This window comes from Tessaracoccus sp. O5.2 (genome assembly GCF_964266725.1).
Lineage (GTDB): Bacteria > Actinomycetota > Actinomycetes > Propionibacteriales > Propionibacteriaceae > Arachnia > Arachnia lapidicapta.
The window spans coordinates 223013-278457 of sequence record NZ_CAXWGV010000001.1; the positions used below are offsets into that span (position 1 = coordinate 223013).

Below are 55445 nucleotides of genomic sequence, written 5' to 3' on the forward strand. Positions count from 1 at the left end.
GCAGCGGGCCGGCGTCGTCGCGGGCGCAGGGCGCGGTCAACGCGGCGCTGGCCAAGGTCGGCAGCCGCTACGTGTGGGGCACCTCCGGTCCCAGCACCTTCGACTGCTCGGGCCTCACCAGCTACGCCTATCGCCAGGTGGGGATCACGCTGTCGCGGTCGTCGCGGGCGCAGTACTCCGGCGCCGGTTACCGCGTGCCGCTGTCGGACATCAAGCCCGGTGACCTCGTCTTCTACTACAGCCCCGTCAGCCACGTCGCGATGTACATCGGCAACGGGCGCATCGTCCACGCCGCCAACCCCCGCACCGGCGTCAACACCGCCGGCCTGCACTCGATGCCGATCACGGGCGTGCGCCGGGTCGTCGGCTGAGTCGCGGGTCCGCGCCGCAGCACGAATAGCAGCAGAACTCGACCCCCGATGCCCTCTACGGGCTCGGGGGTCGAGTGTGTCTGCGATTGGTGCCGTCGGTGGCGCGAGGGCTAGCTCAGCGATGCGATGAACCGCCGCGACTCCGCCACGATCAGGTCCGCGTCGTGGTCCAGCGTCGCGACGTGGTAGCTGCGGTCCAGCGACGCCACCCGCACGTCGCGCACGTCGCGGCGGATCAGCTCGGCGCTCAGGTCGTCGACGACGTGGTCCTGCGGCGAGCGCATCAGCAGCACCGGCGCCTCGACGCCACGCAGCCCGGCCCGCGCCTCACGCCACAGATCCGTCATCGAGCCCAGGCTGCGCACGGAGAACTTGGGATAGGCGGGCTCGACGACGTCGGGCTTGGCGATGTCCGACGCGATGCCCTTCTGCGGCGGCACCAGCCACCGCAGCCGGGACGCGACGGCGATTCGGAGATCCCGCGACGCGATCGCCGGGTTCACCAGCATGACACCCGCGACCTTGTGCCGCGCGGCCAGGCGCAGCGCCAGCGCCCCACCCATCGACAGCCCGCCGACGAACACCAGTCGCCGCTCCGCCGCCAGGTGCAGGTAGGCGTCCTCGACGGCGGCGTACCAGTCCCACCACCGCGTGCGCGCCATGTCCTGCCACGACGTCCCGTGTCCCGGCAGGCGAGGGGCGACGACGCGGGCGCCGGCCCAGCCGTCGTCGGGTGTCGCGAGCGCCTCCGCCCAGGGCCGGATCGAGGCGACGGACCCGGTGAAGCCGTGGGCGAGCACGACGCCGACGTCGCCGTCGCCGAGGTGCAGCGGGCGGGCTTCGGGCCAGACGTGGGGCGCGGGACGGCGAGAGGAGAACATGGCTTGAGGATACGGCGCGGTCGGTGTCGCGGGGGCGTCGCCGTCGGGGGACTTGTCGCGCCGTCGGGGACGCAGCACGAATGACAGGGTTACTCGAGTGCCGAGGCGATATAGGGGGTCGGTGGGGAAGTTCGACGGCGTGTCGTGCAGGAAGGGGTGGGGATCCGTCAGGCGCGGGGCGGGTCGAGGAGGTGTCGCGCGGGCGGGGCGGGGACCGGAGGGTCCCCTAGACTGCCGGGCATGTGGTACCGCTTCTTCAAGGCCCTCATCTTCCATCCCCTGGTGCGGTTCGGCTACCGCGCCAAGGTCATCGGAGCTGAGAACTTCCCCCGCACCGGCGGCGCCATCTTGGTCAGCAACCACATCGGCGCGCTCGACTCCCTCGTCGTGCCCGCCATGATGCCGCGACCCCTCACGTTCCCCGCCAAGGCCGAGCTCTTCACCGGCCAGGGCGGCGTCGGCGCCAAGATCATCGCCTGGTTCCTCAAGGTCGTCGGCATGGTTCCCATGGACCGCAGCGGCGGCCGCGCCAGCGCCGACGCCCTGGGCGCGATCTCCGACCAACTCGCCGCCGGCAACGTCGTCGCCATCTACCCCGAAGGCACGCGATCCCCGGACGGGCGCCTCTACAAGGGCAAGACCGGCATGGCGCGGATCGCGCTGCAGAACGACGTCCCCATCATCCCCGTCGGCGTCGTGGGGACGAAGTCCTACAAGGGCCCGTTCGGGATCCCGTGGGCCAAGCGCCCCGTCGTGCGCATCGGCAAGCCCCTGCGGTTCCCCGAGTTCGCCCACGCCCCCGGCAACACCAAGGTGCTGCGCTGGGTGACCGACGAGGTGCTCGCCTCCATCCAGGCGCTCACCGGGCAGGAATACGTCGACGTCTACGCCACCCGCGTCAAGTCCGGCGACCTCAAGGACGGCGGCTCGGACGCCTTCGTCCTGCCGCGCCCAGGGGGCGGCGACAAGCCGCAGCTCGAACCCAGGGACGCGGGTGCCTGAGCAGGCCCTCACCACCACGCGCCGGGCCCGGTCCGCGGCATGGCCGGGCGGCCAGGCCGTCGTCGGCTTCCGTGACCGATACGACCTCCTCGGGCGCGTCTACGCCGTCGCCGTCGTCGCGCGCTCCCTGCTCGGGCTCCATGCCGTCTTCGTCAACATGTTCTACGTCATCCCCTACTCGTACGGCCCCATCGGCGTCACGGCGGCGTCGGTCGCACTCACGGTCTGGCACGTGTTCATCTCCTGGTGGATGATGGACCCGGCCAACCGGACCGTCCGCGCGCACCTCGCCGACCTCGGCATGACCGTCACCATCATCCTGTACACGGTGCTGGTCGTGCCGCCGGGCGGGTCGCCGCTGTCGATGGCCGGGTACTGGGCCGCTGGCTGCGCCGCGTACGCCGCGATCTTTCTCTCCACGCCGTGGGGGGTCGTGTTCGCACTCGCCACCTCGGCAGCACTCCTCGGCGTGCCCGAGCACTTCGAGCTGCAGCGCCTCGGCGCGTCGTTCGTCACCGTCGTCCTCATCGCCTGCCTCGGCGTCCTCATCCAGCAGTTCCGCGCCACGATCATGGAGCACGAGCGCGAACGCGTCCGGACCGCGGCCCTGGCCGAGCGCGAAAGACTGTCGCGGATCGTGCACGACGGCGCCCTCCAGGTCCTCGCGCTGGTTGAGCGCGAGGGACCCGAGATGGGGGAGCGGGGCGCGCGGCTCGCGGCGCTGGCCCGCGAGTCCGAGGCGCAGCTGCGGGCGCTGCTGCAGGACCGCGAAGTCGTGGACGCTGACCATGACAACCTCGTCGACCTCGCCGCCGCCCTCGACAAGTACCAGTCCGCCCGCGTCACCGTCTCCACCATGGCCAGCCTGGTCATGGCGCCTCGCGCCGTCGTCGACGAGGTGGAGTCGGCGCTGAGCGAGATCCTCACCAACGTCCGCAGCCACGCCGGCCCCGACGCGCAGGCCTGGATCCTGCTGGACCAGGAAACGGACCGCGAGGTGATCCTCTGGGTCCGCGACAATGGGGTCGGCATGAGTGCCGAGCAGGTGACCCAGGCGGCCGAGGCCGGTCGAATGGGCATCAAGGGCTCCATCGTCGGCCGCATCACCGCCCTCGGCGGGAGCGCGCTGCTGAAGTCGTCGCCCGGTGCCGGTGCCGAATGGGAACTGAGGATCCCGATCGACGTCGAGGCAGGAGACCGCGCCAGATGATGAACACCCAGGCACCCATGCGGCGCCGCGTGATGCTCGTCGACGACCATCCCATGTGGATCGAGGCCCTGAGCGAGGACCTGTCCGAGGAGGGCTTCGACATCGTCGCGGTGGCCAAGAACGGTACCGAGTGCCTCGCCCGGGCGCGGGCGACCCGGCCCGAGGTCGTGGTCATGGACCTGCAGATCCCCGAACCCGACGGCGCCACCTGCATCGAACACCTCCTCGGCGAGCTGCCGGACCTGCAGGTGCTGGTGATGTCCGCCTCGGGGGAGCGCGACGACGTCCTGCGCGCCATGAAGGCCGGCGCCAAGGGCTACCTGGTGAAGTCCGCGTCGAAGGCCGAACTGATCGACGGCGTCCGCCGCACCGCCGCCGGCGACGCCGTGTTCACGCCCGGGCTCGCGGGGCTGGTGCTCGGAGAGTTCCGGCGCATGGTGAGCACGGCGCGGTCGCTGAATCAGGAGGGGCCGGTCCTGACGTCGCGGGAGATCGAGGTGCTGCGGCGCGTCGCGAAGGGCATGGCGTACCGGGAGATCGCGGACGAGCTGTTCGTGTCGCACCGCACGGTGCAGAACCACGTGCACAACGTGCTGAGGAAGCTTCAGCTGCATAACCGCGTGGAGCTGACGCTGTACGCGATCGACCAGGGGCTGCACGACCCTTCGGAGTAGGGCGTTCAGCTGCCGGGGTTGGGGGATCGACGCCTGCGGCGTCGGCTTCGAGACTCGCCCGGCTGCTGCGCACCGGGCGCGACCTCAGCGAGCGGGGAAGGCGTCGGCTTCGAGACTCGCCCGGACGGCTGCGCCGTCAGGCGCGACCTCAGCGAGCGGGGAAGGCGTCGGCTTCGACCCAAACGCTCGCCGCGCCACCTGCACGACACGCCGTCGAAGTGCGCGCTCAACGTCCTATGCCGGGCTGGGGTCCGAGTGGGGCTGCTATTCGTGCTGGGGTTGGGGGATCGACGCCTGCGGCGTCGGCTTCGAGACTCGCCCGGACGGCTTCGCCGTCGGGCGCGACCTCAGCGAACGGACTGGCGCGACCTCAGCGAACGACTGGCGCGACCTCAGCGAACGAATGGCGCGACCTCAGCGAACGAATGGCGCGACCTCACCGAACGAATGGCGCGACCTCAGCCAGCGGAACGGCGCGACCTCAGTGGGCGGGCCGGGGTCACCTCAGCGAGCCGGGGGAGCGAGGGGTCCACGGGGGGTCCGCGCGGCGGGGCCCGTTCCGACGGTGCAGTAACCTACGCACCATGTCGAGCATCATCTCCCGGGAAGAACTGCGCGCGCTGCCGATGATCCAGCAGCCGACCTACCCGGATCAGGCCGCCCTGGATCGGACGATCGACGCGCTCGAAGCGCTGCCCCCGCTCGTCTTCGCCGGCGAATGCGACGACCTGCGCCTGAAGCTCGCCGAGGTCGCCGAAGGCCGCGCCTTCCTGCTGCAGGGCGGCGACTGCGCGGAGACGTTCGACGCCGTCACCGCCACCAACATCAAGTCCAAGCTGCTCGTCCAGCTCTCCATGGCCGTCGTCATGACCTACGCGGCGCAGGTGCCCGTGGTGAAGGTCGGCCGCATCGCCGGCCAGTACGCCAAGCCGCGCTCCAAGGACACCGAGACCCGCGGCGACGTCACCCTCCCCGCCTACCGCGGCGACGCCATCAACGGCTTCGGCTTCACCCCCGAGGACCGCGCCCACGACCCCCAGCGCCTGCTGCGCGTCTACAACGCGTCGGCCGCCACGCTCAACCTCGTCCGCGCCTTCGTCAAGGGCGGCTTCGCCGACCTGCGCGGCGTCCACACCTGGAACGCCCAGTTCGTCCGCGACTCCTCCGTCGAGGCCGAATACGAGGAGCTGGCCTCCGAGATCGACCGCGCGCTCGCCTTCATGGTCGCGTGCGGCGTCCACGACGACTCGCTGTCCACCGTCGACTTCTACGCCTCCCACGAGGCGCTGCTGCTCGAGTACGAGCGCGCGCTCACCCGCGTCGACTCCCGCTCGCAGGAGCTCTACACCTGCTCCGGCCACATGCTGTGGATCGGGGAGCGCACCCGCCAGCTCGACGGCGCGCACGTCGAACTGCTGCGCCGCGTGCAGAACCCGCTCGGCATCAAGCTCGGCCCCACCACCACCCCTGAGCAGGCCATCGAGCTCGCCGACCGCCTCGACCCCGACCGCGTTCCGGGCCGCATCACCTTCATCACCCGCATGGGCGCCAAGAAGGTCCGCGACGTCCTGCCGGGCGTCATCTCCGGCATCGAGGCCACCGGCCGGAAGGTTGCCTGGGTGTGCGACCCGATGCACGGCAACACGTTCGAGGCCGCCAACGGCTACAAGACGCGCTCCTTCACCGACGTCGTCGACGAGGTCAACGGCTTCTTCGACGTCCACGAGCAGCTCGGCACCTGGCCCGGCGGCTTGCACGTCGAGCTGACCGGCGACGACGTCACCGAGTGCGTCGGCGGCATCTTCAACCTCGGCGAGGACGACCTGGCCAACCGCTACGAGACGGTGTGCGACCCACGTCTCAACCGCAACCAGTCGTTGGAGCTGGCGTTCACCGTCGCCAAGCGCCTGCGCTCGGGGCGGCTGGGCCGTGTGAACCCCGTCCAGGAGTTCAGGGCCAAGGAACTGTGACCGGACCCCGCGACGTGATCGACCTGCGTTCCGACACCGTCACCCGCCCCAGCGCCGCGATGCTCGCGGCCATGGCCGAGGCCCCCGTCGGCGACGACGTGTACGGGGAGGATCCCACGGTCGCGGAGCTTGAGGCCGAGGTCGCGGGGCTGTTCGGCAAGGAGGCGGCGCTGTTCTGCGCCACCGGCTCGCTCAGTAACCTGCTCGGCGTCTGGCTGCACACCGCACCCGGCCGCGAGGTCCTCTGCGACGCCTACGCCCACATCGCCCGCGCCGAGATGGGCGCCCACGGTGCGCTGCACGGCGTGACGATGCGCACCTGGGTGTCCGAGCGCGGCCGCCTCGTCGCCGACGACGCCCTCAACCTGGTGGCGGTCAACTGCCGGCCCTACCTCGTCGAGACCGCGTGCCTCGAGGTGGAGGACACGCACAACTTCGGCGGCGGCACCGTGCAGGACTACGCGCAGCTCGTCGCCCTGAGCGACGGCGCCCGCGACCTCGGCGTCGCGACGCATCTCGACGGCGCCCGCCTCGCCAACGCGGTGGCCGTGACCGGCCGCCCGCTCAGCGACTACGGCCGCCTGTTCGACACCGTCAGCTTCTGCCTCTCGAAGGGTCTTGGCGCCCCTATCGGCAGCGTGCTGGTGGGCACCGCCGAGCAGATGTCGCGGGCGCGGGAGCAGCGCAAGCGCCTGGGTGCCGGGTGGCGGCAGGCGGGCGTGCTCGCCGCGGCCGGCCTGGTCGCGGTGCGGGAGAACATGGGCCGCATCGTCGACGACCATCGCGCCGCCCGCACCCTGGCCGCCGCCATCAACGAGGCCTGCCCGGGCGCCGTCGACGAGGCCGGGGTCGAGACCAACATCGTGCTCATCCCGACGCCGGGAGCGCCGGCGATCACGGCGCGGCTCGCCGAGCGCGGCGTGCGGATCAGCGTGCTCGGCCCGACGTCGCTGCGTGCCGTCACCCACCTCGACGTCACCGAGGAGCAGTGCCGCGAGGCCGGGGCCGTCATCGGCGCCGAGCTCGCCTCCCTGGCCTGATCAGCGCCCGGCCAGCTCCGGGAGCGGGCGCGGCCACGCCCCCAGCTGCTGCCACACGAAGTCCGGCACGCGCCCGAAGAAGCCGTGCAGGAACTGGGACGCGCGATCGATGTCGTCGGGGAGCCACTGGCCGCCGTCGCCCACCCGGATCCGCGACCCCTCGACCTGGAACGACGGCGCCCGCACCGCCAGCATCCACTCCATCTGCCGCTGGTGCACGACGTCGGACGCGAACCTCGGGTTCGGGCAGCGGACCTTGAACCGCCGGTTGAACTCCTCCCACTCGAACGACTGCGCCGCCCCGAACAGGCCCCAGTTGACGCTGATGTCGCCGAACGGGAACGTCGTGCGGAACTCGCACAGCTCCTCGCTGTGCCGGCGGGTCTCGGTGTGCGTGCGGCCCTGCGCGTCGGTGCGGGTGTGGGTGGTCTCCCACTCGTGGCGCAGCCGCACGAAGGGAATGCCGGCGTTCTCGGAATGGATGATGTCGACGGCCTTGTGGTTGCGGCCGCCGCCGGTGTGCTCGAGGAGTTCCAGGTACGAGTCGTCGCGGGGGACGTAGGTCCAGGAGGGGCGCTGGTGGAAGCTGAGCGACGACGGCGGCGGGGGAGCCGCGAACTCCATCGCCCGCGACGCCCGCAGCCGGGCGCGGACCGCCGCGAGGATCTCGATCGCCGCGGCCAGCTGGTCGGCCTGCTTCGGCGCGTCGATGAGGACGAGCCGGTCGCCGTCGACGCTCACCCGGTACGGGCCCGCCAGCGCGGGGGCGGCGGCCTCGGCCAGGATCGCCGCGTACTCGGCGTCGGGTGCCGACGCCGTCACCGGCCCGAGCGTGACTAAATCGCCGAGCCGCAGCTGGGGCGCGTCGCCGTGGGACACCTCGCCCTCCATGAGGCTGTGGGGCAGTGGCATCGTGACGACGTACCCGCCCGAACGCCACTGCGAGCTCTTGTAGCGGAACGCGGAGAACGGGGTGCCGTCGGATGCCTGCCCGGTCACCTGGTCGTCCACGGAGCGGCTGAAGCCGAGCCCGAACGGCGGCACGTTCAGCCCGAACGCCACCGCGATCGACGGTGACGTGACGAACGTCCAGCCTCGCTCGCGCAGCTGCTTGACGTACAGGTGCCGGTGGATGCCCCACGCGGCGGCGCCGATGACGACCGCTCCGATGATGAGCATGAGCAGTAGGCCGAGATCCATGCCGACGATTGTGACAGGGCCCGCGGTCACGCCCGTCGGGCGTGACGTAACTCACACCAGGGAGCATATGCAGCCGCAATCCGGCCGATTGCCACGACTGATGTGAGTTCTGTCACGCGTTCGCCCGGCGACCCGGCAGGACGGCGAGCAATAGGGCCGCGATCACGAGCCCTCCGCCGACCACCATGGTCGCGGTGACCGCCTCCAGCCCTGCCGCGACCGAGAACACCGCCGCCCACACCGGCTCCGTGCACATGATCACCGCGGCCGGCGTCGCGGCGACATGGCTCTGTCCCCAGCTCTGCAGCAGCAGTGCCACCGCGCCGCACACGATCCCCAGGTACAGCAGCTGCGCCCATGTGCCCGCGTCCGCGGGCAACGGCTCCCCGAGCAGCGGCCACGCCACCAGACTCACGACGGCACCCGCCGCCGCCTGCGCCACCGTCAGCTGCGTGACGTTGCGGCGCGTCACCCGCCGCCCCAGCAGCACGATGTGCACCGCGTAGATGCCCGCGCTCAGCAGCGTCAACGCCGCCCCCGCGGCGAAGTTCGACGACTCGCCCTCGTGCCCGGCGGCGAGCACGGAGATCCCCGCGACCGTCACCGCGACCGCCACCCACGTCGCGACCGGCTGCCGGTGCCGGAGGAACACCGCCGTGATCAGCGCGGTGAACACCACGTAGGTGGCGGTGAGGAAGCCGGTCGTCGACGGCGCGATGAGCCGCAGCCCGAGCGTCTGCGTCGCGAGCCCCGCCGCCAGCAGCAGCCCCAGCCCGCCGCCCGCGACGGCGTCGCGCCACGGCATGCGCAACCGCCGCGGGAACATGAGCGCGATGGCCGCCCCAGTGAGGATGAGCCGCAGCGTCACGACCCCGAGCGGGGACAGCGCGCCGAACGCGCTCTTGGCCACCACGACGGTCGAGCCCCACGCGACCGCGGCCGCCAGCAACGCGGCGACGGGCAGCCAGGCGCCGCGGGTGGTGGGGGTCACGGCGGCAACCGTAGCGCACGGCGCCGGGGGAGCCGCGTCAGGCGACGTGCAGGACCACCGTCGACCCGACGGGCACCGACGTCCCCTCGCCGGGGTCGGTCCCCGAGGCGATGTTGAGCGGGATGGGGAAGTCCGACGACCGCCGCACCTCGATCTTGAGGTCCAGGTCCTCCAACAGCTTCACGGCCTCGTCGGTGCTCTTCAACCGGACCGACGGGATGGTCACCATGACCGGGCCGAGGGACTTGGTGATCGTGATGGTGTCGCCGCGCTTGCCGGTGCCGGACTTCGGGTCCTGCTTGATGATGCGGCCGGCCTCGACCGTGGCCGAGTTCTCCTCGCGCACCTCGACGGCGAAGCCGAGCTTCTTGAGGTCCGCCACCGCCTGGTCCGCCTTGTCGCCGGTGAGGTCGGGGATGCGGATGGGCTCGGGGCCCTTGGACACGGTGAGATCGATCGGCGTCCCGGGCTTCAGCTGCGTCCCGGGCTCCTGCGACGCGGTGAGCACCTCGCCCACGGGCCGCGACTCCGACCACACCTCCGTCACCTCGCCCACGGCCATCCGGCCCTCGACGATCGCCCGCTCCGCCGCCTCCCGCGACGCGCCCACCACCTCGGGCATGGGGTAGCGCTCGGGTCCCAGCGACATCACGAGCGTGACCTCGGAGCCGCGCAGCATGCGCTCGCCCGACGACGGGTCGGTCTCGATGACCAGCCCCCTCGCCACGGTCTCGGAGTACTCGTCGACCGTCGTGACGGTGAGGTCGTTGGCCACCGCCGCCTCGCGGGCCTTCGCCTCGTTGAGGCTCGCCATCGCCGGCACAGAAGTGAACCGGCCCTCCATCCACCACCACGTCCCGACGCCGGACAGGACCGTCAGCAGCAGCACCAGCGTCACGCCGATGACCCAGCGGCGCCGCCGGTGCACCGGGTCGTGTGAGATGTGCAAGTTCGGGAAGACGGGCGTGCGCTGGCTGCGCGGGCCGGCGCTGGGTTGCGACCGCGGAGGCACCGGCGATGGCACGGGCGTCGCCGGGATGGGGGAGACCGGGGACCGGGCCGGGCGCGTCGCCGCCGGGGGCCGGGATCCGCGGCGCACGATCACCGTCTCCGGCTCGTGCGGGGACGCGGGCCGCGGCCGGTCGGCCGTGCGGTGGTGCACCGGCTGCGTGTCGTCATCGGTGGGGCTGTCGGGCAGGATCGCGGCGGCCAGCGCCGGGTTGTCGGACCCGCCCGTGCGCAGCAGTTCGTGCCGCACCCGGCGCACCGCGGTCAGCAGCTCGCGGCCGTCGGCGATCCGCGCCCGGGGATCGCGCGCCACGCACGCGAGGACCAGGGTGTCGACGTAGTCGGGGATCTGGTGCTCGGCCGTGTGCCCGATCTCTTCGAGCCGCTCCGACGGGCGCTCGATGTCGACGTTCACGTGCCGGTAGGCGATCTGGTAGTTGTTCTCGCCCGTGTGGGGCTTGCGGCCGGTCAGCATCTCGAACAGCACGACGCCGGCGGAGTACACGTCACTGCGGCCGTCGGGGCGCGCGTGCGTGACGAGTTCGGGCGGCAGGTAGCTGGCGGTGCCCACCAGGACGCCGGTCGCGGTCATCTGCGGCGACCCGACCTGGCGGGCCAGGCCGAAGTCCGCGACCTTGATCTGGCCCCGCGCGGTGATCATGACATTCTCGGGTTTGATGTCGCGGTGCACGACGCCGGACTCGTGCGCGGCCGCCAGCGCCGCGGCCACCTGCTCGAAGATCTCCAGCGCCCGGGCGGGGGGCAGCGGGGCCTCGCGGCTGATCACGCGGCGCAGCGTCTCGCCGTCGATGAACTCCATGACGATGTACGGCTGGCCCTGCGAGCTGCCCTGGTCGAAGACGCTGACGACGGCGGGGTGGCTGAGGACTGCGGCGGAGCGGGCCTCCCGGTCGAACTTGGCCGCGAACTCGTCGTCCTCGCCGAGGTCGCTTCGCATCACCTTCACCGCAACCGCGCGCGACAGGCGCAGATCGCGCGCGCGATAGACCGTGGCCATGCCGCCGCGCGCCACCTTCGCCACGATCTCGTAGCGGTCGTCGAGCACGTGACCGACCAACGGGTCGAAAGTGCTGTTCATGCCACTCCAAGCACGGTCGGGGAAGAGGCCGTGTGAGCCCGTCTGGACCCCGATTGTAGACGGCGGCCCGCCCGGACGCCGCGTCGCAGGTGCGGCGAGTCGGTCCGGAGGCGCCCTCCGGCCAGGGACGGCGGGCTAGATTGGGGCGCATGACAGCCCTCGTCGGACTCAAGACCCGCCTGCGCCTGGCACGGCTCGCCCTCGTCATCCCGCCGCACGCGGCCGGCCCCGAGGCCGCCGACTTCGCGGCCCACGGCGCCGACCTGCTCATCTTCACGCGCGGGGACCGCAGCGTCGAGGAGGCCGTCGAGGTCATCGACGTCGCCCGCAAGCGGCTGTTCGGGCTGCAGACGATCGTCGCGACGGACTCGGCCGACGTCGGCCAGGCCGCCAAGGCGGACGCCGTCTTCTACCGCCGGCCCGGGTGGCGGCCGTTCGGGTTCCGCAAGCCCCACGAGTTCGCGCTGCTCGGCCGCTCCATCGACGGGCCCGAGGACGCGGACAAGCTCGACGGCGACCCGTTCACCTTCGGTTTCGTCGGCCCGGCCATCGAGGACGGGCTGGTCGGGGCGGGGGTCGCGGAGATGGCGCGGCAGTATCCGCCGATGGCGCTGCCCGCGCACCCCGTCTGGTTCGCCGCCGGTGGCATCTCGCCGGACACGGTCGAGGCCGTCATCGCGGCGGGCGCACGGCGCGCAGCGGTGTCGTCGGCCGTGTTCGACAGCGAGGACCCGTTCGCGACGACCAGGCTGCTGGCCGATGCCCTCAAGGGCGCCTGGATCACCGAGCCCGGGGCCGAGGCCTACGGCGAGGACGCGTTCCGCGCCTGAGTGAGGTGCCCCGCTCCGGGTGCCCACACCCGCGGCCGCTCGCCGCGGATCGCGGCGGTGATCCACCACGTCGCCTCGACCACCGCCATGCCGACGGCTCCCGCGACGATGCCCACCATGAGCTTCGCCGGGTCGGTGGTGTCGAGGGCCAGTGCGTCGTGCCACACGGGGATCCAGAACATGAGGAAGTAGAACGCGAACGCGAACGCGACCAGGCCGATCCGCCACCAGTAGTAGGGCCGCGCGACGGTGGCCAGCACCCACGTCGCGGTCATGATCAGCGCGATGAGGGTGGCCGTGGACGCCTGGTGCTGCGCGGCGTCGGTGACGTCGCCGAAGCCGCGCGTCATGACGTAGGTGACGGTCGCGACGGCGGTCACCGTCAGCCCGCCCGGCACCGCGACGGTGAGCGTGCGCCGCACGAAGCCCGGCCGGGCGCGCTCCCGGTTGGGGGCGAGGCTGAGCAGGAACGCCGGGATGCCGATCGTGAACCAGCCCACCACCGTCATCTGTAGCGGCAGGAAGGGGTTCGGCAGCCCCATGAGGCCGATGACCAGCGCCAGCCCGACCGCGTAGATGGTCTTGGTGAGGAACAGCTTGGCGACCCGCTCGATGTTGCCGATGACCCGCCGCCCCTCCGCGACGACGTACGGGAGCGTGGCGAACCGGTCGTCGAGCAGCACGATCTGCGCGACCGCGCGCGTGGCCGGTGCCCCCGACCCCATCGCCACACCCAGGTCGGCGTCCTTGAGGGCCAGCACGTCGTTGACGCCGTCGCCGGTCATCGCGACGGCGTTGCCGCGCGCCTGCAGCGCCCCGACCATCGTCCGTTTCTGTTCGGGCGTGACGCGTCCGAACACGTCGTGGCGGTCGACGACGTCGGCGAGCTCCTCGGTGCCGGCGGCGGGCAGGGTGCGGGCGTCGATGGGGTCGCCGATATCGACGCCCAGCGAGCGGGTGACCGCCCCGACGGAGGCCGCGTTGTCGCCGGAGATCACCTTCACGCGCACACCCTGCTCCTGGAAGTAGGCCAGGGTGTCGGCGGCGTCGGGCCTGGTCAGCTGGTCGAGCACCACGAGCGCGACCGGGGAGACGGGTCCCGGGGCGGCGGCGTCGTCGACGCTGATGGCGCATCGGGCGAGCAGCAGCACGCGGCGGCCGGACGCCGCGATGACGTCGGCGTGTCCCGCGACGGCGGGCTCGGCCAGCACGTCGGGTGCGCCCAGCACCCACGACGTGCCGTCGCCGAAGGTCGCGCCCGACCACTTCTTCGCCGACGTGAACGGGGCGCGGGCCGTGACCAGCCACGGCCGGTCCGTGGGCCCGACGGCGGCCGCCACCGCCTGCATCGACGCGTTCGGCGCGGGGTCCGCCGTCACCAGCTGGGCGAGGGCCTCGCGGGCGGCGTCGGCGTTGCCGTCGAGGGGGATGATCTCGGCCAGCGTCATGGCGTTCTGGGTGAGGGTGCCCGTCTTGTCGGCGCACACGACGCTGACCCGGGCGAGGCCCTCGATCGCGGGCAGCTCCTGCACCAGGCAGCGCCGGCGGCCCAGCCGGATGACGCCGAGCGCGAAGGCCATGGACGTGAGCAGGACGAGGCCCTCGGGCACCATCGGGACCAGGGCGCCGACCATGCGCAGCGCCGACTCCTGCCACGTGGTGTCGGGCTGGCTGAACTGGACCACGATCGTCAGCAGCCCCACGGGCACGAGCAGGAACGACACGTACTTGAGGATCTGGTTGATGCCCTGCCGGAGCTCGGAGTGCACCAAGGTGAACTTCGCGGCCTGCGCGGTGAGCTGGGCGGCGTACGCGTCGGCGCCGACCTTCTCGGCGCGGTAGGCGCCCGACCCGGACACGACGAACGCGCCGGACAGCACCGGGTCTCCGGGCTCCTTCGGCACGGGGTCCGCCTCGCCGGTCAGCATCGACTCGTCGACCTCGAGGTAGTCCGCGGCCACGACGGCGCCGTCGACGACGATCTGGTCACCCGGCGCGACGACGATGAGGTCGTCGAGGACGACATCGTCGCGGGCCACGAGCCTGCGCTCGCCGTCGCGGACGACGGTGGGGTGCGCCTCGCCGATGACCGCCAGGTTGTCCAGCGTCCGCTTGGCGCGCAGCTCCTGCACGATGCCGATGATCGAGTTGGCGACGATGAGCAGCGCGAACGCCCCCTGGGTGAGGTTGCCGGTGGCCGCCACGATGCCGAACAGGACCAGCAGGATGCCGTTGACCCGGGTGAACACGTTGGCGCGCACGATGTCCCAGGTGCTGCGCCCCGAGCGCGCCGGCAGTCTGTTGATCTGGCCGGCGGCGGTGCGCTCCTCGACCTCGGCGGCGGTCAGGCCGCGCAGCTGATGGTCAGTGGGCACGCCGGACGCTCCGCGCGGCGAGCTCGCCCAGCGCGGTGCGGCCCGCCGCCGTCATGTCGGTGGCCGCGAGCACGGCGAGTGCCTGGGTGTAGTGCTCCTCGATGAGTCCCTCGACGTGCGCCCGGGCCCCGGAGGCGTCGATGAGCCCGGCCGCGCGCTCGACGTCGCCGTCGGTGAGCTCGCCGGCGCGCAGGAGGGCCTCGAGTTCGGCGGCGTCGGCGGGGGAGGCCTCGGCCAGCGCGGTCAGCACGAGGACGGTGCGCTTACCCTCCCGGATGTCGCCGCCGTAGGGCTTGCCGGTGACGGCCGGGTCGCCGTAGACGCCCAGGACGTCGTCGCGGAGCTGGAAGGCCCGGCCGACCAGCGAGCCGAACCCGCCGAGCGCGGCCAGGAGGGCGTCGTCGGCGCCGCCGAGGGCCGCGCCGATCTCCGCGGGGCGGCGGATCGAGTAGCGGGCCGACTTGAACTCCAGCACGCGGCGGGCGTCGTCGAGTTCCTCGGCGGGTGTCGTCGCGCCCGTGACGCCGTACTGCGCGGCGACGTCGAGGTACTGCCCGGCCGTGACCTCCGCGCGCATGGCGCTGAGCAGCGGGCGGGCGCGGTCCAGCAGCCCGGCACCGGATGCGTCGGCCAGCTCGATGCTCCACATCAGCAGCAGGTCGCCCAGCAGGATGGCCGATGACGTCCCGAACTCGCCGGCTGACGACCGGCCCCGCTGCGCGGCGTGCAGTTCCTCGAAGCGCTTGTGGGCCGCGGGGAGGCCGCGGCGGGTGTCGGCGGCGTCGATGAGGTCGTCGTGGACCAGGGCGCTGACGTGCAGCAGGTCGAGCGAGGAGGCGACGGCGAGCAGCGGCCCGTCGTCGTCCGGCTGGCCCGCCGCCGCGACGTAGCCCCAGTAGCAGTACGCCGGCCGCAGCCGCTTGCCGCCGGCGGTGGCCTCGCGGGCCACGTCGAGCAGCGGTGTGGCGCCGATCTCCGACAGGAGCGGGGCCTGAGCGGCCAGGAAGCCGTCGATGGTTCCGCTGATCGCGGACAACAGAGGTCCGCTGAGCGGGGAGGTGGGGTCCAGGGAGCGGCTCACGGATCGAGCTTAGTAGGGGCGGACCCTATTGTTTCCCCATGCCGTCGACCGATCCGAAGCCCGGGACCGTGGCGGAGCTGTTCCGTTCGGCCCAGGGCCCCCTGTTCTCGTTCGAGTTCTTCCCCCCGAGGTCCGAGGAGGAGGAGCCCGTGCTGTGGGCCGCCGTCGAGGCGTTGGCCCCGCTGCAGCCGGCGTTCGTGTCGGTGACGTACGGCGCGAACGGGTCGCGGCGCGACCGGACCATCCGGGCCACGCGCCGCATCGCCGAGTCCGCCGGGCCGTTGACGGTCGGCCACCTCACGTGCGTGGCGCAGTCCAAGGCCGAACTGGCCGAGGCGCTCGCCGAATACCGCGAGGCCGGCGTGACCAACATCCTCGCGATCCGCGGCGACATGCCCGGCGGCGGGCCGTGGGAGCGGCACCCTGAGGGCCTGGCCAACGCGACCGAGCTGGTGCGGTTCATCAAGTCCGAGGGCGACTTCTGCGTCGGTGTCGCGGCGTTCGCGAACCCGCACGAGACCAGCAACGACCCGGACCTCGACGCGCGGATCCTCCTGGACAAGGTGGAGGCGGGGGCGGAGTTCGCCATCACGCAGCTGTTCTTCGAGGCGGAGCGCTACGCGGAACTCGTCGAGCGCATGCGCGGGCTGGGCTGCGAGATCCCGATCGTGCCGGGGATCATGCCGCTGACGGTGATCACGCAGATCGAGCGGTTCGCGGCGCTGTCGGGGCGGGCACTGCCCGACGCGCTGGTGTCGCGGCTGCGGGCGTGCGCGTCGAAGGAGGAGGTGCGCGAGGCGGGCCTGGCGGCGGCGGTGCAGATGAGCCGCGACCTGCTCGCCGCCGACGCGCCCGGGCTGCAGTTCTTCACGCAGAACCGCTCGAAGGCGACCCGCGAGGTCCTCGCCGAGGTGCTGACCACCGCCCGCTGACCCCGGCTCCGCGAGGCCGGGCGTCCGGTCAGTCCAGGAGGGCCCGCCACGCGGAGGTGTCGACGTCGAGCGTCACCATCCGCTGCGTCGCCCGCGTCAGCGCGACGTACAGCACCCGCTCCGCGCCCGGCGCCTCCGCGACGATCCCGTCCGGCGACACCACCACGACGCCGTCGTACTCCAGGCCCTTCGCCTGCAGCGCGGTGACGACGATGAGCCGGTTCTCGAACTCGCGCAGCCGCCGGTCCTCCATCACGAACAGCTGCACCTCCTGCAGCAGCGACGGCGGGCACACCACGCCGATCGTGCCCGTGACCTGGCCGGCCAGCTCCAGCAGCTGGTCGCGCAGGGCGTCGTGCAGATCCGCGCGCGTGGTGCGGGCCAGCGTCGGCTCGACGCCCGTCGAGCGCACCGCCTTCGGCAGGTCCGCCTCGGGGAACACCTTCGTGATCACCTGCGACGCCAGCGCGAACACCTCGCTGGGGGAGCGGTAGTTCGTGCTCAGCGTGAACGTGCGGCTCGGCGCGCGGCCGATGAGGTCCTCCATCGCGCGCCGGTTCTCCTCCGGGCGGGGGTAGGAGCTCTGCGCCGGGTCGCCCACGATGGTCCACGACGACTGCGGCCCGCGGCGGCGCAGCATCCGCCACTGCATGGGCGTCACGTCCTGGCCCTCGTCGACGAGGATGTGCGCGTACGTCGTCTGCGGATCCTCGTCGGGGTCGACGGTGCGCTCGGTCCGCAGCAGGTCCGCCGTCGTGAGCACCTCGGGGACGTTTCCGCCCTCGAGGAACACGTCGACCTCGGGCTCGGCGTCCTCCGGGGCCGGGCCGAGGATGTCGATGAGCTCGTCGAGCAGCGCGATGTCCGCCACCGACCAGCCGCGCTCGATCTCCGCGCCGTCGTCGAGGCCCTCGACCCACGCGTACGAGCGCACCAGCGCCGCCCGCTCGGCGTCGTCGAGTTCGCGGGCGACCTTCTCCACGACGGCGGGGTCCGCCAGCCGGGCGAGGGCCCGGGTCGCGGTGAGGCTCGGCCACCAGGCGTTCATGAACATCGCCAGGCGCGGGTGGTCGCGGACGCGCTCCTCGAGCTCGGCCGGCTCGATGGCGACGTCGTCGGGGAACTTGCGGATCAGCGCCTGCACGACCATGTCGGTGGCCTGCTTGCGGCCGCGGTTGAGCTTGGTGGAGCTGAGGACGGTGTCGCGGATCCGGCCGAGCTCGTGCTCCTCCAGGCCGAGAACCTCGCCCTTGACGGTGACCCGCAGCCGCAGCAGGTCCGGGTGGTCGATCAGCGGGGTGCGCACCAGCCGGCGCAGCACCTTGAGCATCGTGAGGCTGCCCTTGACGGTGGCCGCGGCGGCGTCGTCGACGTGCTCGCTCGTGATCCCCAGGACATCCCCGGCGACGGCGCCGATGGCCTTGAGGGTGACCGAGTCTTCGCCGAGGCTGGGCAGCACCCGCTCGATGTAGTTCATGAACACCGACGACGGGCCCACCACCAGCACGCCGCCCTTCTCCAGGCGCGCGCGGTTGGTGTAGAGGAGGTAGGCCGCGCGGTGCAGCGCGACGACCGTCTTGCCGGTGCCGGGGCCGCCCGCGATGATCGTGACGCCCTGGTACGGGGCACGGATGGCCTCGTCCTGCTCGGCCTGGATGGTGGCGACGATGTCGCGCATCGTGCGGCCGCGCGCTCGGCTGAGCGACGCCATGAGCGCGCCCTCGCCGAAGATGGGCAGCTCGGACTCGGAGGAGCCGTCCAGGAGGTCGTCCTCCAGGCCGACGACGCGGTCGTCGCGGCAGCGCAGCACCCGACGGCGGACCACGCCCATCGGTTCGGCCTGCGTCGCGCGGTAGAACGGCTCAGCGGCGGGGGCGCGCCAGTCGATGACGAGGGGCTCGTACTCGGCGTCGCGGACGCCGATGCGGCCGATGTAGCGGGCCTCGTCGGAGGTGAGGTCGATGCGGCCGAAGACCAGACCCTCGTGCTCGGCGTCGAGGATGGCGAGGCGGCGGGCCGCCTGATAGGCGAAGGCGTCGCGCTCGAACAGCGCGGTGCCGTCCTCCTCGCGGAAGAAGTTGGTGCGGTCGGAGAGGTAGATCTCGCGGCCCGCCTGGGCCATCGACTTGGCGCTGGCGGTGGCGGTGGACAGGTTGGCGTAGACCTTGTCGACGTGGCGCTGTTCCAGGGCGATTTCGCGTTCGAGGTCGGCGCGCGAAGTACTCAACTCAATGCATCCTCTGGGTGAGACAGACAGTCAAGCCTACTCGGTCGGTGGGTGCGGGGTCGCATCGCGTTCGCGGGCTGGCGACGCCGCCCCGCCGTCGGCCACCCCTGCCGCGCCGTCGGCCGGACGGGGTTGAGCCTGACTCGCGGTCTGCGGGGGTTGGTTGAGCCTGACTCGCGGTCTGTGAGGGCCAAATGAGCCTGAGGCGAGTCTCGTCCAGAATATGAACGATCAAAGGCCAGAATCCACCGTCGACCACCGAATCAGGCTCATCGCCTCTTCCAAGCGCCCGGCCGGGACGAGCCTGCTACATGGCTCGACGGAAATATGAACGATCAAACAGCCCATATCGGCCGTCGACCACAGAATCAGGCTCAACCCACCCCCGCAAGCCGCGAGTCAGGCTCAACCGACGCCGCCGGACCGCGCGTCAGGCTCAACGCGACACCACGCCGCGCACGCAGATTTGTCGCGACATAAGTAGCAACCTGAAATCAACCATCCACCGTTCCGCTCGACGGTTAGTCATGTCAAACTTTGCCCCATGGATCCGACTCGCCAGCGTCTCTTCCCAGGCCTCTTCTTCATCGACGCGGTGCTCGAGGCCGCGGACACGAAGGCGGAGATGTCGCGCCGCATCACGGTGCAGTACCTGCAGCGGGCCGCCATGGCGGGCATCCTCATCGGCACGTTCTACCTCGCCTACTTCGCGGTCAGCGCCGTCTTCGCCGGCATCCCCGCCCTCGGCGACGGCGGCCCGGGCCTCGGCCGTGCGGTCGGCGCGTTCGTGTTCGGCTGGGCGCTGGTGTTCATCTACTTCACCAAGTCGGAGCTGCTGACTTCGAACATGATGGTCACCTCCATCGCCTTCTATCACCGACGGCTGCGGCCGATGCACGGCCTGCTGCTGCTCGCGCTGTGCTACCTCGGCAACGCCATCGGCGGGCTCCTCCTCGGCGTCATGGCCCGCTACTCGACGCTCACCGCCGGCCACGTCGAGGAGAAGATGCTGGCCGCCGTCGAGGTGAAGCTCGGCTACATGGCGACGGCGTCGGGCATGGGGGACCTGTTCGTGCGCGCCATCCTCTGCAACCTCATGATCAACGTGGCGATGCTGCTGGTCTACAACGGCTTCCTCAAGGACTCCATCACCATGGCGCTCGCGATGGTGATGTCGGTGTTCATCTTCGCCTTCCTGGGGCTGGAACACTCGGTGGCCAACACCATCCTGTTCACCATCGTCGGCTTCGGCCCCGGCATCGACGTGTGGCCGGCCCTGGGCAACGTGGCCATCGCGCTCGTCGGCAACTTCATCGGCGGGGGCGTGCTCATCGGCATGTACTACGCCCACGTCAATGACGGCCGCTGGCTCGACGGGCGTCGCGGCGCGGCCCAACCGCCCCAGGAATTGGCCGGACAGGTACCCCCTGGGGCATAGTGGGGTTGCCCGAGCAGTCACTCTGATGGAGGACCCGATGGACACCGACAAGCCCCGGATCAGCGGATTCACGTGGACGGTGATCGCGCTGCTGGGGGTCGGAGTGGTGCTGCTCGGCGTGTTCGCGCGCCCGGCCGGGCCGTCGACCGCGGCCGCACCCACGAGCTCGGCCAGCGACACCGAACCGCCCGCCACCGTCGAGACGCCCGCCGAGAAGTCCGCCGAACAGGTGCAGGCCGAGGCCTTCCTCATCGAGACGCTCCCGCGCCGCGTCGACGGCGACCCGCTCGCGATGGGCAGCCCCGACGCCCCCGTCGTGCTGACCGAATGGGCCGACTACCGCTGCCCCTTCTGCTCCGTCTGGGCGGAGGAGACGCTGCCCGAACTGCAGCGCTACATCGACGACGGCACGCTGCGGGTCGAGTTCCGTGACCTCGCCATCTTCGGCGACGAGTCCGTCCGCGCCGCGACCGCGGCCCGCGCCGCCGGCCAGCAGGGCCGCTACTTCGAGTTCGCGCACGCCCTCTACTCGGCGCTGCCGAACGAGGGGCACCCCGACGTCACCGACGAGACCGTGCTCGGCATTGTCGCGGACCTCGGGCTCGACGAGGAGCAGTTCGCCCGCGACTGGGCCGACCCGGCCCTCGCCAACGCCGTCCTCAGCGACACCCTCGAGGCGCAGCAGATGGGCATCACCTCGACGCCGGCGTTCGTGATCGGCGGCCAGTTCATCGCCGGCGCGCAGCCGCTCGAGGTGTTCGAGCAGGTGATCGACGACCAGGCCGCGCTGCTCGGCTGATGGGAATCGGGTACGCCGGCGCCTTCCTCGGCGGCACGGCGGCGCTGCTCAGCCCCTGCGCCGCCATGCTGCTGCCCGCCTTCTTCGCCTACGCCTTCGGCCGCTCGACGGCGACCCTGCTGGGGCGCACCGCACTGTTCTACCTGGGGCTGCTCGTCACCCTCATCCCGCTCGGGCTGACGGCCGGGGCGCTCGGCGGGCTCCTGACGACGCACCGCTCGACCGTCGCGACCGTCGGCGGCGTGGTCCTCATCGTGTTCGGCGCGCTGCAGGCCCTCGGGGTGCCGCTGCCGATCCCCGGGCTCCGCTCGGCCGGCCGCGACCCCCGCGGCGCCGTCGGCGTGGTGCTGCTCGGCATGACCTATGGGCTGGCGGGCGCCTGCACCGGCCCGCTGCTCGGGGCGGTGCTGACCATGGCGGCCGTCGGCGGCAGCTCGGTCTACGGCGCGATGCTGCTCGCGATGTTCGGCCTCGGGATGGTCGTGCCGCTCGTGCTGCTCGCCGCGGTGTGGGACCGCCTCGGCGCCGGTCGCGGGTGGCGCCCGCGCCAGCTGCGCTGGGGGCCGCTGACGACGTCGTGGCCGGGCATTGTCTCCGGCGTGCTGTTCGTCGTCATCGGGGTGCTGTTCCTCACCACCGACGCCACCGCCGCGCTCGGCGGGCTGCTGGACGCGTCGGGGCAGTACCGGCTGGAGTCGTGGCTGTCCGGCGTCGGCGGCCGGGTGCCGGACCTCGCCGTCGTCGGTGCGCTGCTCGCGGTGGGCGGCGTCGTGGTGTGGGCTCGGCTGCGGCGTCGCTGACGCTAGCGGGGGGTCCGGCGCCCGCCCGGCCGGAACTCGCGGTTCGTCGGGCGGGAGTCCTCGCCCGTCAGCCGCTCATGCGTCTCGTAGACCGCCAGCGCCGCGCTCGCCAGCTCCGCCCAGGGCTCCGGGCCGGCCGGTGAGCACGCCGACGCCGCGGGGACCTCCGCCACGACGGCGGGGCGGCGCAGCACCGCGCGCGCGGATCGCGGCGCCAGGCCCCACGCGAGGTCGGGCCGCACCCGGGTGAAATCCCAGGTCAGGGCGCCCGGCCAGTGGATCACCGGCCAGGCGCCCGTGTGGTCGACGATCTCCGCCTCCGCGGGCCCCGACGCCGGCGGCCCCGCCACGACGGCGGGCGCCAGGGCCGCCGTCGCCCAGCGGGGGCGACGGGGCCGGCAGTCGACGGCGGGAGCGTCGTCGGTGCCGTCCACCACGGCGACGCGCCGGGTGGCGAGCCGGTCCGCCAGCAGGTCGACCAGCCGGCCGCCGGGCTGGGGCAGGCCCGTGTCGTCGACGAGCCGCCAGCGGCCGAACGTGCGCTCGACGACGAGCCGCGTGGCCAGCAGCCCCGGCGCCCGGCGGGAGCGGGTGCCGGCCACGGGGGCCAGGTCCTGGATGAGGCGCGCTAGGTGGGGGTGCCCGGCGCGGTCGGCGACGTCATCGAGGGTGCGGTCCAGCAGCAGGGCGCGCCGGTCCGCGGCGGTCCGCGGCGCGTCGGGGCGTTCGACGCCGAAGCGGCGCGCCGCCAGCCAGGCGTCGTCGAGGGCGTCCAGAGTGTCGCGCCACCGCCCGGCCGCCACCTCCCCGTAGTGCCGGGTGAGCACGGCGAACTGCCTGCCGCGCTCCGTCGGCAGCTCCAGCTCGGAGCCGTCCGCGAACCGGTGCACGGCTGGCGGCGCCTCGACCAGGGCCAGGCCGGCGCGGGCGAGTTCCGCGTCGAGGGGGCGGCCGGTCTTCTTGAACAGGTCGCGCCAGGTGGCGGGCAGGGTGACGACGGGGGGCAGCGCGCCGGCCCCCGGCGCCCAGCGCCCGCCCAGGGGTTCCCCGGCCAGATCCAGGCGCACGCGATGGCCCAGTTTCGCGAGCCGAGCGGCCGTGGCCATGCCGGCCAGCGTGCCGCCGCGGATCGTGAGCATGCCGCTCAGGATAGGGCTTGACGTTTCGTCGGTGGGGGGTCGTATAGTGATAATCACCGAACGCCTGTTCGATTAGTTCGGGGAAGCTCTGGTTGAACAGGCGTCGGTGAGGGGCCGCCCCGGCCCGGCGCAGCTTCGACCCCTGCGCAGGGCCGGGGCTCCCGGGTCGAGCCACACGTGTCCATTTCGACGCCATCCCCGGGAGACAGCCATGCGCACCTACGACGAGCCCATCCACGTCCTGTTCCGCGACGAACCGCGCCAGTTCATCTGGCGGGGGCGGCTGCTGCTGGTCAAGGAGATCCAGGGCCGGTGGAGCCGCGCCACGCCCTGGTGGACCGGCCCGCGCGTGCGGGCTGCCCGGGGCGAGGAGGTCGCGCCGCGGGGGGACCTCCTCGGGGAGCGGGAGGTGTGGCGCGTCGAGGCGGGCAACGGGCGCCAACGCGGCGTGTACGAGCTGGCGCGCACCGTCGACGCCGAGGACTGGGTGCTCCGGGCGGTGTTCGACTGATGGGCGGATTCGTCCACCTCAGGGTGGCCTCGGGCTACTCCTTCCAGTACGGCGCCTCCCACCCGAGCGACCTCGTGGCGGAGGCCGCCGCCCACGGCATGGACGCGCTCGCCATCACGGACCGCGGCGGCCTCTACGGCGCGGTCCGGTTCGCCAAGGCCTGCCTGAAGGCCGGGATCGCGCCCATCGTCGGCGTGGACCTGGCCGTCCGCCCGGACGGATGGCGCCCCGAGCGGCGCCCGACGGCGGCCCGCGGCGGCCCGCTGCGTGACGAGCGGCTGCCGCGCGCGGTGGTGCTGGCGGGGTCGCGGTCGGGATGGGGCGTGCTGTGCGAGCTCATCTCGGCCGCGCAGCTGACGGGCGAGCGCGGGGATCCCGTGGTGACGCTGGAGATGCTCGGCCGGTACTGCGCCGGCAGGGACGTCGCGGTGCTGCTCGGCGCGGATTCGGAGGTGGGCGCGGCCCTGGTGGCCGGCCGCCCGGACCGCGCGGAGGAGGCGGTGCGTCGCTGGCGCACCGAACTCGGCTCCGTGCTGTGGCTCGCCGCCACCAACCACCGCGTGGGCGGCCGGGGGCCGGCATCGGCGCACCAGGCGGCCGGGATCGTCCGGCTCGGGGACCGCCTCGGCGTGCCCACCGTCCTCACCAACATGGTGCGCATGGCGCGCCGCGGCCAGGCGGCCACCGTCGACGTCCTCGACGCGGCCCGCCGCCTGGTCCCGCTCGACGTGCGCAACGTGGACCGGCGCAACGCGGAGGGCTACCTCAAGCCGGACGAGGCCATGCGCGAGGCGGCCGACGAGGTGGCCCGGCTCGCCGGTCACCCCGACGGCGGCGCGCTGCTGGCCGCCACCCGCGGGCTCGCCGAGCGCTGCATGCTGGACCCCATCGGAGACGTCGGGCTGGGCGAGATCCGGCTGCCGGAGTTCGAGACGCTCGGCACCACCGTCGAGCAGGCGCCGTCGGCGCTGCGCGCCCGGTGCGAGGCCGGGCTGGTCGAGCGGCACGGGACCATCGGCCGGGAGACCGCGGACCGGCTGGACGACGAGTTGTCCGTCATCGGACGGCTGGGGTTCGAGTCCTACTTCCTCACGGTCGCGGACGTGGTGGGCCTCATCCGCGGCCTCGGCATCCGGTGCGCGGCCCGCGGTTCGGGCGCCGGCAGCCTCGTCAACTACGCCTTGGGCATCTCGGGGGTGGACCCGATCCGGCACGGGCTGATCATGGAGCGCTTCCTGTCGCCGCTGCGGCAGGCGCTGCCGGACATCGATCTCGACGTCGAGTCCGCCCGCCGCACCGAGGTCTACGACACCATCCTGGAGACCTTCGGCGGGCAGCGCGTCGCGTGCGTGGCCATGATCGAGACCTACCGGGTGCGGCACGCGGTGCGCGACGTCGGGGCGGCGCTCAGTCTGCCGCCCGTGGAGATCGACGCCATGGCCAAGGCCTTCCCGCACATCCGCGCCCGCGACGCCCGCGCCGCGCTGCGGGACCTGCCCGAGCTCCGCGCCGCCGGGTTGGGGGAGGAACGCCTCGACGTCCTGTTCTCGCTGGTCGAATCCCTCGACGGGCTGCCCCGGCACATCGCGCTGCACCCGTGCGGCGTGATCCTCAGCGACTCGTCGCTCAGGCAGCGCACCCCGCTGGAGGCCAGCTTCGGCGGCTACCCGATGAGCCAGTTCGACAAGGACGACGTCGAGGACCTCGGCCTGCTCAAGCTGGACGTGCTGGGCATCCGGATGCAGTCGGCGATGGCGCACGCCGTCGCGGAGATCGGGCGCACCCGGCCCGTCGGCCCGCCGCCGGACATCGACGCCCTGGACCCCTTCGACGATCCGGCGGTCTACGACATGATCGCCCACCGCGCCACGCTGGGCTGCTTCCAGATCGAGTCGCCCGGCCAGCGGGAACTGGTCGGCAAGTTCGGCCCCGAGACGTTCCACGACATCATCGTCGACATCTCCCTGTTCCGGCCCGGGCCGGTGAAGTCGGACATGGTCACCCCCTTCCTCGAGGCCCGCCAGGGCTGGACGGAGCCCGAGTACCTGCACCCCAGCCTCATCCCGGCGCTCGAGCAGACCCACGGCGTCGTCGTGTTCCACGAGCAGGTGATCCAGATCATCGCCATCGCCACCGGCTGCAGCCTGGCGCAGGGCGACGAGGTGCGCCGCGCGCTCGGGGACCGGGAGGGACAGGCGCAGGTCAAGGAGTGGTTCTGGCCCAAGGCCCTGGCCCGCGGCTACGACGAGCACATGGTCGAGCAGATCTGGTTCATCCTCGAGTCGTTCGCCTCGTTCGGGTTCTGCAAGGCGCACGCCGCGGCGTTCGCGCTGCCCACCTACCAGTCGGCGTGGCTGAAGCGCTACTACCCGGCGCACTTCATCGCCGGCATCCTCACGCACGACCCGGGCATGTACCCCAAGCGGCTGCTGCTGGAGGAGGCGCGGCGCATGACCATCGAGATCCTCGGCCTCGACGTCAACCGCAGCGTCGGCCAGTACCGCGCCGAACGCCTCGACGGCGCCGAGGAGGGCATGGCGCTGCCGGAGCACCTCGCCATGGGGGCGCCGCCCACCACCGACGGGCTGCCGCAGATCGACGGCTGGGGCATCCGGCTGTCCCTGGCCGACGTCAAGGGCATCGGGGAGGCGGAGATCGACCGCATCGTGGCCGGCCAGCCGTACCTGTCGCTGACGGACTTCTGGGAGCGGGCGCGGGTCGCGGAGCCGGTGGTGGAGCGGCTGATCCTCGCCGGCGCGTTCGACGGCCTGTACCGCATCGGCCGCCGCGCCGCGGTGCAGCGTCGCGGTCAGGTCACCCGCCGCGACCTCCTGCTCGCCCTGGCGGACCTGCACCGGCAGCGCCGGGCCGACGAGCGGGCCGTGGCCCGCGCGAAGGGCCGCCGCCCCCAGGCGCTGGGCGACGACCCCGGCGAGCTCGCCCGCGCCCAGACCCAGCGGGCGTTCCGCGCACCGCAGGCGGTTCAGGGCGTGCTGGACTTCGGCGACGGTGACGGCGGCGCGGAGCCGACGGCGGACGTCGTCGCCACCGGGCTGCCGGAGATGGACGACGAGCAGCGCCTCAAGGCGGAGCTGGAGATCCTCGGGCTGGACGCCAGCCGGCACATCATGGAGCGCTACCTGCCGCTGCTGCGCGCCCTCGACGCCACCAGCTCGCGGACGCTGCTGCAGCGCCGCAACCAGTCGGAGGTCCTGGTCGCGGGGGTGAAGGTGGCCACGCAGACGCCGCCGGTGCGCTCCGGCCGGCGGGTGATCTTCCTCACCCTGGACGACTCGACGGGGCCGGTGGACGCCACCTTCTTCGAAGACGTGCAGGGGCCCTACGCCGCCACCGTGTTCTCGTCGTGGATGGTGCTGGTGCGGGGGAAGCTCCGCCGCACCGGCCCGCGGGGCGTGTCGATCCGGGCCACCGGGTGCTGGGATCTCGGCCACCTCGACGAGGTGTGGCGCTCGGCGCTGGACCAGGGGGCGACGGAGGCGGAGGCGGTCGCGGCCGTCGTCGCGGTACTCGACGAGGTGCCGGAGGGCTACAGCCTGGTGGGCGAGTGGCGGCCGGCGGGCGAGGACTCCGCGGACCCGGGCCGGCGGCCGGCCGGGGAACCGGCGGGGGAGACCGACGAGGCCCCCGCCGAGGAACCGCCACCGGACCCGCAGGACCACACCCGCGCCGGCGGGATGGGCCGCCGTCGGGTGCTGGTGCACGCCAGCGGGTTCCGGCAATCGCCGTACGCCGACATCAAACCCGCCGGCACCGGCGCCGCGGAGGCCCCGCGGAAACTGTGGCACTCGAGCCCCGGAAGCTCAGGGAGGTAGACGATGCGCGTCATCGCACACGTGGACATGGACGCGTTCTACGCGTCGGTGGAGATGGCCCGCCACCCGGAACTGCGGGAGGTGCCGATGTTCGTCGGCGGCTCCACCCGCGGGGTGGTGCTGTCGGCCAACTACCCGGCGCGCAGGTTCGGGATCACGGCCGGGATGCCGGCGAGCCGGGCGCGTCGGCTGTGCCCGCAGGTCGCCGTCGTCCACCCGGACTTCGACCACTACACGGCGGTGTCCGACGGTGTCCGCGAGATCTTCGACACCCTCACGGACCGGGTGGAGATGGCCTCCATCGACGAGGCGTTCATCGACCTCACCACCGCGCTGCGCCGCCTCGGCGGAGACCCGGAGGCGGTGGGGGAACAGCTGCGCGCGCAGGTGATGGACGAGCAGCGGGTCGCGTGTTCCGTCGGCATCGGGCCCAGCAAGTTCATCGCGAAGCTCGCCTCGAAGCAGGCCAAACCGGACGGCCTGGTCCGGGTGCGCGACGAGGACGTCATCGCGTTCCTCCACCCCCTCCCCGTGGAGGCCATCTGGGGGGTGGGGGAGGCGACGGCGGAGCGGCTGCACCGGCTCGGCCTCAGCACGGTGCGGGACCTGGCCACCACCCCGCGCGCCACGCTGCAGCGGGCGCTGGGCGACAACCAGGGCGCGCTGCTGTTCGACCTCGCCTGGGGCCGCGACGACCGCTCGGTGCTGGCCCGCGAGCCGGCCGAGCACAGCGTCGGGTCGCAGGAGACGTTCCCGCAGGACACGGACGATGTCGCGGTGGTCGCCACCGAGATCCTGCGCATGGCGGACCGGACGGCGTCGCGGATGCGTGCCCGGGCGATGGTGGGGCGGACCGTGACGCTGTCGGTGCGGTTCGCCGACTTCACCACCATCACCCGCACCGGGACCCTGGCGGCCCACACGGACCGCACCAACGACATCTACGCCGAGGCGATGCGGCTGTTCAGCCGGCTGCATCTGCAGCGCGCCCGGATCCGGCGCGTCGGGGTGCGGGTGGAGAAGCTGGTGCCCGTGACGGACACCTACCAGCAGCCCGCGCTCGACGAGCCGGTGCATGGCTGGACCGATGCGGAGCGGGCCATCGACAAGGCGGTACTGCGGTTCGGGCCGCGGGCCGTCCAGCGGGCGCGGCTCACCCGTCGTTCGGACGCGCAATTGATCCACGCCTGATACACCCCCGAAACGGACGCTGAGCACGATGGGGGAGATGAAGCTCCTTGTCATCGCACCGGCCACCAGTTACGAGCCCGGCCCTTTCGGGGATCTGCTCACCCGCCTCGCCGAGGACGCCGTCGAGACCGCCCGACGCGAGGGGTGGACCCCCACCCTCATCGGGCTCGAGGACTGCGGCGACCACCGCTGGCAACCGGCGCTGGCCGCCGCGGATGCCGTCGTGATCCTCGGGGGGCACGACGTCGACCCGCGTCTCTACGGCGGGCCCCTCGACTATCCCGGCTCCGGCGACCACCTCGTCACCGCCGACCGGCGTGCCCTCATCGTCATCCAGGCCTGCCGCGCCGACCGGCGGCCCCTGCTCGGCATCTGCCGCGGCATGCACCTGATCAATGTGGCGTACGGCGGCGACCTGATCCCGCACCTGGTCACGCACCTCAACCACCGTCGGCCTGAGGGCGACCCGATGCGAGACCACCTCGTCGACGTCGCGGCCGAGTCCAGCCTCGCCGCGGTGCTGGCCGAGCGGCAGGTCACGGTGCGCAGCTCCCATCACCAGGCGATCGGCGTCCTCGGGCGGGGTCTGAAGCCCGTCGCGTGGGCCACGCATGACGGCGTCATCGAGGCGGTCGAGGATCCGGAGCGGCCGGTCTTGGCCGTGCAGTGGCACCCGGAGGATCAGGGGGCGGAGCCCGACCAGCTCCCCGCGCTGCTGGGGTGGCTGGCGGCGGAGCTCCGCGGTGCGACGGAGCGGGAGCGCCCGGCGTCCTGACCCTTCCGGGGGGAGCGAAAGGTCAGAGGTCGCCCTGCTGGCGACGACGCCACCGCTCCTCGAGCTTGTCCATGAAGTCCTGCGACGACGCCGTGGGCTGACGCGGCGCGCCCTGGGTGGGCCGACGGCTGGGTTGACCCCCACCGTCGTCTCCGACGCGGCGCCACGAGTTGATCCCGACCAGCGCCGCCGCCAGCATCACGAGGAAGCCCAGCACGCTCACGGCCGGATGCACCTGCACCCCGACCAGCAGCACCACCACGCCGACGATGAACCCCAGCCCGGCGAGCGCCGCGCGGCGCCGGTGGATCCGGATGGACGACGACCCGCGCAGCGTGTCCGCGAGCTTGGGGTCCTCGGCCATGAGAGACGCCTCAAGCTGCTCCAGCAGCTTGCGTTCTTGCTCAGACAGCGCCATCGGATCTCCCTCGTCAGCCTTTCGTCAATTCTACGCACCCAGGTCAACCCGGCGTGCCGCAAGGAGCAGCGACGGCGGCCCGAGCAGCGCCCGTGCCCTCACTGCCGGCGTCGCGTCACGCAACAGCGCCGCCCGGAGCGCGCGCACCTGCGCCGGGAGCCGGTCGACGTCCGTGCCGGTCCGCGAGAACTGGCTCACCTCGACGGTGTGCGCGATCTCCCGCAGGGTGGCGGCCGCGCGCTGCGGCAGGTCCGCCGCCATGGCCGCCGCGACGGGGCCGGGGGAGCCGTCGGGGAGGTCTCGTCCGACGTCGACGAACAGCGCCTCCACCTCCGCCCACGCCGCCGCCGCGGCGGTGCGACGCGCCTGCCCCGGCCGCAGCCGCCACACGCGCAGCGCGATGCGGATCAGGGCGGGCAGCGCCAGCAGCACGAGCAGCGACAGCCCCGCCACCACCCAACCGGCGACGCTGACGTCGGTGTCCTGTCCCGGGGCGGTCGGGCGCAGTGTCGGGGTGGGGGCGGCCGTCGGCTCCACGGTGGGCGGCTCGAGTGACGCCGACGTCGTCGGGGTCGGCGACGGGGACGCGCTGCCCGTGGGGCGTTCGGCGGGGTCGGTGTACTCGGGCGGCCCGTCGAACGCCGGCGTCGGCTCGAACGGCACCCAGCCCAGGTCCTCGAGGAACAGCTCGGGCCAGGCGTGGGCGTCGTGTGCCGTGACGCGGTAGGAGCCGTCCTCGAGCAGCTCGCCGGGCGTGAAGCCGACCGCCATCCGGGCCGGGATGCCCTCGATGCGCGCCATCGCGATCATCGCGGCCGCGAAGTGGATGCAGTAGCCGGAGCGGTCGTCGAGCAGGAAGGAGCTGATCGCGTCGGTGCCGGTGGAGGCCGGGGCCTCGAGGCTGTACTCGAACGCGCCGGACCGCAGGTACTCCTGGATCGCCAGGGCCTTCGCCCCGGCGCTGTCCGCCCCCGCCACGACCTCGGCCGTCATCGCGGTCACCCGCGAGTCCAGCCCCTCCGGGACCTCCGACGTCGCCGCGAGGACCCCCGATCCGGCCCCGGCCGCCTCGATCTCCTCGCGCGACGGCGACGGCATGGTTGAGATGACGGTGTAGTCCAGGTCGATGGTCTGCTCGAGCCGGTCCGGCCCCGAGGCGACGACGCTCAGCGTGTCGGGATCGAAGCTCCACTCCCCGGCGGCGTCGATGGCGTCGACGGCGAACGGCACCGGCAGGTACTCCGACGGCACGCCCGCCATGCTCACCATCACCTCGACCTCGTCGCCGGGGAAGGTGTGTGCCTGGCTCAGCCCGAACGTCGACAACCGCATCGGCAGCAGCCTCGCCCCAGAGGGGGTCAGCTCGGGCAGCGCCACCGTGCGCAGGTACGCGGGACGCCCGTCCGACGTGCGGTAGGTGAGCACCTCGCTGTCGGCGGGCCGCTTGAGGTCCTGTTCGAGCCGGACGGTCGGATCACTCAGCTGGATGGGGCCGTCGGGGCCGGAGTTCCACGGCTGCTTGTCCCCGAGCGGCAGCAGCGGCGCCACCACGAGCGCGAGCGCCAGCGCCGCCGCCCCGAACGCGACGGCGACCTGCAGCCGCGACGCCAGGTACGCCCCGGGGCGCGACGCCCGCCCGGTCGCCGACTCCGCGACACCGGTCGCGCTCAGCAGCACCGCGACATAGCCCGCCACCACGGGCAGCAGGTACCAGAAGGACAGGTCGGTGTCGACGGTGATCGCCGCGACGCCGTAGACCAGCGCCAGCGGCGCGATCGCCCACGCGGGCTGCTCCAGCGCAGTCACGAGCAGTTCGAGCGCCACGACGAGCAGCGCCGTCAGCACGACGACGAGCCACACGATGCCGGGCACCGGCTCGACGGGGGCGGCGCCCGTGCGGATGGCCGTCACCCCGTCGGCGGTCAGCGCGGCGAGAGCGGCGAGCGGGTCGGCGGCGCCGGGCACGAGTCCCAGGCCCCGCCACGCGACGACGCCCGCGACCGCCAGCGCCTGCGCCAGCACCACCAGCAGCCGGGGCGAGCGCAGCAGCGTCAGCCCGACGCCGACCACCGCCGACGCCCCCACCACGAACGCCGCCTCAAGGAGGTGGCCCGACCCCCGCACCATGGGCTCCAGCGGCAGCAGGGACAGCAGCGTCGCCGCCGCGATGACGACGCTGCTGAACGGGTGGTGACTGAACCTCATCGCGCCACCCGTCCCCACACGTCCGGGACCGGCTCGCCGGGGCGGTACGCCTTGACGGTCCAGCCGTGGTTGCGCAGCAGGCGGCAGGCGTCGTCGTGGTCCTCCGAGGGCCGGCCCCAGGCGCGGGCATCGGGGACCAGGGCGATGAGGCTGCGGGCGCGCCCGCCGGCGGCGGCGAGCGCGGCGGCGTCGGCGGCGTGCAGCAGCCCGGTGGCGGCCAGGAGGGAGGCCGACGTCGCCAGCGCCTCCGGGTTCGCCACCGCGGTCCCGAGCCACGTCTCCTCGGACTCGTCGAGCTCGGTCAGGGCCTCCAGCATCGCGTGCCGGGCCGCGTGCCCGACCGTGTGCCCGGAGGCGAACACCGTTCCCGACGGGGCGAGCACGGCCAGGCGGTAGCGGCCCTCGACCAGCAGGGCGGCGATCGACGCGACCGCCGACACCGCCCACTCGAGGCTTCCGGTCGGGCCGGACCCGAGGTGCGCGGAGCGCCGCGTGTCGACGATGAGCGTGCTGGAGGGGTCCCAGGGGTGTTCCTCGAGGCGCACCATGAGGTCGCCCTGCTTGGCGGTCATCCGCCAGTGCACGCGCCGCATGCCGTCGCCGTGCCGGTGCTCGCGGACCAGGACGTCGTCTTGCCCCGCCTGGCCGATGCGCTGCGGCGTGGCGTCGCCTGCCGCGCCGAGCCCAGCACCACCCGCGAGGTCGCCCAGCGTCCAGATCCGTGGGGTGACGCGGAGCAGCGAGGTGCCGCCGGCCGCCGTGAAGCGGCGGCGGGCCAGGCCGAAGGGGTCGCCGGCGGTCCCCAGCAGCGGGCCCACCTCGAAGCGGCCGCGCTTGTCGGCCTGCAGTGTGTAGCCGACGGCCTGCCGCCAGCGGCCGAAGCCTCGGGCGATGACGAACCCGACCCCGCCGCCCAGCTCCGCGGGCGCGTTGTCGACGAACTGCAGCGCGCTCGCCTGCGCCGGGGCCTGGTTGGCGACCTGCAGCACGGCGTGCGTGGCCGAGCCGACCGCGATCGTGTCCGGAGTGAGTGTGCGGTGCTGGCTCACCCGGGGACGGGCCAGCTGCAGGTACACCGCGGCGAGCAGCGGCAGTGAGGTCAGCGCCAGTCCCAGCCAGACGAGGTCCCGCTCGCCGAGCCAGGCGGCGCCCGCGGTCGCGGCGGCGCCGCACAGCAGCAGCGCCAGCCCACGCCCGGTCAGCCGGGTGCCCCGCCTCGGCAACGCGTCAGCCCCGGTTCGGGGCCTGCGTGGCCTCGACGATGGCGCGCACGATGGTTTCGGGGTCCCGGCGGGAGACTTGGGCCTCGACCGTCGGCAGCACCCGGTGGGCGAGCACCTCGACGGCGAGCGCGCGGACGTCCTCCGGGATGACGTAGTCGCGCCCCGCGAGCGCGGCCTCCACCCGGGCCGCGCGCATGAGGTGCAGCGAGGCGCGGGGGCTGGCACCCAGCCGGAGGTCCGGGTGGCGCCGCGTGCCCTCGACGATCGCGACGATGTAGTCGTTGATGACGGGGGCCACGTACACGGCGCGGATGGCCCGCGCGGCGGCGGCGACGGCGGCGGCGTCGGTCACGGGCAGGACGGTGGACAGCTGGTCTCCGCCGGCGTGGTGCTCGAGCATGGCCACCTCGGCCTGCCGCGCCGGGTACCCCATGGTGATGCGCGCCATGAAGCGGTCGCGTTGCGCCTCGGGGAGGGGATAGGTGCCCTCCATCTCGATGGGGTTCTGCGTGGCGATGACCATGAACGGCTCCGCGAGCCGGTAGGTGTGGCCGTCGGCGGACACCTGGCCCTCCGCCATGGCCTCGAGCAGCGCCGACTGCGTCTTGGGGGAGGCGCGGTTGATCTCGTCGCCCAGCACGATGTGCGCGAAGATCCCGCCGGGCTTGAACTCGAACTCACGGGTCGACTGGTTGAACACCGACACGCCCGTCACGTCGCTGGGCAGCAGGTCAGGTGTGAACTGGATGCGCTTGACGTCGCCGGCGATGGCACGCCCCAGCGACTTCGCGAGCACGGTCTTGCCGACGCCGGGCACGTCCTCGATCAGGAGATGCCCCTCGGCCAGCAGCACGGTGACCGCGGTGCGGATCTGCCGGTCCTTGCCCTCGATGACGCGGGCCATCTCGGCCGCTATCCGGCCGGCGAGCTGGGACACCTCGGTCAGCGAGGGGATGGCGGTCTGATTCACCGGGACTCCTTGGGTGGCGTGCGCGCCGAGACGGCTCTCCCAGCGTAGACGCGGGCGCAACGGGGGAGTCAACACGCCACAATGTGGTGCAGTAGTGGAGGGAAGTGGGGTACTGTGGGGCTCGGTGGAGCGTAGTGGAGGGAAAGTGGAGCGAGAGGGGGTGCCTGGTCGATGTTTCTGGGGACATACACGCCGAAGCTGGACGAGAAGGGGCGCCTCATCCTGCCCGCGAAGTTCCGCAACGCCCTCGAGGACGGACTCGTCATCACCCGCGCACAGGAGCGGGCGCTGGCGGTCTACCCCAAGGACACCTTCGAGGCCCTCATGGCGGACGCGATGAAGGCCCCGAGCACCGTGAAGCAGGTCCGCGACTACCAGCGCATGATGACCGCGGGCGCCAGCTTCGAGATTCCGGACCGGCAGGGGCGGGTGACCATTCCCCAGATCCTGCGCGACTACGCCGGCCTGGACCGCGACGTCGTGGTGATCGGTGCGCTGAACCGCGCCGAGATCTGGGACGCCGAGACATGGCACACCTACTCGGCGGAGAGCGAGGAGCGCTTCGCCGGGATGGACAACGAACTCACCGCCTTCCAGGGGTGAGACGGCTCACCCGGTGGTTCCCGGCCGGCGGCCCTGACTTCACTTCCCCGATGTCAGGTCCACTCCGGAAGGGAACCTCCGGGTGAGGCGGACACAGCAACAGCTAAGAGGGTCGAGACACACACGATGCAGGGCTTCGCCGACGTCCACGAACCGGTCATGCGTGACCGCATCGTGGAACTGCTGCGCCCGGCGCTCCAGCGCCCGGGCGCCGTCTACGTCGACGGCACCCTCGGGCTGGCCGGCCACGCCGCCGCGATCCTCAGCGCCTGCCCCGAGGCCAGACTGATCGGCATCGACCGAGACCCCGACGCGCACGCCGTCGCCCGCGAACGGCTGGGCGACCTCGCCGAGCGCGCGACCCTCGTCCAGGCGGTCTACGACGAGCTCCCCGACGTCCTCGACGACCTCGGCATCCGTCGCGTCCACGGCATCCTGCTCGACCTCGGCCTGTCGTCGCTGCAGATCGACCGCGCCGAGCGGGGCTTCGCCTACCGGGTCGACGCGCCCCTCGACATGCGCATGAACCCGACGGAGGGCGCCACCGCCGCCGACGTGCTCAACACCTACCCCGTCGGCGAGCTGGCCAGGATCCTCAAGTGGCACGGCGAGGAGCGGTTCGCCGACCGCATCGCGCGGGCCGTCGTCGCCGAGCGCGCCCGGCAGCCCTTCGACCGGTCGGCACGCCTGGTCGAGGTCATCTCCGCCGCGATCCCCGCGGCCGCGCGCCACACCGGGGGGCACCCCGCCAAGCGGACGTTCCAGGCCCTGCGGATCGAGGTCAACCGCGAGCTTGCCGCCCTCGAGGGAGTGCTGCCGGCCGCCGTCGACGCGCTCGCCCTGGGCGGCCGCATCGCCGTCCTCAGCTACCACTCGCTGGAGGACCGGCTCGTCAAGCGCACGTTCGCGGCGCGGGCCACCGACCGCGCCCCGCGCGACCTCCCCGTCGTCCCCGACGAGCTCAAGGCCGAACTGACCCTGCTGACCCGCGGCGCCGAGCGCCCCACCCCCGACGAGATCGCCCACAACCCCCGGGCCGCGTCCGCGCGGCTCCGGGCAGCCGAACGCACGAAGGAGGCCGCAGCATGAGTGCACAACCGGTGACCGCCGACGCCCCGACCGCCCCCCGGCTGAGCGTCGTGCGCCCTCAGCCGACGACGGTGTCGGTCATGGGGTTCGTCGGCATCGTCGCCCTGCTCGTGGCGGCCGGCCTGGCTCTGGTCATGATCGTCACCACGCAGGTGGGCGCCCAGTCGAAGGAACTGGCGTCGCTGCGGCGGGAGTCCACCGAACTCGGCTACACGGCCGCCGCGCTGACCTCGCAGCTCCAGAAGGTGTCCAGCGCCAACGCCCTGGCGCTGCGCGCGTCCCAGCTCGGCATGGTCCCCAACCCCTACCCGGCGTTCATCCACCTCGCCGACGGCACGGTGACCGGCGTGCCGACCGCGGTGACCGGCGACGAGCTGCCGTTCCTGCGCGGCCGCCGCACCGAGGCGCCCCCTCCGGCAGCCCCGGTGCCGCCCCGCGCGCAGCCGGCCCCGGCTGGGCAGTCCGCCGACGACCTCGTGGCCGCCGGGTCGACGGGGGACTGAGCCGTGGAGAAACGACCCAGATCCGGCCGCGCCACCAACGGCACCACCGGCGCCTACGGGTCGCCGCGGCCGCGCGCCTCCGGCACGAACGGCCGTCCCGCGCCATCCACCCGGCGCGCGTCGACGCCGCGCTCCGCCGCCCGGCCCGCGTCACGGTCCCGCGCCACCGCGCCGGGCACCCGCCGGCCCCGCCGCTACCGCAAGACGCTGCGGCTGCCGGTCGGGCGCGCCACCGTCCGCATCCGCGTGTTCATGCTGAGCCTCGCGCTGCTGCTGTCGGTGGCCGTCGTGCGCGCAGTGCAGCTGCAGGGCATCGACTCGCAGGCCTTCGCGGCGGAGGCCGCCGCCAAGATGCAGTCGACCCGCGACCTGCCTGCCACCCGTGGGTCGATCACCGACCGCAACGGCGTGGTCATGGCCGCGACCGAGCCGGCGATGATCGTGTCCATCGACCCCGACATGATCCGCACCAACGGCGCCGACAAGCGCTACCCGATGAGCGAGAAGAAGCAGGAGGAGGCGGCGGCCGCGCCCGACGCCGTCGCCGAGATCCTCGTCAAGCATCTCGGCGGCCGGAAGTCGACCTACCTGGACCTGATCGACACCCCTGACTCGCGCTACGAGGTCGTCGAGCGCAAGGTACCCGCGGCGGTCTACACCGCCATCAAGGACGACATGGCGCTCGGCTTCGGCGGCGACGGCAGGCGGCCCTGGTACGGCGTGTTCGGCGACCCGGACCCCATCCGCGTCTACCCGAACCGCTCCGTCGCCTCCAGCGTCGTCGGCTTCGTCAACCACGAGGGCAAGGGCGCCGAGGGCCTCGAGTACGCGCTCGACGCCGACCTCGACGGCACCCCGGGCAGCATGGTCTACGACTGGTCCACCTACGGCCGCATCCCGCTCGGCACCAACATCATGACGCCGGCGGTCGACGGCACGTCGTACCAGCTGACGCTGGACTCGGACCTGACCTGGATGGCCGAGCAGATTCTGGCCGAGCACGTGAAGCAGGCCGGCGCCGCCACCGGCAAGGCCGTCGTCCTGAACGTCAAGACCGGCGAGATCCTCGCCCTGGCCAACTCGCCGGGTTTCGACTCGGCCAACCCGTCGGCCGCCGACGCCGAGGACCGCGGCAACCGCGTCGTCACCGAGGCCTACGAGCCCGGGTCGGTGGAGAAGGTCCTCACCATGGCGGCCCTCGCGGACCAGGGGCTCGTCAGCCCGACGACCAAGGTGGTAGTCCCGCCGCGCATCGCGTCCGGCGCCGGCTACGTCCGCGACTCCTTCGACCACGGCACCATCAACCTCACCGCCAGCGGCGTCGTGGCGCAGTCGTCGAACATCGGCACCATCATGCTGACCCGCCAGATGGACAAGGCGCTGCTCGCCGAGTACCTCGGCGACTTCGGCCTGGGTGCCAAGTCCGGCGTCGGCCTGCCCGGCGAGACCACCGGCAGCATTCCGGGCGCCGACATGGCGGACTACACCCGCGACCAGGTGTCTTTCGGTCAGGGCCTGTCGGTCAACGCCATCCAGATGGCCGCCGCCATCAACACGGTCGCCAACGGCGGCACCTACGTGCAGCCGACCATCATCAAGTCCGCGACGACCGCCGACGGCACCGCCGTCGAGCTGCCGACCCCCGCGACGCGACGCGTGGTCTCCGAGGAGGCGGCCGACGCCACCCTCACGATGATGGAGGCCGTCATCGGCCTCAACGAGTCGCGCGCCATCCCCGGCTACCGCACCGCCGGGAAGTCGGGCACCGCCCAGCGCTACGACCCCACGTGCAAGTGCTACAACGGCTTCACCGCCTCCTTCGTGGGCGTCGCGCCGGCCGAGGACCCGCAGATCCTCGTCTATGTCGTCCTCGACCAGCCGACCAACGGCAACCTCGGCAGCCGGCTCGCGCTGCCGGCCGTGAACGAGATCCTCTCCCTGGCCCTGCCCCGCTACAACGTGGCCCCGTCGACGACGCCCGCGCCGGAAACCCCGCTAACGTTCGACTGATGGACAGCACGCTTCGCCCGCCCGAGCCGCCGCCCGCCCCCTTGGCGGGGCTGCTCGAGGGATTGGACGTGGCCGGGGATCCCGGGACGGCCGCCATCACCGGTGTGACGCTCGACTCGCGGGCCGTGCGCCCGGGCTGGCTCTACGTGGCGCTGCCGGGGACGTCGACCCACGGCGCCGCCTTCGTGCCGCAGGCCGTGGCCGCGGGCGCGGCGGCCGTGCTCACCGACGCCGCCACGGCGCCCTCGCTCACCGACGTCGCCGTGCCCGTCCTGGCGGCGGCAGATGCCCGGCACGCGGCCGCCGTCGTCGCCGCCCGCTGCTTCCGCGAGCCGGCCCGGGACCTCACGATGCTCGGCGTGACCGGCACCAACGGCAAGACCACGACGGTCGCGCTCCTGCAGGCCGGACTGCAGGCCGCCGGCCGCCTGACCGGCACCATCGGCACCATCGGCTTCCGCCTCGGCGACGAGGAACTGCGCTCCGCCCGCACCACCGTCACCACCCCCGAGTCGCCGGACCTCCAGGCGCTGCTGGCCGTCATGCGCGACCGGGGCGCCGACGCGGTCGCCCTCGAGGTGAGCTCCCACGCCCTCGCGCTCGCCCGCGTCGACGGGATCGAGTTCGACGTCGTCGGCTTCCTCAACCTCGGCCGCGACCACCTGGACTTCCACGCCGACCTCGACGACTACTTCGAGGCCAAGGCCCGGCTGTTCGAGCCGGGCCGTTCCGCGGCCGCCGTCGTCTGGACCGACGACCCGAAGGGCCGCGAGATCGCCGGCCGGGTCGCGGACCATGGCGGGAGCCGGCTCATCACCGTCGGCACCTCTCCCGACGCGCGCTATGTGCTGACCGGGTACGAACCCGTCGCGCCCCTCGGCGGCCGCGCCACGCTGCTGCGCGACGGCGAGACCCTCGAGCTGGAGCTGACGCTGCCCGGCGAGTACAACATGATCGACGCCGCCGTGGCCTTCGCCATGCTCGAGGCCGTCGGCGTCCCTGCCGACGAGGCCCTCGCCGGGCTGCGCACCGCACAGGTGCCGGGCCGGATGCAGCGGGTCGACCTCGGCCCGGGCGCGCCGCTGGTGGTGGTGGACTTCGCCCACACCCCGCAGGCGGTGGGGGCGGCCGTCGCCTCCCTGGCCGGGCTCGGCCGCGTCGTGACCGTACTTGGCTGCGGCGGCGACCGCGATCCGGACAAGCGCCCCGAGATGGGCGCCGCCGCCGCGCGCGGCAGCGACCTCACCGTCATCACCGACGACAACCCGCGCAGCGAGGACCCCGCCCGCATCCGGGCGCAGACGCTGGCCGGCGCCGAGGCGGCGCTCAGGCCCGGCGCCGAGGTCCTCGAAGTCGCGGGACGGCGCGCCGCGATCGAGACGGCGCTGCGCGGCGCAGGGCCGGATAGCGTGGTGGCCATCCTCGGCAAGGGGCACGAACGCGGCCAGATCCTGGCCGACCGCATCGTGGACTTCGACGACGTGGAGGAGGCGACGCTGGCCTGGCGGCGCCTCAGTGAGGAAGGAGCGTCCCATGCGGCCGCGCAGCATCTCTGACCTGGTCGACCTCATGGCACCCGGCGCCGTCGAACTCGTCGGCGACCCGGACCCCGTGGTGGGCCCCGACGTCGTCATCGACAACCGGCGCGCCACGCCCGGAAGTCTGTTCGTCGCCATCCCCGGCGAGCGGGTCGACGGCCACGCCTTCGCCCCTGCCGCCGTCGAGGCGGGCGCCTCCGGGGTGCTCGGCATGGCGCTCACCGACGCCGACGTCCCGCACCTGCTGGCCGAGGACTCCGTCACGGCCCTCAGCTGGCTGGCCCGCGGCCTCGTCCGCGAGGCCCGCGCCCGCGGCATGGTGAGCATCGGCGTCACCGGCAGCTCCGGCAAGACGAGCACCAAGGACCTCATGGCCCAGGTGTTCGAGGCGGCCGGCCCGACCGTGGCTCCCGTCGGCTCGCAGAACAACGAGGTCGGGGTCCCGCTCACCGCCTGCCGGATCGACGACGACACCGCCTACCTGGTCTCCGAGATGGGCGCGCGGGGCATCGGACACATCGCCTGGCTCACCTCGCTCGTCGGACTCGACGTCGGCGTGTGCCTCAACGTGGGCCACGCCCACGTCGGCGAGTTCGGCGGCGTCGAGGCCACGGCCCGCGCCAAGTCGGAGATCGTGGCGGACCTCGCCGAGGACGGCTGGGCCGTCCTCAACGCCGACGACCCGGCGGTCGCCGGCATGCGGTCGGCCACCCGCGCCCGCATCGCCTGGTTCGGCGAGGGCGACCTGCCCGACGGCGACCTGCGGGTGACCGCCCGCGACGTGCGACTCAACGCGCTGAGCCAGGCCTCCTTCGACCTCGTGGTCCTCGACCCCGACGGCGAGCGCAGCGCCCAGGTCAGCCTCGCCGTGATCGGCCGGCATCAGGTGTCCAACTCGCTGGCGGCCGCGACCGCCGCGCTGGCGGCCGGGCTCGAGCTCGACCTCATCGCGGACGCGCTGTCGTCGGCGTCCCCCCGGTCCGACTGGCGCATGGAACTGCACCGGCGCCCCGACGGCGTCCTCATCCTCAACGACGCCTACAACGCCAACCCGGACTCCATGGCGGTCGCGCTGACCACGGCCGTGGAACTGGTGCAGGGCACGCGCGCCGAGCACCCGGCCGCCCGCGTCGTGGCCGTCCTCGGAGACATGCTCGAGCTGGGCCCGCTGGCGGCGGGCCTGCACGAGGAGCTGGGCCGGCGGGCCGCAGATGTCGGCGTGGGCGAGGTGGTCGCGGTCGGTGATCTGGCCGGCCACATCGTCGCCGGCGCGGCCGCCGAGGGGGTGCCCGCGCGAGTCGCGGCTCGTGCGGACGTCGCCGCGTCCCTTAGCCTTGGCCCCGGCGACGTCGTCCTCATCAAGGGGTCGCGCGGCGTCGGACTCGAAACGGTGGCGGCCGACCTGGCCGGCGGAGACGGAGGCGCGAAGTGATCAACATCCTCACCGCGGGATCGTTGTCCCTCCTCTTCGCCATGGTGGGCACGCCCTGGCTGATCAAGTTCCTCACCCGCCGCCAGTACGGCCAGTTCATCCGCGACGACGGCCCCGCGGCGCACCACGTCAAGCGCGGCACCCCCACCATGGGCGGCCTCGTCATCATCGGCTCCGCCGTACTGGCCTACACCCTGTCCCACCTCATCCGCTGGCAGGCCCCCAGCCTGTCGGGCGTGCTGCTGATCGGCCTGGCCGTCGGCATGGGCTTCCTCGGCTTCCTCGACGACTGGGCCAAGATCTCCCAGGAACGCTCGCTCGGGCTGACGCCGCGCGGCAAGCTCATCGGCCAGTTCGTCATCGGCGGGCTGTTCGCGTTCCTCGCGCTCAACTTCCCCGACGAGCGCGGCCTGACCCCCGCCTCTCCGGCCATCTCGTTCCTGCGCGACATCCCCTGGCTGACGCTCCCGCTGCCCCTCGCGGTGCCGTTCATCATCTTCCTCATCTCGGCGTGGTCGAACGCCGTCAACCTCACCGACGGCCTCGACGGCCTGGCCGCCGGCAGCGCCACGCTGGTGTTCGCCGCGTACACGGTGGTCAACATCTGGCAGTTCAACCAGTGGTGCGCCCGGGCGTCGACGGCCGGGCCCCGCTGCTACGAGGTCCGCGACCCGCACGACCTCGCGGTGGTCGCCATCGCCTTCGCCGGCGCCTGCTTCGGCTTCCTGTGGTGGAACGCCAAGCCGGCCAAGATCTTCATGGGCGACACCGGCTCGATGGCCATCGGGGCGGCGCTGGCCGGCCTGTCGATGATGACCCGCACCGAGCTGCTGCTGGTCATCCTCGGCCTGCTGTTCGTCATCGAGGTCGGCTCCGTCGCCCTGCAGGTGTCCTACTTCAAGGCCACCAAGGGCAAGCGCATCTTCAAGATGTCGCCCATCCACCACCACTTCGAACTGCTCGGGTGGGACGAGGTCACCGTCGTGATCCGCTTCTGGATCATCGGCGGCCTCTGCGTGGCGCTGGGCATCGGGATCTTCTACGCCGAATGGGTGGTGGGACAGTGACCAAGGACTGGATGCGCGACGCGAACCGGCTGTCGGACTGGCCGTCGGCCAACGTCGTCGTCGCGGGGCTCGGGGTGTCCGGGTTCGCGGCCGCGGACGGACTCATGTCGCTGGGCGCCAACGTCACGGTGCTCGACGAGTCGGAGGCGCACGCCGACAAGGCGACGCTGCTGCGCCACCTCGACGTCACCGTCGTCCTGGGCAAGGGCGCCACGGCCCAGCTGCCGCCCGGCACCGACCTCGTCGTCACGTCCCCGGGCTGGCGGCCCACCGCGCCGCTGCTGCGCCAGGCCGCTGCGGCCGGGATCCCCGTGTGGGGGGAGACCGAGCTGGCGTGGCGCATGATGCAGCCCGACCGGGTCATCCCGTGGCTCGGCGTCACCGGCACCAACGGCAAGACCACCACCACGCAGATGCTGGAGTCGATCCTCATCGCCGACGGCCGCCGCGCCGCTGCCGTCGGCAACATCGGCCGCCCGATCATCGAGGCCATCCTCGACGACACGCAGTACGACGTGTTCGCCGTCGAGCTGTCCAGCTTCCAGCTGCACTGGATGAACAACGTCAACCTCCACTCGGCCGTCGTCCTCAACGTCCACCCCGACCACCTCGAGTGGTACGGCGGCGAGGACCCCATGCAGGGCTACATCGCCGACAAGGCGAAGATCTACCACGGCGTCACGCACAGCTGCGTCTACAACGTGGCTGAGCCGGTCACCGAGCGCATGGTGGAGGAGGCCGACGTCGTGGAGGGCGCCCGCGCCATCGGCTTCACGCTGGGCACTCCCGCCGTCTCGATGCTCGGCATCGTCGACGACCTCATCGTCGACCGCGCCTTCGTCGAACAGCGCCGCGACTCCGCCCTGGAGCTGGCCAAGGTCGCCGACGTGCAGCCCTACGCGCCGCACAACGTCGCCAACGCGCTGGCCGCCGCCGCGCTCGCCCGCAGCTACGGCGTGCGGGCCACCGCGGTGTCCGAGGGTCTCAAGCGGCTGCAGCTGGCCGGGCACCGGATCCAGCAGGTCGCCGAGGACGGGGGAGTGCGTTTCGTCGACGACTCCAAGGCCACCAACCCGCACGCCGCGAACTCCGCCATGCAGGCGTACTCCTCGTTCGTGTGGATCGCGGGCGGCCAGGCCAAGGGCACCACGTTCGACGACCTCATCGAGCGGCACCGCGGGAAGATGCGCGGCGCCGTCGTCATGGGCGTGGACCGACAGGTCATCGCCGAGGCGCTGGCCCGACACGCGCCCGATGTCCCGGTGCGCGTGTTCGACAGCACCGAGACTGAGGTCATGGACGAGGTGGTCGCCGTGGCGGCCGGCATGGCCCGGCCGGGCGACGTGGTGCTGCTCTCCCCGGGCTGCGCCAGCCTCGACATGTTCGACAGCTACTCGGCCAGAGGCGACCGGTTCGCCGAGGCGGTGCAGCGCTACCTCGCGGGATAGGAGTGGTTGATGGCGTCCGACGCAGCGTCCCCGGCGCGCCCGATCAGCTTGTGGTCCCAGGTCCGCGCCCTCGCGGCCTCCCCGATGGCGCCGTTCTACTTCATCGTCGCCAGTGTCGCGGCCCTGGTCGGCGTGGGCAGCCTCATGGTGCTGTCCGCGTCGTCGGTCATCGCGCAGGCCGAGGAGGGGGACCCGTACTACTACACGATCCGGCAGCTGCAGTTCCTGGGCATCGGACTGCTCAGCGCGTTCGTGCTCATGCGCATCAAGCCTGACGTCCTGCGGCGCATGGGCTGGTTGGTGTGGGCGCTGGCCGTCACTCTGCTCATCGCCGTCCTGACTCCGCTGGGCGTCGTCATCAACGGCAACCGCAACTGGCTCGTCATCGGCGGCTTCCAGTTCCAGCCGTCCGAGTTCGCGAAGCTGGCGCTCATCGTGTGGTGCGGCGCCCTGTTCCACATCAAGCGTTCCCGGCTCCATGAGCCGATCCAGATCGCGATCCCCTTCGTGCCCCTCGGCGGGCTCATCCTGGCGCTCGTGCTGGCCGGCAAGGACCTCGGCACCGGCCTCATCATCGGCCTCATCATGGTGCTGGTGCTGTTCTTCGTCGGCACGTCGATGCGCATCCTCGCACCCCTGGGCGCCGCGGCGCTCGGGCTGGTCATCCTGCTGGTGTACGGCTCCGGCAACCGCATGAGCCGCATCCAGATCTTCCTGGACCCGTCGTCGAACAGCGACCTGTCGTCCCAGCCGATGGCCGCCCTGTACGCCTTGGCCTCCGGCGGGTGGTGGGGGCTGGGGCTCGGGGCCTCCAAGCAGAAGTGGGGCGGCCTCAAGACCGGCGCCCACACCGACTACATCTTCGCGGTCATCGGCGAGGAGCTCGGCCTCTTCGGGGTGCTGCTCATCATCGCGCTGTTCGCCCTGCTCGGCTGGGCGGGGCTGGAGACGGCCATGCGCGCCGACACGATGTTCAACCGGGTCGTCGCGGCCGGCATCACCGGGTGGTTCCTCGTCCAGGCCGTCATCAACATCTTCGTGGTCCTGCACCTGCTGCCGGTCCTCGGCGTCCCGCTGCCGTTCGTCTCCTACGGCGGCTCCGCGCTGCTGGCGACCCTCATGGCCGCCGGCGTCCTGCTCGCCATCGCCCGCGACACGCCCGAGGCGCGCGCGCACCTCGCCGCCCGACGACGAACCGGCCGCCCACGCATGACCAGCGTCATGGCAGCCACCAAGGAGGACTGAATGGTCAGCATCGTCATGGCCGGCGGGGGCACCGCCGGCCACACGTCGCCGCTCATCGCCACCGCGAAGGCCATCCAGGAGCGCCGGCCCGGCGCCGGCATCGTCTGCATCGGCACCGCCAAGGGCCTCGAGACCCGAGTCATCCCGGAGGCCGGCCTGCCGCTGAGGCTCATCGAGCCGGTGCCGCTGCCGCGGACGATCAACCTCGACCTGATCAAGTTGCCATACACGCTGACGCGCTCCGTGCGGCAGGCGTCGCGGATTCTCCGCGAGGCGCGGGCCGACGTGCTGGTCGGCTTCGGCGGGTACGTGTCCATCCCCGCCTACCTGGCGGCGCGGCTGCGCGGGGTGCCGGTGGTCGTGCACGAGGCCAACAAGCTGCCGGGCATCGCCAACCGGATCGGGGCGCGGTTCGCGGCCTTCGTCGGCACCACCTTCGGTGAGACGACCATGCCCGGCGCCCGGCTGGTCGGCATGCCGATGCGGCGCTCCATCACGCACCCGAGCGTCGAGGCGGCCGAGGCCCGCGCGTCGTTCGGGCTCGACCCGGACCGCCCGACCCTGCTGGTCAGCGGCGGCTCCCAGGGGGCCCGCAGCATCAACCTCGCCGTCGAGGCCGCCCGCGACGACATCCTCGCCGCCGGCATCCAGATCCTCCACGTGCTGGGTCCGAAGAACTTCACCCACGCGCACGTCGCGCACCGTGGCCCCTCCGGCGCCGAGTACCGCCCCGTCGAGTTCGTGACCGACATGGCGGTGGCGTACGCCGCGGCCGACCTCATGGTGGGCCGCGCGGGCGCCGGCACCGTGATGGAGACCGCCGTCAGCGGCGTGCCCGTCATCTTCGTGCCCCTGCCGTACGGCAACGGCGAGCAGGCCCGCAACGCCGCCGAGCTGGTGGCCGCGGGGGCCGGGTTCCTTGTCGACGACGCCGATCTGACCCCCGCTAGACTGTCGACGCTGGTGCTGGACACGTTCGGGGATCCCGAGCGGCTCGCCACCATGTCTGCCACGTGCCGGGGCATCTACCCGTCCGACGCCGCCGAGACTCTCGCCGACGCCGTCCTCGCCGTGGCCGAGACCCGAAAGGTGAACTGATGCTCCTCAACCCGATCGAGGTTGTGCCCGCCGAGCAGGTCGGCCCCGTCCACTTCATCGCCGCCGGCGGCTCCGGCATGAGCGGCGTCGCGCGGCTGTACGCCGCCCTCGGGATCAAGACGTCCGGCTCGGACCGCTCGGACTCCACCGCCCTGCGCAACCTCGAGCGCGACGGCGTCACCACCTACGTCGGCCACGACGCGTCGCAGCTCGGCGACGCCCGCACCGTCGTCATCTCGTCGGCCATCCGCGCCGACAACGTCGAACTGGTCGAGGCCCGGCGCCGCGGGCTGCGGATCTGGCACCGCTCGGCCGCGCTCGCCGCCCTCATGCAGGGCAAGCGCGGCGTGTCGATCGCCGGCACGCACGGCAAGAGCACCACCACCGCCATGACCGCCGTCATGCTGAGCGAGGCCGGCCGCGACCCGAGCTATGTCATCGGCGCCCCACTGTCGACGACGGGCACGAGCTCCGCCGTCGGGGCGGGGGAGGCGTTCATCGTCGAGGCCGACGAGTCGGACGCGTCGTTCCTGCAGTACCCCACCGAGATCGCCGTCATCACCAACGTGGAGGCCGACCACCTCATCAACTGGGGCACGCCCGAGGCGTATGCCGACGGATTCCGCGCCTTCGCCACCCGGCCACTGGTGCGCCACGTCGTCATCAACGTCGACGACGCCGGCTCCCGGCAGCTGGCCGACGAGCTGGTCGGCGAGGCCAAGCACATCATCCGCTACGGCGAGGCCGAGGACGCGGATGTGCGCATCACCGACGTGGAGGCGCACGGCAACGGCGTGGCCGCGACCATCACCTACGGCGAGGACTCGGGCCGCATCGTGCTGCAGGTGCCCGGCAACCACAACCTCGCCAACGCCTCCGCCGCCTACGCCGTCGGCCGCGTCCTGGGGCTCTCGCACCAGGAGGCGGTGGAGGCCCTCGGCCGCTTCGAGGGGACCCTGCGCCGGTTCCAGCTGATCACCGACACCGCCGGCATCCGCGTCTACGACGACTACGCGCACCATCCCACCGAGATCCGCGCCGCGCTCACCGCGGCCCGCCGCGCCACTGCCGCCGGCAACGAGGCCACCGGGCTGCACGGCCGGCTCATCGCCTGCTTCCAGCCGCACCTCTACAGCCGCACCGTCGACTTCTCCGACGAGTTCGGTCAGGTGATGACGCTGGCCGACATCGCGGTGATCAACGATGTCGACGGCGCCCGCGAGGACCCCGTGCCCGGCGTCACCGGTCAGCTGGTCGTCGACGCCGCCATCCGCCACGGCGCGGCCGAGGTGCACTACGTGCCCGAGAAGTACGACCTGCCGGCCGCGCTCAACGAGATCGCCCGCCCCGGCGACCTCGTCATCACGCTGGGCTGCGGCGACGTGACCATCGTGGGCCCGCTGCTGGCCGATCTGCTGAAGCAGCGCCCCGACGCCGCGTCGTGACCGAACCGCTCCCGCCCGGCGCCTTCGCGAAGGCGCTGCAGTCGAAGCGCGCCTCGGAGCGCCGCCGCCGCTGGATCCTGCGCGGATCGCTGGCGGGCGTGGCGCTGCTCACCGCGCTCGGCGTGTGGCTCGCGTACTTCTCCCCGGCCTTCGAGACCCGCGAGGTTGTCGTCGAGGGCACGGCCCTGCTGACGTCCGAGCAGGTGACGGCGGCGGCCGCCGTCGAGACCGGGGTGCCGATGGCGCGCCTCGACGCCGACGCCGTGGCCCAGCGCGTTGCCGACCTGCCGGCCGTCCGCAAGGCCACCGTCGAGCGTGAGCTTCCCGGAACGGTGCGCATCGTCGTGGAGGAGCGGACGGTCGCGTTCCAGCGCAAGCGGGAGGGCCAGTGGCAGTGGGTGGACGCCGACGGCGTCGTGTTCCGCTCCGTCGCCGACCCCGAGCCCGGCGTGCTGCAGGTCACGACGTCGAGCGACGACGCCCGCCTGCTGCGCGACGTCGCGACGGTGGCCCGGCACCTGCCCGAGGAGCTGCGGCCGGAGACTGTGCGCATGACGGCCGAGGCCGTGGACCGGATCACGGTCAGCCTGGAGGGCGACCGGACGATCGTGTGGGGGAGCGCGGAGGAGTCGGCTCTGAAGTCGGAGGTCGTGTCCGCGCTGATGTCGGTGGAGGCCGAGGTCTACGACGTCTCCGCCCCCCGCCACCCGACGACGGAGTGATGCACCTCAGGTAACCCTGAAGTAGCACTTGAGGTGATTCCGGATCGATTCGGACGCGCCGTTGGACGGTGGCCGCGGCGCTCCCATAACCTTCGGACCATGGCAAGCGCATCTCAGAACTACCTCGCGGTGATCAAGGTCGTCGGTGTCGGCGGCGGCGGCGTCAACGCCGTCAACCGCATGATCGAGGCGGGGCTCCGCGGCGTCGAGTTCATCGCCGTCAACACTGATGCGCAGGCCCTGCTCATGAGCGACGCGGACGTCAAGCTCGATATCGGCCGCGAACTCACCCGCGGCCTCGGCGCCGGCGCCGACCCGTCGAAGGGCCGTCAGGCCGCCGAGGACCACGCCGACGAGATCGAGGAGGCGCTCAAGGGCGCCGACATGGTGTTCGTCACCGCGGGCGAGGGCGGCGGCACCGGCACCGGTGGCGCGCCCATCGTCGCGAAGATCGCCCGTTCGCTCGGCGCGCTGACCATCGGCGTCGTGACGCGCCCGTTCTCGTTCGAGGGGCGCCGCCGCTCCACGCAGGCCGAGACCGGCATCGAGCAGCTGCGGGAAGAGGTCGACACCCTCATCGTCATCCCCAACGACAAGCTGCTGCAGATGACCGACCACCAGGTCGCCATCCTCGACGCGTTCAAGCAGGCCGACCAGGTCCTCATGCAGGGCGTGTCCGGCATCACGGACCTCATCACCACCCCCGGCCTCATCAACCTCGACTTCGCCGACGTGAAGTCGATCATGAGCCAGGCCGGCTCCGCCCTCATGGGCATCGGCTCGGCCCGCGGCGAGGACCGCGCCCGCGCCGCCGCGGAGATGGCCATTTCGTCGCCGCTGCTCGAGGCGAGCATCGACGGCGCCCACGGCGTCCTGCTCTCGATCGCCGGCGGCTCTGACCTCGGCCTGTTCGAGGTGTCCGCCGCCGCGCAGCTGATCGAGGAGGCCGCGCACGACGAGGCCAACATCATCTTCGGCACCGTCATCGACGACGCCCTGGGCGACGAGGTGCGCGTCACCGTCATCGCGGCGGGGTTCGACGGCGGCCAGCCGCAGCGCCGTCAGGCCAGGCCTGCCGAGCAGCGCCCCGCGCAGCCGTCGCGGCCCACCGCCCAGCCCACGTTCGCCCCGTCGCACCCCGCGGCCCCGCAGGCGGCGGCGATGCCCGGCCAGCGCTCGGCGTCGCAGCAGCCGGTGCAGCACAGCGCGCCGGTGGTCGACGACGACGATGATCTGGACGTCCCCGACTTCATGAAGTGATCGTCGCCACACGGTGCGTCGCCGCGCTCGCGCGGCGCGCGGGGCGCTAGCCTCGACTCAGCACTATCAAGGAGGCAACGTGGGCGTTCGGAAGCTTGCTGCGTGGATGGGTCTCGTCGAGGACGGTCGCTACCGCGATGATGAGCACCAGGACGTCGACGACCTCACCGACGACTTCGAGGTGTATGAGGAGCGCGAGGAGATGAACCCGGTGGCCCCCCTGCCGACCCGTCGGCCGACGCCCGTCACGCCCCTGCCGCAGAAGGAGGTGGCGGACCTCAGCCGGATCATCAGCGTGCGGCCGCGCTCCTACAACGAGGCCCGGGTCATCGGGGAGAACTTCCGCGACGGCATCCCGGTGATCATGAACCTGTCGGACATGGAGGACGGGGAGGACAAGCGGCTCGTGGACTTCGCTGCGGGCCTCATCTTCGGCCTCAAGGGCAACATCGAGCGCGTTTCCAGCAAGGTGTTCCTCCTGTGCCCGCAGAACCTCGTCGTGGGGCCGGAGGACAAGGAACGCATCGCGTCCGGCGGCTTCTTCAACCAGAGCTGAGCCCGTGGTCGCGACTCTGCTCTGGTGGCTGATCGGGCTGTACATCTGGGTGCTGCTCGGCCGAGTCATCCTCTCCTGGATCCCGATGTTCGCCCCCGGGTGGACGCCGCGCGGCGTCGTGCTGGTGGTCGTGGAGTTCATCTACACCGTGACCGACCCGCCGGTGAAGGCGCTGCAGAAGGTCATCAAGCCCATCCGGATCGGCGGGGCCTATCTCGACCTCAGCGTCCTGGTGCTGTTCATCGTGCTGCAGATCGTGCAGTCGATGGTGTGGCTGATCCCGTTCTGACGGCCCGGAACCCGGAGTTTCAAGTCGCGCTGTAGCTGTTGGCCGCAGCGCGAGGCGCTACGCTAGCCTGAAACCGGCCGGCCGCAAGACCGGCGGAACTCGACGATTATTGGAGCAACTATGAGCCTGACCCTGGATGAGGTTCGCCAGGTCCGCTTCCGGATGTCGCGCCGTGGCGAGACCGGCTATCAGGTCGGTGACGTCGACACCTTCATCGACAAGGTGGAGCTGACGTTCGACGAGTTCGAGAAGGAGCGCGAGCGCATGCGCCGCGAGCTCGACTCGGTCCAGCAGGTCGGGGTTTCCGCGGGCGACGACGCCGGCAACGGCGAGGCGCTGCGCGCCAAGGACGACGAGATCGCCTCCCTCAAGGCCGAGGTAGAGCGGCTCAACTCCGCACTCAGCCAGGGCGGCGACGCCAACGCCGCGCTCGCCGCGTCCGAGCAGCGCGTGCGTGAGCTCACCGCCGAGAACGAGCAGCTCCGCTCGCAGCTCGAGGACGTCCGCAGCGAGTACGACCGCGTCCGCACCGAGCGCGTCACCTCCGGCGGCGGCACCCAGCACCTCACCGTCAGCGCCAGCGAGGACGCCGCTCCGGCCGTCACCCGGCTGCTCCAGATGGCGACGGACCAGGCCACGACGCTCGTCAACGAGGCCCAGGCCGAGGCGGAGCGCAAGCTCGCCGAGGCCGAGCAGCGCGCCAACGAGATCAAGACCGACGCCCGTACCAAGGCGGAGCGCATCGAGTCCGAGGCGCGCGTCAACGCCGAGCAGATGACCAGCGAGGCCTCGTCTCGCGCTGCCGCCGTCGATCAGCAGGCGGCGGACCGCCGCCGCGAGCTGTTCGCCGACCTCGAGCGCGAGCAGGCCGAACTGACCGGCAAGGTGGACCACCTCCGCGCGTTCGAGTCCAGCTTCCGGGACAACATGTCCAGCGTCCTGCGGCGCTTCATGGACACCCTCGAGTCGTCGCACGCCGAGCCCCAGGAAGTGCCCGAGCTGGCGCAGCGTCGGGAGTCCGACACCCCCCGGCTGGATGCCCTCGCCGGCGGGGATCACCAGTAGTCACAGCATCCATCAACTGGCCGGCACCCGCTGTGGTGTCGGCCAGTTGACATGCTCGGGCGGTGGTGTACCCTTCCCGAACACCCCTGCACAGGAGAAGCGAGAAATGTCAACGTCGAAGCAGTCGTCCGCTCCCCAACCGGTCCTGCCGGTCCTCGACGGCGAGGAGCCCTGGACGGACGAAGAGGTCGCGGAACAGCGCGCCGAGCTCCAGGATGAACTGGAGCGGCTCGAGCGTCGCATCGCGGCCACGGAGGCGGAGCTGGACGCCCTGCTGCGCGGCGGCACCGACGGCGCGGGCCGTGACCCGGCTGACGTCGGCAGCATCAACTTCGAGCGGGACCAGGAACTGTCCCTGGCGCAGAACGTCCGGGAGATGGCCGAGCAGCTGAGGCTCGCCATCCACCTGTTCGACAACGGGGAGTACGGGTTCTGCGAGATCTGCGGCAACCCGATCGGCAAGGGCCGCCTCCAGGTGTTCCCGCGCGCCACGCTCTGCGTCACCTGCAAGCAGCGCGAGGAACGGCGCTGACCGCCCGCACCCGGGGGGTTCGGCGGATCGCGCTCGGGATCGGGCTGCTCGGCCTCGGCGTGGACCAGCTGGTCAAGCTGGCGAGCGTCGCCTACCTGCGGCCCGGGCGCACCGTCGAACTCGTCGGGCAGCTGCTGCAGCTCACCCTCATTCGCAATCCCGGCGCCGCCTTCGGCATGGGCTCGGGGGCGACGATCGTGTTCTCGGCGTTCGCGGTGATCGCCACGGTGGCCTGTCTCGCGGTGGCGCTGCCCCGGATCACGCAGGTGTGGCACGCGGTGGCCCTCGGGCTGCTGCTCGCGGGCATCACCGGCAACCTGGTGGACCGCATCACGCAGCCGCCGTCGCCGTTCCGCGGCCACGTCATCGACATGTTCCAGCTGCAGTACTTCGGGGCGATCTTCAACGTGGCCGACGTCTGCATCACGGCCGCGGCCGCGATGATCATCGTCGGTGGCTTCGTCTCCGACCGGCGCGCGGCCGTAGCCGCGAAGGAGCCGGTCGCCGAGGACGCCCCGTGAGCGTGTTCCTTGTCCCCGACGGCCTCGCCGGGGACCGCGTCGACGCCACGGCCGCGCGCGTGTCCGGGTACAGCCGGTCCCGCATCGAGAGCCTCATCGAGGCCGGCGGGCTCCTGCTCGGCGGCGTCGTCGTCGCCAAGGGGTCGCAGCGGGTCGCCGGGGGAGAGTTGCTCGAGATCGTCGACGACGCGGCCCCCGCCGGGGTGCGGGTGAGTCCGCGGCTGGCCGACGGCCTGCGCATCGTCCACGAGGACGCGCACCTGGTGGTGGTCGACAAACCCGTGGGGGTCGCGGCGCACCCCAGCCTCGGCTGGGAGGGGCCGTCAGTCGTCGAACACCTGGCGGCGGCCGGTGTCGCGGTGTCGACGTCGGGGGCCGCCGAGCGGCAGGGCGTGGTGCAGCGGCTCGACGTCGGCACGAGCGGCCTCATGGTGGTGGCGAAGTCGGAGATCGCCTACAGCGTGCTCAAGCAGGCGTTCCGCGACCGGACGGTCGAGAAGGTGTACCACGCGCTGGTGCAGGGACACCCGGATCCGTTCGCCGGCACGATCGAGGCGCCTATCGCCAGGCATCCGGGGTCGGACTGGAAGATGGCGATCGTCGAGGGGGGCCGCCACTCGGTGACCCACTACGAGACGCTCGAGGCGCACCGCGCGGCCACGCTGCTGGAGGTGCACCTCGAGACGGGTCGCACGCACCAGATCCGCGTGCACATGGCGGCGATCGGGCACCCGTGCGTCGGGGACCCGCTGTACGGGGCGGACCCGGTGCTGGCGCAGCGGCTCGGGCTGGTGCGGCAGTGGCTGCACGCCGTCCGGCTCGGCTTCACGCATCCGACGACGGGGGAATACGTCACCTTCGACTCGCTGTATCCCGACGATCTGGCCCACGCGCTCGAGCTGGTGCGCGCCGGCTGACCCCGGCCGGCCCTACGGGCGCCCCCCGCTGCGCCGGTGGGGCCGTTCAGGTAGGGTTTGCTCCGTGCGTAGAGCTAAGATCGTCTGTACCCTCGGCCCATCGGCCGAGACCGTTGACCGCCTCATCGAGCTGCTGAACGCGGGCATGAACGTCGCCCGCCTCAATATGAGCCATGGCGACTACGAGGAGCACGGCAACCGCCTGCGGAACGTCCGCGCTGCCTCCGAAGCCACCGGCAAGACCGTCGGCGTGTTCGCCGACCTCCAGGGCCCCAAGATCCGCCTGGGCCGATTCGAGAACGACCAGAAGGTCTTCCTCGAGAACGGCGCCCGGTTCACCATCACCACCGATGACATCCTCGGCACGCCCGAGCGGTGCTCGACCACCTACAAGGGTCTCCCGGGTGACGTCAACGTCGGTGACCAGATCCTCATCGACGACGGCAAGGTCGGCCTCAAGGCCGTCGAGGTGACCGACACCGACGTCGTGTGCGAGGTCACCGTCGCCGGTCCCGTGTCGAACAACAAGGGCATCAACCTGCCCGGCGTCGCCGTGTCCGTCCCGGCCCTGAGCGACAAGGACGAGCGCGACCTGCGCTGGGCTCTGCACCAGGACGTCGACATGGTCGCCCTCTCGTTCGTCCGCTCGGGCGACGACATCAAGCGCGTCCACGAGATCATGGACGAGGAGGGGCGCCACGTCCCCGTCATCGCCAAGCTCGAGAAGCCGCAGGCGATCGCCAACCTGCAGGACATCATCGACGCGTTCGACGCGTTCATGGTCGCCCGCGGTGACCTGGGCGTCGAGCTCCCGCTCGAGGAGGTGCCGCTGGTTCAGAAGCGCATCATCCGCGCCGCCCGTAAGTGGGCCAAGCCGGTCATCGTCGCCACGCAGATGCTCGAGTCGATGATCTCGAACCCGCGCCCGACGCGCGCCGAGGCCTCCGACGTCGCCAACGCCATCCTCGACGGCGCCGACGCGGTCATGCTGTCCGGCGAGACGTCGGTCGGCGACTACCCGGTCGAGACGGTGTCGACCATGGCGCGCATCGTCGAGAAGACCGAGCGCGAGGGCCACGCCGAGATCCACATCATCGACTGGGACCCGCACACCACCGGCGGCATCCTGGCCAAGGCCGCGGCCGAGGTCGCCGAGCGCATCGGCGCCCGCTACCTGGTCGCGTTCACGAAGTCGGGCGACACCGGCCGGCGTCTGTCGCGTCTGCGGTCCCCGATCCCGATGCTGGTGTTCTCGCCCGAGAAGGCCACGCGTCAGACCATGACCCTGTCGTGGGGTGTCGACACCCAGATCACGCCTGAGTTCACGGACCAGGAAGAGGTCGTCGAGGCCGTCGACCGGCACCTGCGTGACCGCGGCATGATCGAGGTCGGCGAGCGCATCGTCATCGTGTCGGGCTCGCCCATGGGCATCCCGGGCAAGACGAACAACCTGCGCGTCCACAAGGTCAAGGAGCTCGGCGAGACCAACTGAGTCTGCCGGCTGAAGCCGAGAAGGGGAGCCCTGCGGGGCTCCCCTTCGTCGTTGTGCCCGGGAGGGGAGTCGAACCCCTAAGGCCTTTCGGCCAGACGGGTTTGAGCCGTCCGCGTATACCATTCCGCCACCCGGGCCGAATGCGTCACACATTGTGCCACACCATGGATCCGGGCGCTGACTGGGCGAGTTGACTCATCAGAAACCTCCGCTTGTGCGGGGTCGTTGCCTCGGGTAGAAACCTCCGGTTAGGTGTGTCGTTGCCTCGGGTGAGGACCTCCGCGTGAGCACCATCACGGATGGAGCTGACGATGGGCCAACGCAAGGCCGTCACGAAGATGAAGGCCCTGGCCTACCGGGGCGCCGACCGGGCGGGCAAGACCCGGATCTTGGACGAGCTGGTCGATCTGACCGGGTGGC

47 protein-coding genes and 1 tRNA gene (1 of these 48 cut by a window edge) are annotated in these 55445 nt (G+C 72.3%); 35 read left to right on the forward strand and 13 right to left on the reverse strand.

Annotated features, from left to right (window positions below; all coding sequences use genetic code 11):
- Positions 1–371, forward strand: the 3' end of a protein-coding gene (locus ACFQPD_RS01130) for an NlpC/P60 family protein (RefSeq protein WP_385897508.1). 742 nt of this gene lie to the left of the window's left edge; the window shows 371 of its 1113 coding nt (coding positions 743–1113); its start codon lies off the left edge, out of view; the stop codon is at positions 369–371.
- A 110-nt stretch (positions 372–481) separates the two neighbouring features.
- Here the strand turns inward: ACFQPD_RS01130 and ACFQPD_RS01135 are convergent, their stop codons facing one another.
- Positions 482–1252, reverse strand: a complete 771-nt coding sequence (locus ACFQPD_RS01135) for an alpha/beta hydrolase (protein WP_385897511.1) — start codon at positions 1250–1252, stop codon at positions 482–484.
- 240 nt (positions 1253–1492) lie between these two features.
- On the opposite strand from ACFQPD_RS01135, the gene ACFQPD_RS01140 reads away from it, so the two are divergent.
- From ACFQPD_RS01140 to ACFQPD_RS01160, 5 genes are all read left to right on the forward strand, one after another.
- A complete protein-coding gene (locus ACFQPD_RS01140; RefSeq protein ID WP_385897514.1) occupies positions 1493–2254 on the forward strand; it encodes a lysophospholipid acyltransferase family protein in 762 nt (253 codons plus the stop codon).
- Positions 2247–3464, forward strand: a complete 1218-nt coding sequence (locus ACFQPD_RS01145) for a sensor histidine kinase (protein ID WP_385897517.1) — start codon at positions 2247–2249, stop codon at positions 3462–3464. The genes ACFQPD_RS01140 and ACFQPD_RS01145 overlap by 8 nt, the downstream gene beginning before the upstream one ends.
- A complete protein-coding gene (locus tag ACFQPD_RS01150) occupies positions 3461–4138 on the forward strand; it encodes a response regulator transcription factor (RefSeq protein ID WP_141680127.1) in 678 nt (225 codons plus the stop codon). Before ACFQPD_RS01145 ends, ACFQPD_RS01150 begins: the two co-directional genes overlap by 4 nt.
- A gap of 584 nt (positions 4139–4722) precedes the next feature.
- Positions 4723–6108 (forward strand): class II 3-deoxy-7-phosphoheptulonate synthase, encoded by a 1386-nt coding sequence (locus ACFQPD_RS01155; RefSeq protein ID WP_068752445.1) that lies wholly within the window; start codon positions 4723–4725, stop codon positions 6106–6108.
- Positions 6105–7148, forward strand: coding sequence for a threonine aldolase family protein (locus ACFQPD_RS01160; protein WP_385897521.1), 1044 nt, complete (start codon positions 6105–6107; stop codon positions 7146–7148). Before ACFQPD_RS01155 ends, ACFQPD_RS01160 begins: the two co-directional genes overlap by 4 nt.
- Here the strand turns inward: ACFQPD_RS01160 and ACFQPD_RS01165 are convergent, their stop codons facing one another.
- The 3 genes from ACFQPD_RS01165 to pknB form a co-directional block, all read right to left on the reverse strand.
- Positions 7149–8348, reverse strand: a complete 1200-nt coding sequence (locus ACFQPD_RS01165) for a hypothetical protein (protein ID WP_385897523.1) — start codon at positions 8346–8348, stop codon at positions 7149–7151.
- Positions 8349–8460: 112 nt separating this feature from the next.
- Positions 8461–9339, reverse strand: a complete 879-nt coding sequence (locus ACFQPD_RS01170) for a DMT family transporter (protein ID WP_385897526.1) — start codon at positions 9337–9339, stop codon at positions 8461–8463.
- A 37-nt stretch (positions 9340–9376) separates the two neighbouring features.
- Positions 9377–11446, reverse strand: a complete 2070-nt coding sequence (pknB, locus tag ACFQPD_RS01175; RefSeq protein WP_385897529.1) for a Stk1 family PASTA domain-containing Ser/Thr kinase — start codon at positions 11444–11446, stop codon at positions 9377–9379.
- Positions 11447–11595: 149 nt separating this feature from the next.
- On the opposite strand from pknB, the gene ACFQPD_RS01180 reads away from it, so the two are divergent.
- Positions 11596–12276, forward strand: coding sequence for a thiamine phosphate synthase (locus tag ACFQPD_RS01180; RefSeq protein WP_385897531.1), 681 nt, complete (start codon positions 11596–11598; stop codon positions 12274–12276).
- On the opposite strand, the gene ACFQPD_RS01185 is transcribed toward ACFQPD_RS01180, so the two are convergent.
- Complete coding sequence (locus ACFQPD_RS01185) at positions 12249–14651, reverse strand: HAD-IC family P-type ATPase (RefSeq protein ID WP_385897534.1); 2403 nt, start codon at positions 14649–14651, stop codon at positions 12249–12251. The two genes, ACFQPD_RS01180 and ACFQPD_RS01185, sit on opposite strands and share 28 nt — an antisense overlap.
- The gene (locus tag ACFQPD_RS01190; RefSeq protein WP_385897537.1) at positions 14641–15732 is read right to left on the reverse strand and encodes a polyprenyl synthetase family protein; all 1092 of its coding nucleotides are present in this window, start codon (positions 15730–15732) and stop codon (positions 14641–14643) included. Before ACFQPD_RS01190 ends, ACFQPD_RS01185 begins: the two co-directional genes overlap by 11 nt.
- A gap of 38 nt (positions 15733–15770) precedes the next feature.
- On the opposite strand from ACFQPD_RS01190, the gene ACFQPD_RS01195 reads away from it, so the two are divergent.
- A complete protein-coding gene (locus tag ACFQPD_RS01195; RefSeq protein ID WP_385897540.1) occupies positions 15771–16664 on the forward strand; it encodes a methylenetetrahydrofolate reductase in 894 nt (297 codons plus the stop codon).
- Positions 16665–16692: 28 nt separating this feature from the next.
- On the opposite strand, the gene ACFQPD_RS01200 is transcribed toward ACFQPD_RS01195, so the two are convergent.
- Positions 16693–18891 carry a HelD family protein gene (locus ACFQPD_RS01200; protein ID WP_385897542.1) on the reverse strand — a complete coding sequence of 733 codons (2199 nt, stop codon included), beginning with the start codon at positions 18889–18891 and terminating at the stop codon, positions 16693–16695.
- A 544-nt stretch (positions 18892–19435) separates the two neighbouring features.
- Between ACFQPD_RS01200 and ACFQPD_RS01205 the strand changes: the two genes are divergently transcribed.
- From ACFQPD_RS01205 to ACFQPD_RS01215, 3 genes are read left to right on the forward strand one after another with little or no spacing between them, the layout of a single operon-like run.
- Positions 19436–20329, forward strand: a complete 894-nt coding sequence (locus ACFQPD_RS01205; protein WP_385897544.1) for a formate/nitrite transporter family protein — start codon at positions 19436–19438, stop codon at positions 20327–20329.
- A 37-nt stretch (positions 20330–20366) separates the two neighbouring features.
- Complete coding sequence (locus ACFQPD_RS01210) at positions 20367–21128, forward strand: DsbA family protein (RefSeq protein WP_385897546.1); 762 nt, start codon at positions 20367–20369, stop codon at positions 21126–21128.
- Positions 21128–21928, forward strand: coding sequence for a cytochrome c biogenesis CcdA family protein (locus ACFQPD_RS01215; protein ID WP_385897549.1), 801 nt, complete (start codon positions 21128–21130; stop codon positions 21926–21928). The genes ACFQPD_RS01210 and ACFQPD_RS01215 overlap by 1 nt, the downstream gene beginning before the upstream one ends.
- 2 nt (positions 21929–21930) lie before the next feature.
- Here ACFQPD_RS01215 and ACFQPD_RS01220 read toward each other — a convergent pair whose 3' ends face one another.
- Complete coding sequence (locus tag ACFQPD_RS01220; RefSeq protein ID WP_385897552.1) at positions 21931–23067, reverse strand: hypothetical protein; 1137 nt, start codon at positions 23065–23067, stop codon at positions 21931–21933.
- Positions 23068–23278: 211 nt separating this feature from the next.
- Between ACFQPD_RS01220 and ACFQPD_RS01225 the strand changes: the two genes are divergently transcribed.
- Genes ACFQPD_RS01225 through ACFQPD_RS01240 form a run of 4 tightly spaced genes read left to right on the forward strand, consistent with a single transcriptional unit; the run spans position 23279 to position 29377 of the window.
- Positions 23279–23578: a DUF6504 family protein gene (locus ACFQPD_RS01225; protein ID WP_068752457.1), complete on the forward strand. Its 300-nt coding sequence runs from the start codon at positions 23279–23281 to the stop codon at positions 23576–23578.
- Positions 23578–27411 (forward strand): DNA polymerase III subunit alpha, encoded by a 3834-nt coding sequence (locus ACFQPD_RS01230; protein ID WP_385897555.1) that lies wholly within the window; start codon positions 23578–23580, stop codon positions 27409–27411. Before ACFQPD_RS01225 ends, ACFQPD_RS01230 begins: the two co-directional genes overlap by 1 nt.
- 3 nt (positions 27412–27414) lie before the next feature.
- Positions 27415–28602, forward strand: coding sequence for a DNA polymerase IV (gene dinB / locus ACFQPD_RS01235; protein WP_385897556.1), 1188 nt, complete (start codon positions 27415–27417; stop codon positions 28600–28602).
- Positions 28603–28639: 37 nt separating this feature from the next.
- Entirely contained in the window at positions 28640–29377 is a 738-nt protein-coding gene (locus ACFQPD_RS01240; protein WP_385897558.1) for a gamma-glutamyl-gamma-aminobutyrate hydrolase family protein, read from the forward strand.
- A gap of 22 nt (positions 29378–29399) precedes the next feature.
- Here the strand turns inward: ACFQPD_RS01240 and ACFQPD_RS01245 are convergent, their stop codons facing one another.
- The 4 genes from ACFQPD_RS01245 to ACFQPD_RS01260 are packed head-to-tail and all read right to left on the reverse strand — an operon-like array spanning position 29400 to position 34193.
- Positions 29400–29795, reverse strand: a complete 396-nt coding sequence (locus tag ACFQPD_RS01245) for a DUF3040 domain-containing protein (protein WP_385897561.1) — start codon at positions 29793–29795, stop codon at positions 29400–29402.
- A 30-nt stretch (positions 29796–29825) separates the two neighbouring features.
- Positions 29826–32000, reverse strand: a complete 2175-nt coding sequence (locus tag ACFQPD_RS01250) for a transglutaminaseTgpA domain-containing protein (RefSeq protein ID WP_385897563.1) — start codon at positions 31998–32000, stop codon at positions 29826–29828.
- Positions 31997–33223, reverse strand: a complete 1227-nt coding sequence (locus tag ACFQPD_RS01255; RefSeq protein WP_385897566.1) for a DUF58 domain-containing protein — start codon at positions 33221–33223, stop codon at positions 31997–31999. The genes ACFQPD_RS01250 and ACFQPD_RS01255 overlap by 4 nt, the downstream gene beginning before the upstream one ends.
- Positions 33224–33227: 4 nt before the next feature.
- On the reverse strand, positions 33228–34193 hold the full coding sequence (locus ACFQPD_RS01260) for an AAA family ATPase (protein WP_385897568.1): 966 nt from the start codon (positions 34191–34193) through the stop codon (positions 33228–33230).
- A 171-nt stretch (positions 34194–34364) separates the two neighbouring features.
- Between ACFQPD_RS01260 and mraZ the strand changes: the two genes are divergently transcribed.
- The 20 genes from mraZ (at position 34365) to pyk (ending at position 55025) form a co-directional block, all read left to right on the forward strand.
- The gene (gene mraZ / locus ACFQPD_RS01265; protein ID WP_385897571.1) at positions 34365–34796 is read left to right on the forward strand and encodes a division/cell wall cluster transcriptional repressor MraZ; all 432 of its coding nucleotides are present in this window, start codon (positions 34365–34367) and stop codon (positions 34794–34796) included.
- Between the two features lie 126 nt (positions 34797–34922).
- On the forward strand, positions 34923–35885 hold the full coding sequence (rsmH, locus tag ACFQPD_RS01270; RefSeq protein ID WP_385897573.1) for a 16S rRNA (cytosine(1402)-N(4))-methyltransferase RsmH: 963 nt from the start codon (positions 34923–34925) through the stop codon (positions 35883–35885).
- A complete protein-coding gene (locus tag ACFQPD_RS01275; RefSeq protein ID WP_141680129.1) occupies positions 35882–36388 on the forward strand; it encodes a hypothetical protein in 507 nt (168 codons plus the stop codon). The genes rsmH and ACFQPD_RS01275 overlap by 4 nt, the downstream gene beginning before the upstream one ends.
- A gap of 252 nt (positions 36389–36640) precedes the next feature.
- On the forward strand, positions 36641–38398 hold the full coding sequence (locus tag ACFQPD_RS01280) for a peptidoglycan D,D-transpeptidase FtsI family protein (RefSeq protein WP_385897624.1): 1758 nt from the start codon (positions 36641–36643) through the stop codon (positions 38396–38398).
- Positions 38398–39954, forward strand: coding sequence for a UDP-N-acetylmuramoyl-L-alanyl-D-glutamate--2,6-diaminopimelate ligase (locus ACFQPD_RS01285; RefSeq protein ID WP_385897576.1), 1557 nt, complete (start codon positions 38398–38400; stop codon positions 39952–39954). Before ACFQPD_RS01280 ends, ACFQPD_RS01285 begins: the two co-directional genes overlap by 1 nt.
- On the forward strand, positions 39932–41368 hold the full coding sequence (murF, locus tag ACFQPD_RS01290) for a UDP-N-acetylmuramoyl-tripeptide--D-alanyl-D-alanine ligase (RefSeq protein WP_385897579.1): 1437 nt from the start codon (positions 39932–39934) through the stop codon (positions 41366–41368). Before ACFQPD_RS01285 ends, murF begins: the two co-directional genes overlap by 23 nt.
- Positions 41365–42435, forward strand: a complete 1071-nt coding sequence (gene mraY, locus ACFQPD_RS01295) for a phospho-N-acetylmuramoyl-pentapeptide-transferase (protein ID WP_385897583.1) — start codon at positions 41365–41367, stop codon at positions 42433–42435. Before murF ends, mraY begins: the two co-directional genes overlap by 4 nt.
- Positions 42417–43883, forward strand: a complete 1467-nt coding sequence (gene murD / locus ACFQPD_RS01300; protein ID WP_385897585.1) for a UDP-N-acetylmuramoyl-L-alanine--D-glutamate ligase — start codon at positions 42417–42419, stop codon at positions 43881–43883. Before mraY ends, murD begins: the two co-directional genes overlap by 19 nt.
- A gap of 9 nt (positions 43884–43892) precedes the next feature.
- Complete coding sequence (ftsW, locus tag ACFQPD_RS01305) at positions 43893–45128, forward strand: putative lipid II flippase FtsW (RefSeq protein WP_385897588.1); 1236 nt, start codon at positions 43893–43895, stop codon at positions 45126–45128.
- Positions 45129–46226, forward strand: coding sequence for an undecaprenyldiphospho-muramoylpentapeptide beta-N-acetylglucosaminyltransferase (gene murG, locus ACFQPD_RS01310; protein WP_385897591.1), 1098 nt, complete (start codon positions 45129–45131; stop codon positions 46224–46226).
- Positions 46223–47671, forward strand: a complete 1449-nt coding sequence (gene murC / locus ACFQPD_RS01315; RefSeq protein WP_385897626.1) for a UDP-N-acetylmuramate--L-alanine ligase — start codon at positions 46223–46225, stop codon at positions 47669–47671. Before murG ends, murC begins: the two co-directional genes overlap by 4 nt.
- On the forward strand, positions 47668–48393 hold the full coding sequence (locus tag ACFQPD_RS01320) for a cell division protein FtsQ/DivIB (protein WP_385897594.1): 726 nt from the start codon (positions 47668–47670) through the stop codon (positions 48391–48393). Before murC ends, ACFQPD_RS01320 begins: the two co-directional genes overlap by 4 nt.
- A 99-nt stretch (positions 48394–48492) precedes the next feature.
- Positions 48493–49653 (forward strand): cell division protein FtsZ, encoded by a 1161-nt coding sequence (ftsZ, locus tag ACFQPD_RS01325; RefSeq protein ID WP_385897596.1) that lies wholly within the window; start codon positions 48493–48495, stop codon positions 49651–49653.
- 79 nt (positions 49654–49732) lie between these two features.
- A complete protein-coding gene (locus ACFQPD_RS01330) occupies positions 49733–50209 on the forward strand; it encodes a cell division protein SepF (RefSeq protein WP_385897598.1) in 477 nt (158 codons plus the stop codon).
- 4 nt (positions 50210–50213) lie between these two features.
- On the forward strand, positions 50214–50498 hold the full coding sequence (locus tag ACFQPD_RS01335; protein WP_385897600.1) for a YggT family protein: 285 nt from the start codon (positions 50214–50216) through the stop codon (positions 50496–50498).
- 120 nt (positions 50499–50618) lie between these two features.
- Entirely contained in the window at positions 50619–51563 is a 945-nt protein-coding gene (locus ACFQPD_RS01340; RefSeq protein ID WP_385897603.1) for a DivIVA domain-containing protein, read from the forward strand.
- Positions 51564–51669: 106 nt separating this feature from the next.
- The gene (locus tag ACFQPD_RS01345) at positions 51670–52095 is read left to right on the forward strand and encodes a TraR/DksA C4-type zinc finger protein (protein ID WP_068752479.1); all 426 of its coding nucleotides are present in this window, start codon (positions 51670–51672) and stop codon (positions 52093–52095) included.
- A 44-nt stretch (positions 52096–52139) separates the two neighbouring features.
- Positions 52140–52616 carry a signal peptidase II gene (gene lspA, locus ACFQPD_RS01350; RefSeq protein ID WP_385897627.1) on the forward strand — a complete coding sequence of 159 codons (477 nt, stop codon included), beginning with the start codon at positions 52140–52142 and terminating at the stop codon, positions 52614–52616.
- Entirely contained in the window at positions 52613–53533 is a 921-nt protein-coding gene (locus ACFQPD_RS01355) for an RluA family pseudouridine synthase (protein WP_385897606.1), read from the forward strand. The genes lspA and ACFQPD_RS01355 overlap by 4 nt, the downstream gene beginning before the upstream one ends.
- Positions 53534–53597: 64 nt before the next feature.
- On the forward strand, positions 53598–55025 hold the full coding sequence (pyk, locus tag ACFQPD_RS01360; protein WP_068752482.1) for a pyruvate kinase: 1428 nt from the start codon (positions 53598–53600) through the stop codon (positions 55023–55025).
- A 54-nt stretch (positions 55026–55079) separates the two neighbouring features.
- Here pyk and ACFQPD_RS01365 read toward each other — a convergent pair.
- Positions 55080–55162 (reverse strand) — tRNA-Leu (locus ACFQPD_RS01365).
- Positions 55163–55445: the final 283 nt, after the last annotated feature.

Bases quoted from the DNA above. Each gene is read 5' to 3' on its own strand.
- ACFQPD_RS01165 (WP_385897523.1), bottom strand. From the start codon at position 8,348: ATGGATCTCGGCCTACTGCTCATGCTCATCATCGGAGCGGTCGTCATC.
- pknB (WP_385897529.1), bottom strand. From the start codon at position 11,446: ATGAACAGCACTTTCGACCCGTTGGTCGGTCACGTGCTCGACGACCGC.
- murG (WP_385897591.1), top strand. From the start codon at position 45,129: ATGGTCAGCATCGTCATGGCCGGCGGGGGCACCGCCGGCCACACGTCG.
- ACFQPD_RS01150 (WP_141680127.1), top strand. From the start codon at position 3,461: ATGATGAACACCCAGGCACCCATGCGGCGCCGCGTGATGCTCGTCGAC.
- ACFQPD_RS01240 (WP_385897558.1), top strand. From the start codon at position 28,640: ATGAAGCTCCTTGTCATCGCACCGGCCACCAGTTACGAGCCCGGCCCT.
- ACFQPD_RS01195 (WP_385897540.1), top strand. From the start codon at position 15,771: ATGCCGTCGACCGATCCGAAGCCCGGGACCGTGGCGGAGCTGTTCCGT.
- ACFQPD_RS01345 (WP_068752479.1), top strand. From the start codon at position 51,670: ATGTCAACGTCGAAGCAGTCGTCCGCTCCCCAACCGGTCCTGCCGGTC.
- ACFQPD_RS01210 (WP_385897546.1), top strand. From the start codon at position 20,367: ATGGACACCGACAAGCCCCGGATCAGCGGATTCACGTGGACGGTGATC.
- ACFQPD_RS01205 (WP_385897544.1), top strand. From the start codon at position 19,436: ATGGATCCGACTCGCCAGCGTCTCTTCCCAGGCCTCTTCTTCATCGAC.
- ACFQPD_RS01215 (WP_385897549.1), top strand. From the start codon at position 21,128: ATGGGAATCGGGTACGCCGGCGCCTTCCTCGGCGGCACGGCGGCGCTG.
- ACFQPD_RS01250 (WP_385897563.1), bottom strand. From the start codon at position 32,000: ATGAGGTTCAGTCACCACCCGTTCAGCAGCGTCGTCATCGCGGCGGCG.
- ACFQPD_RS01140 (WP_385897514.1), top strand. From the start codon at position 1,493: ATGTGGTACCGCTTCTTCAAGGCCCTCATCTTCCATCCCCTGGTGCGG.
- ACFQPD_RS01245 (WP_385897561.1), bottom strand. From the start codon at position 29,795: ATGGCGCTGTCTGAGCAAGAACGCAAGCTGCTGGAGCAGCTTGAGGCG.
- ACFQPD_RS01230 (WP_385897555.1), top strand. From the start codon at position 23,578: ATGGGCGGATTCGTCCACCTCAGGGTGGCCTCGGGCTACTCCTTCCAG.
- mraZ (WP_385897571.1), top strand. From the start codon at position 34,365: ATGTTTCTGGGGACATACACGCCGAAGCTGGACGAGAAGGGGCGCCTC.
- rsmH (WP_385897573.1), top strand. From the start codon at position 34,923: ATGCAGGGCTTCGCCGACGTCCACGAACCGGTCATGCGTGACCGCATC.
- ACFQPD_RS01135 (WP_385897511.1), bottom strand. From the start codon at position 1,252: ATGTTCTCCTCTCGCCGTCCCGCGCCCCACGTCTGGCCCGAAGCCCGC.
- ACFQPD_RS01340 (WP_385897603.1), top strand. From the start codon at position 50,619: ATGAGCCTGACCCTGGATGAGGTTCGCCAGGTCCGCTTCCGGATGTCG.
- ACFQPD_RS01220 (WP_385897552.1), bottom strand. From the start codon at position 23,067: ATGCTCACGATCCGCGGCGGCACGCTGGCCGGCATGGCCACGGCCGCT.
- murF (WP_385897579.1), top strand. From the start codon at position 39,932: ATGCGGCCGCGCAGCATCTCTGACCTGGTCGACCTCATGGCACCCGGC.
- ftsW (WP_385897588.1), top strand. From the start codon at position 43,893: ATGGCGTCCGACGCAGCGTCCCCGGCGCGCCCGATCAGCTTGTGGTCC.
- ACFQPD_RS01155 (WP_068752445.1), top strand. From the start codon at position 4,723: ATGTCGAGCATCATCTCCCGGGAAGAACTGCGCGCGCTGCCGATGATC.
- ACFQPD_RS01275 (WP_141680129.1), top strand. From the start codon at position 35,882: ATGAGTGCACAACCGGTGACCGCCGACGCCCCGACCGCCCCCCGGCTG.
- ACFQPD_RS01180 (WP_385897531.1), top strand. From the start codon at position 11,596: ATGACAGCCCTCGTCGGACTCAAGACCCGCCTGCGCCTGGCACGGCTC.
- ftsZ (WP_385897596.1), top strand. From the start codon at position 48,493: ATGGCAAGCGCATCTCAGAACTACCTCGCGGTGATCAAGGTCGTCGGT.
- ACFQPD_RS01225 (WP_068752457.1), top strand. From the start codon at position 23,279: ATGCGCACCTACGACGAGCCCATCCACGTCCTGTTCCGCGACGAACCG.
- dinB (WP_385897556.1), top strand. From the start codon at position 27,415: ATGCGCGTCATCGCACACGTGGACATGGACGCGTTCTACGCGTCGGTG.
- murD (WP_385897585.1), top strand. From the start codon at position 42,417: ATGGGTGGTGGGACAGTGACCAAGGACTGGATGCGCGACGCGAACCGG.
- ACFQPD_RS01280 (WP_385897624.1), top strand. From the start codon at position 36,641: ATGCTGAGCCTCGCGCTGCTGCTGTCGGTGGCCGTCGTGCGCGCAGTG.
- ACFQPD_RS01285 (WP_385897576.1), top strand. From the start codon at position 38,398: ATGGACAGCACGCTTCGCCCGCCCGAGCCGCCGCCCGCCCCCTTGGCG.